This is a genomic window from Anaerobutyricum hallii (assembly GCF_900209925.1).
Lineage (GTDB): Bacteria > Bacillota > Clostridia > Lachnospirales > Lachnospiraceae > Anaerobutyricum > Anaerobutyricum soehngenii.
The window spans coordinates 170001-227671 of record NZ_LT907978.1 but is presented as its reverse complement, the minus strand read 5'-3'; the positions used below and the strand labels follow the sequence as shown (position 1 = coordinate 227671).

45 protein-coding genes, 4 tRNA genes and 1 rRNA gene (2 of these 50 cut by a window edge) are annotated in these 57671 nt (G+C 37.8%); 7 read left to right on the top strand and 43 right to left on the bottom strand.

Translation table 11 applies throughout. The annotated features are described in order from the left end of the window. From cbiT to EHLA_RS00965, 15 genes are all read right to left on the bottom strand, one after another. Positions 1-406: the beginning of a precorrin-6Y C5,15-methyltransferase (decarboxylating) subunit CbiT gene (gene cbiT / locus EHLA_RS01035; RefSeq protein WP_096238982.1), read on the bottom strand. It extends 848 nt beyond the left edge of the window; 406 of the gene's 1254 nt are visible here — the first part of the coding sequence; it begins with the start codon at positions 404-406; its stop codon lies off the left edge, out of view. Positions 407-484: 78 nt separating this feature from the next. Further along, on the bottom strand, positions 485-1561 hold the full coding sequence (cbiD, locus tag EHLA_RS01030; protein ID WP_096238981.1) for a cobalt-precorrin-5B (C(1))-methyltransferase CbiD: 1077 nt from the start codon (positions 1559-1561) through the stop codon (positions 485-487). 21 nt (positions 1562-1582) lie between these two features. Further along, positions 1583-2215, bottom strand: coding sequence for a precorrin-8X methylmutase (locus EHLA_RS01025; RefSeq protein ID WP_021906222.1), 633 nt, complete (start codon positions 2213-2215; stop codon positions 1583-1585). A gap of 16 nt (positions 2216-2231) precedes the next feature. Next, complete coding sequence (gene cobT / locus EHLA_RS01020; RefSeq protein WP_096238980.1) at positions 2232-3290, bottom strand: nicotinate-nucleotide--dimethylbenzimidazole phosphoribosyltransferase; 1059 nt, start codon at positions 3288-3290, stop codon at positions 2232-2234. Positions 3291-3331: 41 nt separating this feature from the next. After that, positions 3332-4111 carry an adenosylcobinamide-GDP ribazoletransferase gene (cobS, locus tag EHLA_RS01015; RefSeq protein ID WP_021906224.1) on the bottom strand — a complete coding sequence of 260 codons (780 nt, stop codon included), beginning with the start codon at positions 4109-4111 and terminating at the stop codon, positions 3332-3334. Further along, positions 4112-6613, bottom strand: coding sequence for a hydroxymethylbilane synthase (hemC, locus tag EHLA_RS01010; RefSeq protein ID WP_096238979.1), 2502 nt, complete (start codon positions 6611-6613; stop codon positions 4112-4114). 13 nt (positions 6614-6626) lie between these two features. Further along, positions 6627-7382, bottom strand: coding sequence for a precorrin-3B C(17)-methyltransferase (gene cobJ, locus EHLA_RS01005; protein ID WP_096238978.1), 756 nt, complete (start codon positions 7380-7382; stop codon positions 6627-6629). Between the two features lie 61 nt (positions 7383-7443). Then, positions 7444-8622 carry a glutamyl-tRNA reductase gene (gene hemA / locus EHLA_RS01000; RefSeq protein ID WP_021906227.1) on the bottom strand — a complete coding sequence of 393 codons (1179 nt, stop codon included), beginning with the start codon at positions 8620-8622 and terminating at the stop codon, positions 7444-7446. Between the two features lie 34 nt (positions 8623-8656). Beyond that, on the bottom strand, positions 8657-9409 hold the full coding sequence (gene cobM, locus EHLA_RS00995) for a precorrin-4 C(11)-methyltransferase (protein WP_096238977.1): 753 nt from the start codon (positions 9407-9409) through the stop codon (positions 8657-8659). Between the two features lie 127 nt (positions 9410-9536). Then, entirely contained in the window at positions 9537-10808 is a 1272-nt protein-coding gene (hemL, locus tag EHLA_RS00990; protein WP_096238976.1) for a glutamate-1-semialdehyde 2,1-aminomutase, read from the bottom strand. A gap of 418 nt (positions 10809-11226) precedes the next feature. Continuing rightward, entirely contained in the window at positions 11227-13122 is a 1896-nt protein-coding gene (locus EHLA_RS16955) for a RecQ family ATP-dependent DNA helicase (protein WP_242970644.1), read from the bottom strand. A 482-nt stretch (positions 13123-13604) separates the two neighbouring features. After that, positions 13605-14222 (bottom strand): sugar O-acetyltransferase, encoded by a 618-nt coding sequence (locus EHLA_RS16950; RefSeq protein ID WP_197702346.1) that lies wholly within the window; start codon positions 14220-14222, stop codon positions 13605-13607. A gap of 75 nt (positions 14223-14297) precedes the next feature. Continuing rightward, positions 14298-15806 carry a 4-alpha-glucanotransferase gene (gene malQ, locus EHLA_RS00975; protein WP_096238975.1) on the bottom strand — a complete coding sequence of 503 codons (1509 nt, stop codon included), beginning with the start codon at positions 15804-15806 and terminating at the stop codon, positions 14298-14300. A gap of 58 nt (positions 15807-15864) precedes the next feature. Further along, on the bottom strand, positions 15865-16692 hold the full coding sequence (locus tag EHLA_RS00970; protein WP_096238974.1) for an endonuclease/exonuclease/phosphatase family protein: 828 nt from the start codon (positions 16690-16692) through the stop codon (positions 15865-15867). Between the two features lie 15 nt (positions 16693-16707). Continuing rightward, positions 16708-18984, bottom strand: a complete 2277-nt coding sequence (locus EHLA_RS00965; protein WP_096238973.1) for a PTS transporter subunit IIBC — start codon at positions 18982-18984, stop codon at positions 16708-16710. Between the two features lie 366 nt (positions 18985-19350). Between EHLA_RS00965 and EHLA_RS00960 the strand changes: the two genes are divergently transcribed. Then, entirely contained in the window at positions 19351-20370 is a 1020-nt protein-coding gene (locus EHLA_RS00960; RefSeq protein WP_096238972.1) for a LacI family DNA-binding transcriptional regulator, read from the top strand. 138 nt (positions 20371-20508) lie between these two features. On the opposite strand, the gene EHLA_RS00955 is transcribed toward EHLA_RS00960, so the two are convergent. Continuing rightward, positions 20509-22767 carry a glycogen/starch/alpha-glucan phosphorylase gene (locus EHLA_RS00955; protein ID WP_096238971.1) on the bottom strand — a complete coding sequence of 753 codons (2259 nt, stop codon included), beginning with the start codon at positions 22765-22767 and terminating at the stop codon, positions 20509-20511. A gap of 387 nt (positions 22768-23154) precedes the next feature. On the opposite strand from EHLA_RS00955, the gene EHLA_RS00950 reads away from it, so the two are divergent. From EHLA_RS00950 to EHLA_RS00930, 5 genes are all read left to right on the top strand, one after another. Next, positions 23155-24024, top strand: coding sequence for an AraC family transcriptional regulator (locus tag EHLA_RS00950; protein ID WP_096238970.1), 870 nt, complete (start codon positions 23155-23157; stop codon positions 24022-24024). Positions 24025-24780: 756 nt separating this feature from the next. Further along, positions 24781-25308, top strand: a complete 528-nt coding sequence (locus EHLA_RS00945; RefSeq protein WP_096238969.1) for a nitroreductase — start codon at positions 24781-24783, stop codon at positions 25306-25308. Then, the gene (gene pnuC / locus EHLA_RS00940; protein WP_096238968.1) at positions 25298-25990 is read left to right on the top strand and encodes a nicotinamide riboside transporter PnuC; all 693 of its coding nucleotides are present in this window, start codon (positions 25298-25300) and stop codon (positions 25988-25990) included. Before EHLA_RS00945 ends, pnuC begins: the two co-directional genes overlap by 11 nt. A 44-nt stretch (positions 25991-26034) precedes the next feature. Beyond that, a complete protein-coding gene (locus EHLA_RS00935; RefSeq protein ID WP_096238967.1) occupies positions 26035-26526 on the top strand; it encodes a prolyl-tRNA synthetase associated domain-containing protein in 492 nt (163 codons plus the stop codon). A 79-nt stretch (positions 26527-26605) separates the two neighbouring features. Next, a complete protein-coding gene (locus tag EHLA_RS00930; RefSeq protein ID WP_096238966.1) occupies positions 26606-27658 on the top strand; it encodes a cobalt-precorrin 5A hydrolase in 1053 nt (350 codons plus the stop codon). A 381-nt stretch (positions 27659-28039) separates the two neighbouring features. On the opposite strand, the gene hisA is transcribed toward EHLA_RS00930, so the two are convergent. The 12 genes from hisA to essC form a co-directional block, all read right to left on the bottom strand. Next, positions 28040-28816 carry a phosphoribosylformimino-5-aminoimidazole carboxamide ribotide isomerase gene (gene hisA / locus EHLA_RS00925; protein ID WP_096238965.1) on the bottom strand — a complete coding sequence of 259 codons (777 nt, stop codon included), beginning with the start codon at positions 28814-28816 and terminating at the stop codon, positions 28040-28042. A 112-nt stretch (positions 28817-28928) separates the two neighbouring features. Beyond that, on the bottom strand, positions 28929-29738 hold the full coding sequence (locus EHLA_RS00920) for an MBL fold metallo-hydrolase (protein ID WP_096238964.1): 810 nt from the start codon (positions 29736-29738) through the stop codon (positions 28929-28931). An 87-nt stretch (positions 29739-29825) separates the two neighbouring features. Then, complete coding sequence (gene mutY / locus EHLA_RS00915) at positions 29826-31394, bottom strand: A/G-specific adenine glycosylase (protein WP_096238963.1); 1569 nt, start codon at positions 31392-31394, stop codon at positions 29826-29828. 468 nt (positions 31395-31862) lie between these two features. Next, positions 31863-32696, bottom strand: a complete 834-nt coding sequence (locus tag EHLA_RS00910) for a M48 family metallopeptidase (RefSeq protein ID WP_123864823.1) — start codon at positions 32694-32696, stop codon at positions 31863-31865. A gap of 208 nt (positions 32697-32904) precedes the next feature. Then, on the bottom strand, positions 32905-33165 hold the full coding sequence (gene rpsR, locus EHLA_RS00905; RefSeq protein WP_005344029.1) for a 30S ribosomal protein S18: 261 nt from the start codon (positions 33163-33165) through the stop codon (positions 32905-32907). Between the two features lie 28 nt (positions 33166-33193). Then, a complete protein-coding gene (locus EHLA_RS00900; RefSeq protein WP_096238961.1) occupies positions 33194-33682 on the bottom strand; it encodes a single-stranded DNA-binding protein in 489 nt (162 codons plus the stop codon). Positions 33683-33699: 17 nt separating this feature from the next. Then, positions 33700-33987, bottom strand: coding sequence for a 30S ribosomal protein S6 (gene rpsF / locus EHLA_RS00895; RefSeq protein ID WP_005344024.1), 288 nt, complete (start codon positions 33985-33987; stop codon positions 33700-33702). 196 nt (positions 33988-34183) lie between these two features. Beyond that, the gene (locus EHLA_RS00890) at positions 34184-34369 is read right to left on the bottom strand and encodes a DUF951 domain-containing protein (protein ID WP_021907032.1); all 186 of its coding nucleotides are present in this window, start codon (positions 34367-34369) and stop codon (positions 34184-34186) included. Positions 34370-34476: 107 nt separating this feature from the next. Next, on the bottom strand, positions 34477-38253 hold the full coding sequence (locus EHLA_RS00885) for an Ig-like domain repeat protein (protein WP_096238960.1): 3777 nt from the start codon (positions 38251-38253) through the stop codon (positions 34477-34479). Further along, on the bottom strand, positions 38237-39982 hold the full coding sequence (locus EHLA_RS00880) for a serine/threonine protein kinase (protein WP_096238959.1): 1746 nt from the start codon (positions 39980-39982) through the stop codon (positions 38237-38239). The genes EHLA_RS00885 and EHLA_RS00880 overlap by 17 nt, the downstream gene beginning before the upstream one ends. Continuing rightward, complete coding sequence (locus EHLA_RS00875; RefSeq protein WP_096238958.1) at positions 39983-40285, bottom strand: hypothetical protein; 303 nt, start codon at positions 40283-40285, stop codon at positions 39983-39985. Next, on the bottom strand, positions 40282-44154 hold the full coding sequence (gene essC, locus EHLA_RS00870) for a type VII secretion protein EssC (RefSeq protein WP_096238957.1): 3873 nt from the start codon (positions 44152-44154) through the stop codon (positions 40282-40284). Before essC ends, EHLA_RS00875 begins: the two co-directional genes overlap by 4 nt. A gap of 184 nt (positions 44155-44338) precedes the next feature. Here essC and EHLA_RS00865 point away from each other — a divergent pair, with 184 nt between their 5' ends. Continuing rightward, positions 44339-45400, top strand: a complete 1062-nt coding sequence (locus EHLA_RS00865) for a nucleoid-associated protein (RefSeq protein WP_096238956.1) — start codon at positions 44339-44341, stop codon at positions 45398-45400. A 123-nt stretch (positions 45401-45523) separates the two neighbouring features. On the opposite strand, the gene EHLA_RS00860 is transcribed toward EHLA_RS00865, so the two are convergent. The 15 genes from EHLA_RS00860 to EHLA_RS00790 form a co-directional block, all read right to left on the bottom strand. Then, on the bottom strand, positions 45524-46864 hold the full coding sequence (locus EHLA_RS00860; protein WP_096238955.1) for a butyryl-CoA:acetate CoA-transferase: 1341 nt from the start codon (positions 46862-46864) through the stop codon (positions 45524-45526). 161 nt (positions 46865-47025) lie between these two features. Beyond that, on the bottom strand, positions 47026-47646 hold the full coding sequence (locus EHLA_RS00855; RefSeq protein ID WP_157908526.1) for a LytR/AlgR family response regulator transcription factor: 621 nt from the start codon (positions 47644-47646) through the stop codon (positions 47026-47028). A gap of 159 nt (positions 47647-47805) precedes the next feature. Next, positions 47806-48123, bottom strand: a complete 318-nt coding sequence (locus tag EHLA_RS00850; RefSeq protein WP_096238953.1) for a WXG100 family type VII secretion target — start codon at positions 48121-48123, stop codon at positions 47806-47808. A gap of 91 nt (positions 48124-48214) precedes the next feature. Beyond that, a complete protein-coding gene (locus EHLA_RS00845) occupies positions 48215-48505 on the bottom strand; it encodes a hypothetical protein (RefSeq protein ID WP_096238952.1) in 291 nt (96 codons plus the stop codon). Between the two features lie 448 nt (positions 48506-48953). Beyond that, positions 48954-49985, bottom strand: a complete 1032-nt coding sequence (locus tag EHLA_RS00840) for an electron transfer flavoprotein subunit alpha/FixB family protein (protein ID WP_044921142.1) — start codon at positions 49983-49985, stop codon at positions 48954-48956. 25 nt (positions 49986-50010) lie between these two features. Further along, positions 50011-50796, bottom strand: coding sequence for an electron transfer flavoprotein subunit beta/FixA family protein (locus EHLA_RS00835; protein WP_021906452.1), 786 nt, complete (start codon positions 50794-50796; stop codon positions 50011-50013). Positions 50797-50810: 14 nt separating this feature from the next. Then, positions 50811-51965, bottom strand: coding sequence for an acyl-CoA dehydrogenase (locus tag EHLA_RS00830; protein ID WP_021906453.1), 1155 nt, complete (start codon positions 51963-51965; stop codon positions 50811-50813). A gap of 100 nt (positions 51966-52065) precedes the next feature. Next, positions 52066-52905 (bottom strand): 3-hydroxyacyl-CoA dehydrogenase NAD-binding domain-containing protein, encoded by an 840-nt coding sequence (locus EHLA_RS00825; RefSeq protein ID WP_005343419.1) that lies wholly within the window; start codon positions 52903-52905, stop codon positions 52066-52068. A gap of 69 nt (positions 52906-52974) precedes the next feature. Then, on the bottom strand, positions 52975-53760 hold the full coding sequence (locus EHLA_RS00820; protein ID WP_096238951.1) for an enoyl-CoA hydratase-related protein: 786 nt from the start codon (positions 53758-53760) through the stop codon (positions 52975-52977). A 128-nt stretch (positions 53761-53888) separates the two neighbouring features. Then, positions 53889-55070: an acetyl-CoA C-acetyltransferase gene (locus tag EHLA_RS00815; RefSeq protein WP_096238950.1), complete on the bottom strand. Its 1182-nt coding sequence runs from the start codon at positions 55068-55070 to the stop codon at positions 53889-53891. Between the two features lie 558 nt (positions 55071-55628). Further along, positions 55629-55702: transfer RNA gene (locus EHLA_RS00810), tRNA-Met, on the bottom strand. 54 nt (positions 55703-55756) lie between these two features. Then, positions 55757-55827: transfer RNA gene (locus tag EHLA_RS00805), tRNA-Cys, on the bottom strand. Positions 55828-55833: 6 nt separating this feature from the next. Further along, positions 55834-55905, bottom strand: a tRNA-Glu gene (locus EHLA_RS00800). Between the two features lie 3 nt (positions 55906-55908). Further along, positions 55909-55981 (bottom strand) — tRNA-Asn (locus tag EHLA_RS00795). 74 nt (positions 55982-56055) lie between these two features. Then, positions 56056-57671: ribosomal RNA gene (locus EHLA_RS00790) — 23S ribosomal RNA — on the bottom strand; it runs 1275 nt beyond the window's last position.

Genomic DNA, 57671 nt, shown 5'->3' with positions numbered 1-57671 from the left:
ATGCCTCTTCCATCGTTTCTCCAAATGCTGCTCCAAGCATTTGGAGCGAACCAACACCCGGAATAAGATCCACTTCCCAGCTTTCGCTGATTGGATCATTGCAAATGGTACGATAAAGACTGTACATAAGTGGATCACCACTAACTGCCATCACAACATCCTGTCCTTTAGAAAGTATTTCTCCAATCTGCTCTAATGTATCTTTAATCTTTCCCATCGCGAGAAAGACCGGCTTATTATTTTCAGAATCTGCCTCACTATTGACATCCTGACACAGCTCTTTTAAAACCGGTAAGATTCTTTTTGCCGCAATTACGGTATGGGCTTTTTTCATTTTTTTAATTACTGCCGGTAAAATGTAATCGGCTTCGCCCGGTCCGATTCCGGCTACTGTTAATCTGCTCATTCTGCCCTCCGCAGTTATTTTGATTTTTCTGCCCTTTATAGTTCAACTGTCCTTTATAATTCAAGCCGCTTTGCATCACTATTTTTTACAGGCAGAGAGTACTTCTTCTACATTTTTACTAGCTGCCAGAACTTCATTTTGTCCATCCAGGAAAATAATTCCCACTCTAGCCATCTTATGAGCGGTCTTCTCACAATACTCGGATGCTTTTTGTGCCATATCCGACCAGATATCCATAAGTCCCTCTTCTTCCACAATCTTCATTGCCGCCTTCGTTGTAAGGCAGGAATACAGCTTTTGTATGACTAAAAGAGGGGCGCCATGAAGAGCTGCGTGTGTACAGATCGTTTCGATACGGCCATCTGCTACATGACTATGTGTATTCATTGTCCCGGATGCTACTTTTACAAGCTTTCCGACAAACCCACCAATCAAAATATCAGTAAATCCTCTCTCGACCGCTTCTTCTATCATAAAGCCGATATAATTACTTACCTGTAAAATACACTGAAATTCGCCGTACTGCTCTTTTAACACCGTCTCTCCGGTTCCTCCAAGTACAAAAAGGATCGATTTATGTCCCTGCTTCGCATACATATCAAGCTCTGCGATCAGAGAATCTTTCATTGCCTCTTCGCTCATCGGCCGGACGATTCCCGTCGTTCCAAGAACTGAAAGACCATTTACAATGCCAAGCCGCGGGTTAAATGTCTTTTTGGCAAGTTCTTCTCCACCAGGAATACTTACGGTTATATTTGCCTTTTTATTGCCGATAATTTTGCGGATCGCTTTTTCTGCCATCTGACGTGGAACCGGGTTGATTGCCGGCTGTCCGGGAGGAATTTTTAATCCTTCCTGTGTAATGGTTCCGACTCCGTCTCCACCAAAAAAGGAAATATCTCCCTCTTCCTCAAAAAGCTCCACCTTTGTAATAATCTCGCTTCCGTTTGTTACATCCGGATCGTCTCCAGCATCTTTTACCACACCACAGACTCCAAATTCTTTTGGGATAATATCCAGATAAAGCGTTTTTCCAATCGGCGTTTCTACTTTCACCACAGAAGGACATTTACCGGTTGTCTGCCAGATAACCGAAGCCTCCGCGCCACCTGTCATACAAGAGCCGGTGGAAACTCCTTCCCTTAATTCTTTCATAAATTTAATTCCAACACAGTTTTATAACTGATATAGCATTGCATTACAGATGGTTGCCGCAATATTACTTCCGCCCTTTCGTCCTTTTGGAACGATAAACGGTACTCCGGCCTCCATGATCAGTTCTTTGGATTCTACTACATTTACAAAACCAACCGGAGCACCAATAATCAGTGCAGGGTTTAATTTGCCTTCTTTAATGAGTTCGTATAAGCGGATCAATGCCGTTGGTGCATTTCCAATAGCAAAAATAACGTTTTCTTTTTCTGCAAGAGCGGCTCCTCTTTCCATACAGATTGCAGCTCTTGTACATCCACGCTCTTTTGCCTCTTTTGCTACATCTTCATCGGACATAAAGCAGTGTGCTTCTCCACCAAAAGATGCCAGCTTCTTTTTATTGATTCCTGACCATGCCATTCTTGTATCAGTTACGATATGTGCTCCATTTTTTAAAGCTTCTACACCGATATTCGCAGCATTTTCAGAAAAACATAAATTATCTGCATAATCAAAATCTGCCGAAGTATGGATACATCTTTTTACAATGGAAAACTCCGGCTCCGGCCAGGTTCTCCCATTTAATTCACTTGTGATGATTTCCATGCTTCTTTTTTCGATTTCAGCAGGTTTTACGATTTGAATCTTATCTAACATAATGTCCTCCTGCAGTTTAATTCAATTCTTCATAAGTACCAAAGTTTGTCTGTTCAAAGCTAGGTAATTCCCAGTACGCTTTAAATGCATAATCTGCGATCGTAAATCCCATAACCGCTCCGGTTCCCTCTCCAAGACACATATTGGCAAGTATATATGGTTCTTTGCCAATCGCATCAAGGATTAAATGTCCGGCTGGCTCATTCGAACAGTGGGATGGGAAAAGATATGGTGCACATTCCGGTACCAAACGAATAGCGATCAGAGCTGCTACGGAAGAAATAAATCCATCGATGAATACCGGCACTTGTAATGCCGCTCCACCGATATAACAGCCAACCATACCAGCAATGTCAAGACCACCTACTTTAGAAAGAACATCAAGCGGATCATTCGCATCCACCTGATTTAAAGCGATACTCTGCTTGATCACTTCTATTTTATGTTCTAAATCTTTATTCGTAAGACCGGCACCTTTTCCGGTTACTTTTTCTACACTCTGATCTAATAAAACAGAACAGACGGCACTACTTGTTGTTGTATTACCGATTCCCATTTCTCCGGTAGCAAACACATTATATCCTTTTTCTTTTAACTCAGCTACTGTATCAATGCCAACTTCGATTGCTTTGATTGCTTCCTCTCTTGACATTGCCGGTCCTTTTGCCATGTTGTCGGTTCCGTATTTAATCTTTCTTGAAAGGACTCCCGGATTATCACAATCAGTTGCAATTCCGATATCAACAGGATACACATCTGCTCCACTCATGGAAGACATAATACAGATTGTCGCATTATGCTTTGTCATATTTTCTGTTACTGTTTTTGTTACTTCCTGTCCTGTCTGGGTAACTCCCTCTGCTACAACACCATTATCAGCCGCCATAACAATAACTGCTTTTTTCCCTAAATGCGGTTTCTTATCCCGGTAAATTCCGGCAAACTGTGTCACCATTTCTTCGAGCCTTCCCAGACTGTGAAGAGGCTTTCCAAGTGTATTCCATCTTGCTCGTGTATATTCCATCGCCTCTTCATCTAAAGGTTGAATCTTTTTAATCGCTTCCTCCAGAGTCATAATCATCTCCCCTTCTGCTGATATCTCTCTGCATTTATATTTTAAAAAACAAACAAGGATAACGGTACCATTCCTGTATACTTTGTAAGCGTTATCACTACGAGAAGTAATAATACTTCCGCAAGTTCACTCCCGGCTCCCATAACATCTCCGGTAATTCCACCAATCTTTCCTGTGATATACACCCGGAAAAGATAAGCAAATCCAAAAAGGATAGCAAAGATGAGAATTCCCCAGTATGAAAATGCCAGTACCATTGCTATCAGTCCTAAAATCACCGTTCCGATTACGGTTCCCAGACTAACGGTTCCTACATAAATACCGATCCCTTTTTCACGTGGGTAAATAGCTTTATATACGATTGCTCCCTGTACCATCTTACCGGCAATCGGCATAAGAAGAATCATCAGCCAGCGGATGTCACTGTAATAGATGCCGGCAAATTTCAGTGCCAGATCAAAACACATCGCCACCGCACCGTTTGTTCCGATACGGCTGTCTTTCATAATTTCAAGCATCCTTTCTCTCGTTCTTGCCGAATAAATTCCATCGGCAGTATCCGAAAGACCATCTAAATGAAATGCACCTGTCAGGCAAAGATTTGCCAGCATCGCAAAAAGTATTCCGAATACTTCCGGCAAAATAAGGCTGACGAGCAAAAATACTGCCATATCACAAAGTCCAAGAATCAGACCAACAACCGGATAATATAGAAATCCTTTATGCATATCTTCATCTTTTACTTCTCCAAGATCTACATTAACAGGGATTCTTGTCATAAAACCAAGAGTTAACAAGAAACGCTTTATTTGTGTCTTCATTTATTTTCGACCTTCTTCCGCTACATCCTGAATCATTGTTTCCACCATACCTCTGGCAGTGTATACAACAGCGGTTCTCTCGATGGAGAGACCATTCTCCTCCGCTGTCTTTGTTGTAACCGGACCAATACTGATATATTTGCCTTTTACATCATCAAGGTTATCTACCATAGATACAAAGGCACGAACAGCACTTGAGCTTGCAAATGTCACGTAATCAACCATTTTGATCAGACGGTTCAGCTCCTCTGCCTTTCTCTCATCATTTACTGTATGGTAAAGGGAAATACAGGTATGAGGAATTCCTGCTTCTTTTAATGCATCTGGAAGTACTCTGTTTGCTTCCTCTGCACGAAGGAGAAGAACACGTTCATCTTTTCCGATATGAGGAACCATCGCCTCTGCCATATCTTTTGAAGAATATGCTGTCGGAATAAAATCACAGAAAATTCCATGGTCTTCCAATGCTTTTTTCGTTCCGTCTCCAATAACAGCAAAGCGAATATGCGCTAAATCTCTAATATCTTTTCGGATTTCCTGCATTTCTTCAAAGAAACATTCCACACCATTGGCACTGGTAAATACAATCCATTTATACTTATCTATTTCTTTCAATGCAAGATCCAGCTCAGGAAGTCTCATCCTTTCGGTACGAATCAAACTAAAGGAGATTGCTTCTGCTCCTTCTTCTTTCAAAATCGGAGAAAGTCGGTCTACCATGGAAGTGGTTCCTGTTACAAGGACGCTCTTACCTGATAATGGTTTATGCCCATACCAGTCAAGTACCTGACGTAAACTTACGACATCACCAACAACCGTAATCGCAGGAGTCTTAATTCCCTCGCGCTCTACAACCTCTACAATATCCGCAAGTGTTCCTGTCGCAACACGCTGTCTTGCCGTTGTTCCTTCCTGAAGTACACCAACCGGTGTTGCAGGATCTTTTCCATTCTCCATAAGAGAAGCTACGATATTTGGAAGATTTTTAAGTCCCATAAGGAAAATCAACGTACCTTCCTCTTTGGCAAGTGTTTCATAATTCAGTACACTCACACCATTTTTATGATTTCCTTCATGTCCTGTAATCACATGGAAAGAAGAAGCAAAATCACGATGCGTTACCGGTATACCGCAGTATGCAGGAACAGAATAGGAAGAAGAAATTCCTGGTACGATTTCAAAATCAACTCCGGCTTCTCTAAGTTCCTGACCTTCCTCACCGCCTCGTCCAAAGATATATGGGTCACCACCCTTTAAGCGGACAACATTCTTGCCTTCTAAAGCAAGCTTTACTAAAAGTTCATTTGTCTCATACTGTTTTAAATGGTGATTGGAAGAACGCTTTCCGGCATAAATAAGTTCTGCATCATCTCTCACTTCATTTAAAAGAGAACTGGATGCAAGATTATCATAAACAACAACATCTGCCTCTCTTAAAAGCTTAAGTCCTTTTCTTGTCATCAGATCTTCATCACCAGGACCTGCACCAACCAGATATACCATGCCTTTGTTTACTTCGTGGGCAACGCTGATACCCAATTCTGTTGCTATTTCTACTTTGCTTTTTCTTGCTGCAGTTTCTTCTACGGAAACTGTTACTGCTGCTGTCGCCCCAGCTATTGGCTTGCTGTCTGCCTCTTTTTCCGCTAAAGCATCTTTAATATTTACCGTCATATATGTTTTTCTACTATGAATTCCATCTTTCACATACATAGCACGCATGGAAAATTCGCCATTTTCCTCACGACAAAGTGCAGCAGCCGGTGCATTACAGCTTCCGCCGATTGTCTTTAAGAAAGCTCTCTCTGCCATGAGAAGACATTCTGCTTTCTCGCTGTGGATCGCTGCAAGGATTTCTTCCATCTCGGCATCTTCTGTACGACTCTCTACTGCGAGGATTCCCTGACCTGCTGCCGGAAGAAATACATCCGGGTCAAGATACTGGTAATGCAATCCTTCTTCTTTTTCATATCCAAGTCTTTCGATACCAGCTGCCGCAAGAATAATTCCGTCATACTGCCCGTCACGAAGCTTACTTAAACGTGTCTGTACATTCCCACGAAGAAGCTTGATCGTTACATATGGATTGATTTCTTTAATTAATAATTCTCTTCGTAAAGAACTTGTTCCAACAATACTTCCCGGCTCTAATTCTTCTAAAGTTTTACCGGTTGTCGTTACAAACGTATCTCTGACATCCGCTCTGTCAAGAACAGCGCCAATTCCTAAACCTTCCGGGAAATCCATCGGCATATCCTTCGCACTGTGAACTGCAATATCGATTTCTCCGGAAAGAAGTTCTGCTTCAAGTTCCGCAGTAAATACCCCTTTACCGCCAAAAGATGTAAGAGACTTATCAAGAATCTGGTCTCCCTTCGTATCAATCTTTACGATTTCCACTTCAAGTTCAGGAAATGCCTGTTTTATTTTATCTTTTACAATATCGGTCTGTATCAGAGCCAGTTTGCTCTTTCTTGTTCCGATTTTGATGATATTTTTCATCTTGTTCCTCCACCTATTCTACGTTCGCGAATCCGTATTTATCTTCATATCCTCTTGGTGTAATCATCTTTCCATCGCGTACATATGTATTGGAATTTCCGACAATAACGATACTAAACATATCGATCGGTGCATCTTTTACCGCATCTAATGTTGTAATATAAGAAGATTCTTCTTCTCTTCCTGCATGGCGGACAATGCCGACAGGAGTCTTTCCATCACGATATTTCATAAGAATCTCGGCTGCCTTTTCCACATAGTCTGCTCTCTTTTTACTCTTTGGATTATAGAGACATACAATGAAATCACCCTGTCCTGCACAATCCACTCTCTTCATAATAAGAGAATATGGTGTCATCAGATCACTCAAACTGATGATTGTAAAGTCATGCATCAGTGGAGCACCAAGAACGGAGGCTGCCGCACTTGCCGCTGTCACACCCGGAACTGTTTCTATTTCTACATCCGCTTTCTTTTCATTTGCAATTTCTAAAAGAATTCCTGCCATTCCATAAATTCCACTGTCTCCGGAACTTACCATTGCTACCGTTTTCCCTTCTGCAGCAAGATCAACTGCCATACGGCAGCGATCCATCTCCTTTGTCATCGGAGTTGCTACATATTCCTTATCCGGGAAAAACTTTTTCAGCATCTCTACATATGTAGTATATCCTGTAATCACATCTGCATTTTTAATTACATCAATCGCTTTTGCTGTCATATGTTCGTATCCACCAGGACCAAACCCAACTGCATATAACTTACCCATCATTTCCTCCTGCTAAAACCAGTATTTTCGTATACTGATCTGCTAATATACTTGTCTGTTTTTAATGATTTAAGCAATGGAAAAAGGTTTCTAAATCTTCCGGAGTATTATTCTCACGTACCCAGTAAAAGAAATGATCAAATGCCTTTTCCACGCCTTTATGCTCTGCTACTTTTACAAAATTGTCTCTGACCTTTCCCATGACGGACAGTGACTTCTGGAATACCATCCACTGCTCAAACTGAAGCTCATACTCATCAAGAATTCCTGATGCGGCTTCTGCTTCTCTTAGCTTCTTCTGATTATTCTCCTTTGCGATTCTTGTGAAATCATCAATATTATAGTAGCAGGTGTCATCCACCGCACTGATCTTCGCTTCGATATCCATTGGCACAGCCAGATCGACAAACACTCTTCTTTTCGCTGTCACTAACTGCTTCTTCATCTTGCTGTATGTCAGTGTATAATGTGGACTGGATGTCGCACTGATCACAACATCCATCTGATCTAAATAGTTATATCTGTCCTCATAATCAATCGTTGTAAAATCATCATTTCCATGCTTTGTATTAATCAGCTTATTCTTTCTTGTCGTAACATAAATATCTGCCTGATGAAGCGATTCCAGATTCATCAGCACGATTCCTCCGATTTTACCTGTCGCACCGATAATGAGAACCTTCTTATCTTTTAATGTGCCAAGCTCTTCCTCTGCCACTTTAAGCGCAAGTGTCGCTGTCGATACAGAAGTCTTTGAAAGTTCTGTTTCTGTCTTTACTTTCTTAGCTCCTGTAACCGCCATACGGAAAAATGTATTCAGATACACTCCCGTTGTTCCGGCTTCTCTTGCCTGCTTATGTGCTGTCTTTACCTGACCAAGAATCTGGTCTTCCCCAATTACCATTGAATCAAGACCTGCAGTCACCTGAAAAAGATGATGGATTGCCTTTTCTCCATGATAGAACAAAAGATAATTTCCAATATCTTCTTCCTCCTGTGCACCCGCTTCTCCAAGCAGAGTATCCTCCATCAGATTAAATACACATCCCTTGCTTTCCGAATCAGAATACACATACATTTCTGTCCGGTTGCATGTAGATAACACGATACATTCCGAAACTTCAAGATGTTCTGTTATCTTCTGCATCATATGTTTTTGCTGCTCCTCGGTAAATGCAAACATTTCTCTTACATGAAGAGGGGCTATTTTATGACTGATACTAATTATCTGTATACCCATTTTTTACTTTCTGCCTCCAGCAAAATCATGCGGCTTACTCTTTTGCCTGTCTGAATTCGTGTGTAAATGTCTTATCGTAAAGTTTGGAAAGTTCGTACTCATCTCCAAGGAAATCACCTACAACGGTAAGCGCTGTCTTTGTGATGCCTGCCTCTTTTACTTTCTGTGCGACATTTGTCAGATTACCGATCACAATCTTCTGGTCTTCCCAGGAAGCTTTGTATACAACAGCAACCGGCGTATCCTCCCTGTACTCTTCTTTCAGAGTATCTGCAAGCTGCTCAATCATTCCTACACTGAGGAAAATAATCATCGTAGAATTATGTTTTGCCAGATCTCTTAACTTTTCCTTTGGCGGCATTGGAGTTCTTCCTTCCATTCTTGTAAGAATGACTGTCTGAGATACTCCCGGTAAGGTATATTCTTTCTTCAATGCTGCTGCAGTTGCAAGGAAGGAACTAACCCCCGGAATAACATCATAGTCGATTCCAAGACGGGAAAGTTCATCCATCTGCTCTCTGTGCGCACCAAAAACAGCAGGATCTCCCGTATGAACACGAGCTGTCATCTTTCCTTCTGCCTCTGCCTTTTTCATTACTTCAATAACTTCTTCCAAAGTCATTGTTGCACTGTTATAAATCTCTGCACCCTCTTTTGCTCCGGCAAGCACTTCTTTATTTACCAGAGAACCGGCATAGATAATTACATCTGCCTGATCAATCAGCTTCTTTCCTTTAATTGTAAGTAATTCCGGGTCTCCAGGGCCTGCTCCAATAAAATGTACCATTATTTTCTCCTTTGACTTTCTGTCTCATTTATTATATTTGTCTTTATGACTATGTGTGCTTATTTATAATCTGACTCTGTTTCCAATACAAAGTGCTTATTTATAACTCTTTTATTGAATACTTCTCTTACTTCGTAAGCACATCAATTGTTCTCTGAATATCCTCATCACTATGTGCAGCAGAAATAAACATTGCCTCAAACTGTGATGGGGCTACATAGATACCATTTTCTAACATATAGTTAAAGTAATCTGCATAAGCCTTCGTATCAGAAGAAGTTGCTCCCGCATAATCCTTCACATTCTCTCCTGTAAAGAAAGCGCTCATAAGGGAACCAATCTGATTTACATGAATAGCAATACCCTGTTTCTCTGCTCTTACCTTATAAGCTTCGGCAAGCTTCTTTGTATTTGCCTCAATCTTTGTATAAAGTTCCGGATGATCTCTTAAAATCTCTAATGTCTTAATTCCGGCTGTTGTCGCAATCGGATTACCGGATAACGTACCTGCCTGATAAACCTTTCCTGTTGGGGAAATGTTCTTCATGATATCTCTGCGTCCTCCGTAGATCGCCATTGGCATTCCACCACCAACAATCTTTCCGAAAGTAGACAGATCCGGCTTAATACCAAACCATTCCTGAGCACCACCGACACCAAGACGGAATCCGGTGATAACTTCATCAAATATAAGAATTGTTCCATTCTCCTCTGTAATCTCACGAAGGAAAGGAAGAAAATCATCATCTGGAATAACAACGCCCATATTCGCTGCAACCGGCTCCACGATAAGTGCTGCGATCTGATCTTTATTGTTCTCGAATAACTCTCTGACAGAATCTTTATCATTATAAAGAGCAACTAAAGTCTGCTCTGCAAAAGAAGCAGGAACTCCACTGCTGTCCGGTACAGACTGTGTTAATGCTGCAGAACCAGCCTGCACTAATAATCCATCGGAATGTCCATGATAACATCCCTTAAACTTAATGATCTTATCTCTTCCGGTAAATCCTCTGGCAGCACGAATCGCACTCATCGTAGCCTCTGTTCCGGAACTTACCATACGCATCATTTCCATGGATGGCACACATTCCTGCACAAGCTGTGCAAGCTGATTCTCCTTACCTGTCGGTGCCCCAAAAGTCAGACCGTCAAAGCAGGCTTTTACTACTTCTTCAAGTACTTCCGGATGAGAATGTCCAAGAATTCCAGGTCCCCAGGAACAAACATAATCAATAAACTTATTTCCATCTACATCATAAACATAGGAACCCTTTGCGTGGTCAATAAATAAAGGATTCCTTCCTACTGCACCAAATGCTCTGACCGGTGAGTTTACACCACCTGGCATCAAATCAAGTGCAATTTTATATAGCTCTTCTGATTTTACTGTGTTCAACACTTTCTCCTCCTTATTTAAAAAATGAGATTATATTTACTTATTTTTTATACTTTTCGTAACCTTCAGAACAAGACTTCCTATACCGCCTCATTCTGCCTCGTTCGATTATACCATGAATCTCTTTTTCACTAAAGATAGTTTTCGTAAAAAGAAGACAAAAAAACACCATTAGCAGCAGAAAGTTTTTGCTAATAGTGCTTTTTTTATCAAATTATATTCAAATATCATTATTTTATGTGTGGAATATTACAAGTATGGTGGAATATTCTGAGTTGCCGCAGGCAAGGGAGACGCTGTTCAAGAGATGAGATACTAAAAATTAACACTTAAATTTTAGTAATGGGACAGGTCTCAAAAACAGACACTTAATAAAAAATGAATTAAGGATACTGACTCTTCGGCAGCGGCGTCCGTCTTATTCTCCCTGCAAATTGGACAAATAGTCTCGAAGTTCTCCCAAAATCATCTCCTGACTCTCCCTCGTATGAATTAATGCGTAATACTTTCTTCCATACTTACCTTGTCGTTCTTCTTCCTTGATTCCGGCTTTTTTTCCTTTTTCTGTTACATGTTTTACTTTTTCTTCGCCTTCTGTGGCTTCTTCAATATATCCTTTTTGTATCAGTAAGGTATTGACAAATGCTGCTGTTAGTTTTTTGCGGTTTTTCTGGTCTTCTTCGTCACAAAGTTCGTTAATCCGGTTTGTGAGTTCTGAAATCATACAGGTATCGGTCAGTTCCACTTCGTCTAATTTTCCCGGTGCGATATAAAATGGCAGTTTCTTTTTTCTTGCAGGAGGAGTTTCTACTGTTATTCCTGTTGTTTCCTCTATTTGTTCTGGTTTTAACTCTGTTGTTAATTGCAGAGTTTCTGCATCTGCTCCACCGGCTGCACTCTGTTCTTCTAAAAAGTCTATAATGATTTTGGTAAAATGTTCCCCATAACTTTGAATTTTCTGCACACCCATTCCGTACACTGTTTCCATATCTTCATTGTCTACAGGACATTTTGCACACATATCTGTTAATGTCTTATCGGAACAGATTATATATGGTGGAACTCCTTTTTCTGCAGCAAGTTCTGTCCTGCACTTACGAAGCTGCTCGAACAATTCCTGCCCTTTCGGAGTCAGATTGGCAAGCCGAAACGCTTTTTTCTTTTCCTTTTTGGTCTGGATGTAATTCTCCTCTGCCTCATCTTCTACAACCACACAGTTGCTGCACTTATCGCAAGTACATGGACTGTTATCCCCAAAATACGACAAAATAAACTGGCGCAGGCACTGTTGTGTTTCGCAGTAATCAATCATCCGATTTAACTTTTGATAATCGTTTCTCCGTACCTGCGGGTCACTCTCTATACTTTCTGTACTCTTATATTCTAAAAGCCTCTTATTTATCATAATATCCTGCTTGGAAAAGAATAATACACACTCTGCTTCTTCCCCGTCACGTCCGGCACGCCCCGCTTCCTGATAATAGTATTCAAGGCTTTGTGGCATGTTATAATGCAGCACATATCGGACATTTGATTTATCAATACCCATTCCAAATGCATTTGTCGCTACCATAACACGAATCCGGTCATAGGTAAAATCGTCCTGATTTTTCTTTCGTTCCTCTAAAGATAATCCTGCATGATAATGCCCTGCCGCAATGCCATACTGCTGCAAAAGTTCATATATTTTGTCTACATTCTTTTTCGTTGCACAATAAATGATTCCACTTTCGTCTTCATGCTTTTTGACATAATTAAGAACACTGTTGTCGGTCTCTTTTCCACCCTTTCGGGTCACTACGCGAAAGAACAGATTCGGTCGGTCAAATCCTGTCACAACTGTCACTGGATTTTGCAAACGCAGACTTCCCATAATATCCTGTTTTACTCGTTCCGTTGCTGTTGCAGTAAATGCACTTACAACCGGACGCTTTGGTAACTGTGCAAGAAAATCCGCAATTCCAACATAACTTGGACGGAAATCCTGTCCCCACTGGGAAATACAATGCGCCTCATCCACCGTCACCATAGAAATATCCACCTGGCATACAAACTCCAGAAAACGCATCGTATTCAGCCTCTCTGGAGCTACATAAATAATCTTATATCTTCCCTGCGCCGCATAAAAAAGGGCAGTCCGTATCTGATTCTCCGTAAGCGAACTATTAATATATGCCGCATGAACACCGGCCTGATTTAACGCCTTAACCTGATCTGTCATCAGGGAAATAAGCGGCGAAACTACTATCGTAATCCCGTCTAACATCAGTGCTGGAACCTGATAACACAGAGACTTTCCTGCACCTGTTGGCATAATACCAAGGACATCCTTTCTTTATAGAATTCCTTCTATCAGTTCCTGTTGTCCTGGACGCAGGCTGTCGTAACCAAAGTAGTGTTTTAATGTTTCATTTATGTTCAAGAGCTTCTCCTTTCTATTTTATCTATGTCTGAAATACAAATAAAATTAAAGTCTATAATTCCTGTTTTTATAACTGTAATAGCCAAATAAGCACTTCCATTTTATTACAATTCTCGTGTAAAAACAAGAAAATTTCTTTCTTGGTTTCTGTTATGGCAGGTGTAGCCAGCTACTACATTTGTAAATAATTAGGCAGAAACGACAGTGACAATTAGCCTGAAGCGGATACTTCACCGTACATAAAGAAGGAGAAGCCCCTGGTAGCGGCAACTACCAGGGGCTTCGTTTTTGTGTCCTACTCGGATACAATCTCTTTCTTAGCTACTGTCAGTATAACATATTCAAGTAGCCAATTCAAGTATTCTCACTTTTGTTCAATCAGATGCTGTTTTGTATTCTTCATATTGTATTGTCCAATAATTTTTATCTTCCTGCGTGATTGGTCGAATTACTTTGCATGGGTTTCCCGCAGCAACCGTATTATCAGGAATATCTTTTGTCACAACGGAGCCTGAACCAATGACAGCATTACTGCCTATGGTAACACCGGGATTAATAACGGTGTTACCTCCTATCCATACATCTGAGCCGATAGTAACAGGCTTCGCATATTCAACATGTGTATTTCTGATTTCTGCGTCAATAGGATGTCCAGCAGTATAAATACTAACATGCGGTGCAAGAAAAACGTTATCACCAAAGATAACCTTATTTTCATCCAAAATAGTAAGATCTGTATTTGCATAAAAATGCTTTCCAAAAAAAATTCTGTCTCCATGATCAAAGTAAACAGGAGGAGTTAATACCAAGTCATCCGGGGCAGAACCTAAAAATTGTTTTAAATTCTCCAATGCACTGCTATCTTTCCAGAATTTAGATTCATTAAAAAGTTTTAAAGCTTCTCGAATATTCTCCCAGGAATCATCGCCAACCTTATAGGGATTATATAACTTTCCCTCCATCATACGATTCCATTCAATAATTGATTTCATATATATCCTTTTCTAATTTTTCTATAGTTATGTAAAAATTTCCAACATCGTGGTTTTTATCATATTATAGAATTACTATGTCCTGTCAAAAATATGCCTTCTTCCGCATAATGTTGTAATCCTGCAGATTTCCGCTTTCAAAGCCTCGCTCATATCTGTTTCCTTCATCCGCCATCTCCAATTCTCTCCAACTGTAGAAGGTGTATTCATTCGACATTCATCTCCATATCCCAGATAATCCTGCATAGGAATAATGCAGACATTTGCTTTACTTCTCATTAAAGTTCCAATAAATGGTTTATAGATTTTTTCGTCTGGTGTGTAAGTATCACAGAGATAATCCCTTACCATCTGTCTTTCTTCATCTGTGATTGTTTCAAACCAGGATTTTACTGTCTGGTTATCATGGGTTCCTGTGTAAGCGACACAGTTCTCATCATAAGTATGTGGAAGGTATTCACTTCCTCCACCAATATCTCTTGCATCAAAGGCAAACTCTAATACTTTCATATTTGGAAATCCGCTTTCTTTTACTAATTGTCGTACGGAGTTTGTCATAAATCCCAAATCTTCGACAATTACGTCTTTTTTACCTAATGCCTTTTCTATCGCTCTGAATAATTCTATTCCCGGTCCTTTTTCCCAATGACCACCGATTGCTGTTTCATTTCCATATGGAATAGAATAATATTCATCAAATCCTCTGAAATGGTCGATTCGCACTACATCATACAGTTCAAAACAGTGCTTCATTCTGGAAATCCACCATTCGTATCCTGTCTTTTTATGATAGTCCCATTTATAAAGGGGATTTCCCCACAACTGACCGGTTGCAGAGAATCCATCTGGCGGACAGCCTGCGACAGCACATGGAATATTTTCTTCATCAAACTGGAATAACTCTGGATGCGCCCATGTGTCTGCACTGTCAAATGCAACATAAATCGGAATGTCTCCGATAATCTGTATGCCTTTCTCGTTCGCATATTTTTTTAGTTTTTCCCATTGTGTGTAAAAATTATATTGCAAAAATTTATAATAATTTACCTCATATCGTAATTTATCACTATACTTTTTTAATGCATCTGTTTTTCTTAAACGAATGTCTTCTTCCCATTCAGCCCATGCTGTGCCTTTACATTTATCTTTGATTGCCATGAACAGAGCATAATCTTCAATCCACTCATTTTTCCTGCAAAATTCTAAAAAATCTGCATTTTTTTCTACATCACATTTTTCATATGCTTTATGCAGTAATGCGTATCTGCTTTTATATAATTTCTCATAATCAACTTTATCAATATTAGATTCGAAATCTGCCGCATTACATTCTTCCCTTGTGAGCAACCCCTGATTTACGAATTCCTCCAAACTTATAAAATAAGGATTTCCTGCAAATGTGGAAAAAGACTGGTATGGTGAATCTCCATAGCTTGTTGGTCCCAACGGGAGAATTTGCCAGTATGTCTGTCCTGCTTCTTTTAACCAGTCTACGAATTTATACGCCGCTTCTGAGAAACATCCTATTCCATATTTTGACGGAAGGCTTGATACGGAAAGTAAAATTCCTGCGCTTCTTTTCATAAAATCTCCTTTCGCTTATCATAAGCGGAAAACCACTACCATAGTAGATAGTGGACAATTAACAATTAACTAACACCCCATAATGGTCCGATACTACCGGATAATTTTTCCCGTTAAATATCACTTCTGATGAGCTAATTTTCACATCTTTATTACACCATATCTGGTCAATACGCATGCCTCTGGTGTCCTTTATTTTTTCACGCCAGCCATCAATTACCTGCTCTACTGTGAAACCATTATCCTTTTGTCGGGCAGCAATATAACTGTCCTGCCAGCCTGATTTCTTTATCAGATCATATCCTTCATCACGAACTTCCGCAGGATTATTAAAGTCTCCCATAATCCATACTTTTCTCTGTTCGCCCAAATGCTCCCGCATAACTTTCCATTGTTCTTCAAAGGTGTTATCCTCGTCTTCCCACCAGCCAAAATGAACACTGTAAAACCATTCTTCGGGGGCTTCTTCTGTACAGATTCCGACAATCTTGCGGGTCTTCCAGTTATTATAATCGTCCATGCTGCTGATAGTAATAACCTTTGTATCTTTAATCGGACTCCGGCTCATGATGCCGATTCCTTCATCATATTTATCATATCCTATTTTTATAGGAAGCCATGTCCAATAGTATTCGATTCCTTTTTCCCGTAAATCTTTTGTTAGATTATACATATGATTATCTTTACGAATAATTATCCCGGATTGACATGGAACGAAATTCATCAATTCGTTTTCGTCCGCAGGCATCTCTCCACAGGTCTGATTCACTTCCTGTAGCGCGATAATCTGAGGCAGTTCTTTTCGAACTGCCTCCTCAAAATCTATTATTTTCTGATTATAATTTTCTTCAACAAGGCTATGTGTATTTAATGTAAGTAATTTGATAAAGCAACACCTCTTCTATAAAATATCATTAATATCCGATTTTAACACATCTGCCTTCGGTCCGTAAATTGCCTGAATTCCATTGTCTTTCTTGACAAGTCCCAAAGCACCTTCTTTTTTCCATGCTTCTGCATCTGCTACTTCATCAGGATTCTTTACGGTAACTCGAAGTCTTGTCATACACGCATCTACCAGTGTAATATTTTCACGTCCTCCAAGTAAGGCAATAATTCTTTCTGGCTGTCCGTCTCCTTGTTTTTTATCAGCTTTACCGGATTCCTCAGAAGTCTGTCCTTCTTCTCCCTCATCTACTGTGTAGTTTCCAAGACGGCCTGGTGTTGCAAATTTAAACTTTCCTATCATGAAATATGCAACAAAGTATCCGATAATAAAGAATGCAATAACGCAGATTACGAAGTTGATGATGTCTCCTCCAAGTCCAGCTTTTACAGACATGGATATTCTTGTGATAAACTCAAGGTTTCCAAAAGAATGTAATCTTAAATGAATCACTCCTGCAAGTGCAAACGCACATCCCTGTAAAATAGCATATACAACGTAAAGTGGTAATGCACAGAACATAAACATAAATTCCAGAGGTTCTGTTACACCAGTAAGAAATACTGCTAATGATGTAGAAATGAACATGGATTTATATTTTTTCTTTTTATCTGGGTCAACACGTCTGTACATGGCAAGTGTGATACCAAGAAGTAATCCTGTTGCACCAATCATCTGACCTACTTTAAATCTTGCAGGTGTTACTGTTGTTAAAAGATGATTGTAAGATGCCATATCGCCTGCATCTTTAAAATTAATAAGGTCTGTTACCCATGCAAGCCACAGTGGGTCCTGTCCAAATACTTCTTTTCCTGCATTGATTCCTGTCTGGATCGCATAAGTTCCGCCAAAGGAAGTGTAATTCATTGGAATTGTCAACATGTGATGCAGTCCAAATGGAAGAAGTAATCTCTCTAATGTTCCATAAATAAATGGAGCAAGAACTGGTGAGGTATCCGATGAGTTTGCGATCCAAATACCAAATGCATTAATTCCTGATTGTACAACTGGCCATCCAATTGCTAAAACTACAGAAACAATTACAGACCAGAAAATAACAACTAAAGGTACAAATCTCTTACCATTAAAGAAGGAAAGAGCATCTGGAAGCTTTCTGAAATTATAGTATTTATTATAGATAATTCCACCGACAAAACCAGAAATAATACCGATGAAAACACCCATATTCAATGCCGGGCTTCCTAATACAGATGTAAAGTAACTAGATACCAACATCTCTTTTCCAAAAAGAGAATGTACAACAGCGGTAGAATCATTCAACATATCTGCTGTAACACCAAAAATCTGACCGGTAATATTATTAATCAAAATAAATGCAATAATCGCTGCAAATGCACCGCCGGCACGTTCTTTTGCCCAAGAACCACCAATTGCAATTGCAAACAGAATATGGAGGTTATTGATAATCGCCCATCCGATATTCTCCATTACTGTTCCTATCGTAAGAACAAGCTGCATATCTGCACCAGCCATCTCAACCAGCTTTCCGATACTTATCATCAATCCTGCTGCGGGCATTACTGCGATAACGGTCATCAGAACCTTTCCTAATTTCTGCAGAAAATCAAAGTTAAAATTTAATTTTTTCTTTTCTTTTTTATCTGTTGCCTGCGTATTTTCAACTTTTTCAGACTTCTTATCTTTCTCAGATTTTTTAGTCTTTCCAGATTTTTTATCTTGTTTGCCTGTTTCTTTTTCTGCTTTTCCGTCTGCTTCTGCCACAGATGCATTGTTATCTTCTTTTTTATCTTCTAAAGAAATAATCTTTGTCTTACCGGCTTCTGCCTGACCTTCACAAATCTTCATTTCTTTATCTTCTGAAACATTATAAATAAGTACTGGGGTAATCGGGTTCATTTCTTTACTTTTGATAAAGTCAAAATCTACTTCCGCTACTAAATCGCCTGCCTTTACCTTATCGCCTTCTTTTACATGGGAAATAAATCCCTCTCCCTTCAAGCTTACCGTGTCAATTCCAAAATGAACCAGAACTTCCAGTCCGTCTTCTGACATAAAGCCATAAGCGTGTTTCGTATCAACTAATGTTGAAACTTCTCCGTTAACTGGACTGTAAATCTTTCCATCACTTGGAATTACCGCGCAGCCATCGCCAAGAACCTTCCCCGCAAAAACAGGGTCTGGAACCTGCTCCAGTGGAACTACCTGTCCGTTGACCGGCGCCACTATGTACAAATTGTTTTCGCTTTCCATCCTCTTTCCTCCTATGCAAATCTTTGCAACTTTATGCTTGTTTCATGCAACCTTATGCAATAATTATATCTCTTTTGCATGGTTTTGCAATACTAAAATTTGCTTTTTTCCATATATTTTTCAGTTTTGTTGATGATGCACAAAATTCAATACCCTTTTATATGCACTTTTCCCATAGTCTTTTCTGCTTTTTCGCGTCCGCATTTGTCTTTGTGCAAACATTTCTTATTTTTGCGTAATTCTTTGACTTTGTCATTGCATTGATTTATAATATTATCGATTTATAATATTATCATAGTTAATTTATAATATACGAAACAATACGAAATAAATAATCCAAAAATAATCCTATAAGGAGGTATTATTATGGCTGTCACATTAAAAGACGTTGCCACACTGGCCGGAGTTTCCCCTTCCACAGTCTCACGAGTATGCAAAGATCACCCTTCCATCAGCCGTGAAACAAAAGAAAAAGTCCGCAAGGCAATTGAAACATTAGGCTATGAACCTACATTTCAGGCTGCCGATGTGGAACCTAAAAATAAAACTATTGGTATTATATTGCCGCCTTCCCCAAAAGAATCCTTTGAGAATGCTTTTCATCTTGAAATCATCCGGGGAGTAAGCCAGTTCTGTAATCAGCACAATTACATGAGTACCATTATCACCGGTCAGGATGATACTGAAATTTTAAACGTGATTCGTAATCTTGTGAAATCTGAGCAGATTGACGGTTTTATTATCACCTACTCAAAACAGAATGACCCTATCGTAGACTATCTCTACAGCGAAGGACTACTGTATGTTGTAATCGGAAAAGTGTATCATTTTGTGAATCAGACAATCTATGTCGATAACGATAATGTTCTTGCAACACAAGAAGCGACAGAGTACCTGCTTAATTTAGGGCATAGAAATATCGCCTATTTAGGCAGCGACAGCAACTTTATGTTCTCTTCCGACAGAAAGTCCGGCTACCAGCTCGCCCTTATTAATAACGGCATTTCCATAGATCCTGATAATATCATAGAGTTACCTTTTATTCCTGAAGAAGATACAAAGGCCGTTTATAACCTGCTAAACAGAGAAAATCGTCCCACTGCAATTCTTGTCAGCGATGATATCTTTGCAGTTGCCCTGGAACGGGTTTGTATTGAAATGGGGCTGTCCATTCCAAAAGACCTTTCCATTATCTCTTTTAATAACTCTCTGTTTGCAAGGCTTACCTCACCACGGCTCACTTCTATCGACATTAACTCTGTGCAGTTAGGAATAGAAGCCGCCTCTCAGGTAATCAATCATATAGAAAATCCAAATCTTCTTGCGACGAAGATTATCGTACCACATAAGCTTATCGAACGACATAGCTGTGCTAAGTTAAAGTAGTATATTAGAACCCAGATTTTGAGATTTTACATTTTCCTTCTAAAACACATTTGAAAATGCTCTAAATCTCAAAATCTAATTTTTTCTTAAATCTTATTTAGTCTTTTAATTTCTAAATATTTCTTTTAGCTATGTTTCTTAGTCCTCTAACTTCCAGATATCCCTGTTATACTCTTCAATCGTTCTGTCAGAAGAAAAATATCCTGCTTTTGCGATATTAACAAGCATTTTCTGTACCCATTCTTCCCTGTTTTCATAGTCAGCATATGCCTGCTCTCTTGTCTTTACATACTCATCAAAATCAGGGAAGGTCATAAACCAGTCTTTAGATACAAGTTCATTAAATAATCTTTCTAATCGTTCTTTATCGCCAACTGCCTTCAGTTCTTCTCCTATGATAAAGTCTACTGCCTCTTTGATTGCCGCATTTTCGTTATAATATTTTGCCGCATTATAACTTCCCTGTGCATATCTTTCAACAACCGTATCACTGGAATCTCCGAAAATATAAATATTATCGTCCCCTACCAGTTCATGAATCTCAACATTGGCTCCATCTTCTGTTCCTAATGTAAGCGCACCGTTAAGCATGAACTTCATATTACCTGTACCACTTGCCTCTTTAGAGGCAAGGGAAATCTGTTCTGAAATATCGCAGGCTGGAATTAATTTTTCTGCCCATGTCACATTATAATTTTCCACCATCACAACATTAAGATACGGACTTACTTCCGGATCATTATTAATAAGCTGCTGCAGACAGAGGATAAGATGAATGATATCCTGAGCGATTATGTATGCCGGCGCTGCCTTCGCTCCAAAAATAACGGTTATCGGTGTAGATGGTTTCTTTCCTGCCTTAATCTCTAAATATTTATGAATGACATATAATGCATTTAACTGCTGTCTCTTGTACTCATGCAGTCTCTTAATCTGAATATCAAAAATAGAATTTTCATTAATCGTAACATTCTGTTTTTCCATCAATGCCTTCTTTAATTCCATTTTCTTAGCAGACTTTATCTCAAGAATCTGTTTTAATACTTTCTTATCATTTTTATAATCTAAGAGTTTTTCCAACTGCATTGCATCTTTTTTAAATCCATCCCCGATAAGAGATGTGATGAGTTCTGTCAACTGTGGATTGCAGTGTAACAGCCATCTTCTAAAAGTAATACCATTTGTCTTATTATTAAACTTCTCCGGATAAATTTCATAAAAATGATGCAGCTCATTATTTTTAAGAATCTCTGTATGTAAAGATGCCACTCCATTAACGCTAGAAGAATAATGAATATCAATATGAGCCATATGTACTCTTTCTTCTCCGTCAATAATATATACTGCCTGATTATGATATTTTCTTCTTACTTTATCATCTAAAACTTCGATAATCGGCATAAGCTGCGGCACTGCTTTTTTCAGGTAATAAATCGGCCATTTTTCCAACGCTTCTGCAAGTATCGTATGATTTGTGTAAGCACAGCTCTTTGTTACCGCTTCAATCGCCTCATCCATCTCAAGCCCTCTTTCCACAAGTAAACGGATAAGCTCCGGAATAACCATTGTCGGATGGGTATCATTAATCTGAATCACTACATAATCAGAAAGGTCATGCAAGTTACATCCCTTTGCAACACATTCATCAAGAATCAACTGTGCCGCACTGGAAACCATGAAATACTGCTGATAAATTCTAAGAATACGACCTGCCTCATCACTGTCATCTGGATAAAGGAAAAGAGTAAGATTCTTCTTTATATCTTCTTTATTAAAATTAATTCCATCCTCTACAATACTTTCATCCACACTCTCTACATCAAATAAATGCAGCTTATTCGATGTATTGTTATATCCAATAACATCAATATCATACATTCTTGATTTTACTGTCATCCCTTTAAACTTAATGTCATATGTCACATCTGTTTTTGTAAGCCAGCTTTTCTCTGTAAGCCATGGATCCGGCACTGTTGTCTGCATATTATTTTCAAAAACCTGTCTGAACAGCCCAAAATGATAATTCAATCCAACACCATCGCCGTTTAATCCTAAAGTCGCAATAGAATCAATAAAGCAAGCTGCTAATCGTCCAAGTCCTCCGTTACCAAGAGACGGTTCCTTTTCAAACTCTTCGATTTCACAAATATTTTTTCCATTCTGCGCAAGCTCTTCCTTCACCTCGTCATAAATTCCAAGATTGATAAGATTATTAGATAATAACTTTCCGATCAGGAATTCTGCGGATATATAATATAATTTTTTCTTAGAATTACCATGCTGCTTACCAGAAGCCATTTTCTTTGTTAATGTAAGCAATGCATAATAAAGCTCCTCATTTGTACATTCTGAAATGGATTTACCGTACTCTGTTTTTATAAATTCTGAAAATTTCATATTGTAATACCTCCCTTAAAAAGATAATATATTCCCTGAATTCCTTATATTTGATTTCCCACAACTTTATAAAGAAATTTCGAGAATATTTCATAAAAGTTTCTCGTGTATTTTTACTGTGATTATATTATAATACTGTTAGAGCTTAATTTATTGCAGTACAGTCTTATATTTTTGCACAATACTATCTTTTTTTAACATTCGACTTTGTCAATATGTAAAGTAGTATTACAGATATAAAACATATATGATACCAAACGCTCCTGCATACATATTACCTATATTTAAGAAAGGAAATTCTCGAATTTATCTTTAGATTCCATACGTAAATTTAAGACGTAACTTTAACACATACATTTAATGCATAAATTCGATACAGGAATATATATGGATAAACTTCAATACAAAATATATCACGAAAATAAAACACATACTCCAGACGATTTTCCATACAACACTTATCTTTGTTCCATCCCCCTAGACTTTCATTCGGTAAACCTTCACTGGCACGATGAAGTCGAAATTATTGTTATAAAAAAAGGAATCGGTATTGTCAGTGTAGACTTAACCACCTATTCTGTCAGTGCCGGAGACATTATCTTTGTTCTCCCCGGACAGCTTCATTCCATCAGCCAAAAAGACAATGAGATTATGGAATATGAAAATATCCTGTTCAAATCCAGTCTCTTAAAATCATCCGGTTATGACTTATGCAGCGATAAATTCATTCAGCCACTTTTTTCAGGCAGCCTTAATATCTGCCCGGTAATCAATAACCAGACTCCATATTATTCTCCAGTCATCACCGCCATTAACGAAATCGATCACCTGTGTGATTTACGCCCTTACGCTTACCAGCTATCTGTCAAAGCACATTTATTTCAGATACTATATACTCTGGTTTCAAATTGTGGGCAAAATAAAATCAAACCAATCAACCAAAAATCTCTCAAAAAAATAAAGACGATATTATCCTATATCGCCGACAATTTTCAGGAAAATATTACGATTGAAGATATCGCAAATTATTGCTTTTACAGTAAGTCCTACTTTATGAAATTTTTCAAAGAAACTATGGGAATAAGCTTTATTCAATACCTTAACGATTATCGCCTGGAAATTGCCGCCGAGTTACTCACCACAACAACTGATACTATTTTGGATATTGCAATTGCTACCGGATTTAATAATATTTCTTACTTCAACAGATCCTTTAAAAAGAAATATGGCGTTTCACCAAGAAAGTATCGATGTTAAAGACAGACGAAAAAAGAAATACTGCCATATCCCATCTGCTCTGTAGTCGCTGTGTTTAAGATGCTCATCCGCATCTTAAACACGCTCCGAAGCCGCATCTGGGATATGGCAGTATTTCTTTTTTCTGTGTTTTGGCTCCAGAAGGGGGAGAAATCAGAAGACTACTGCTTGCTCGGAAGATGTATCGTCAGAAGCTTAGTTTAACGAACAGTAAAAATAAAGTGGATTGTCTTTTCCTGAGAAATTAAAGTAGTCACCTTTAGAGTTATCTTGCTACGAGATGTGCATCATATAACGCATGACATACGTCAAGAAAAATAATATATTGTGACAACATAATGATAAATACATCATGTACAGCGATAGCCTGTAGTATCATCTTATCATCAGTGAAACTTGAAAAAAGCTTCAGTATAGCGAAGAGAGTAAGCAGTAGACTCCTGACTTCTCCCCTTCTCTTCCCCCAAGACTATTGAATTCATTCCTTTTGGAGCCAAAACACAGAAAATAAAAAGAATAGACCATAACAAATGTAATGTGAGAGCAAGTAAAAATGCCGAACAGGCATTTTCTACGCAGTGATATCTTTACATTTGTTATTGTCTATTATTTTTATTTTCGTCTGTTTCCCCCAAATGAATTAAATAGTAAAATCCTGTTGCGTTACGATAAATGTCCGATTATAATTGTAGGGTAACATTTTTACTAGCAAAATATAAAGAACCCTATGAATATAAATTTTTAAGGAGGAAAATTATGAGTGACGTATTAAATAAAATGAAAACAAGAAGAAGTATCCGTAAATTTAAATCGGATATGGTTCCGCAGGAAGTTTTAGATCAGATTATTGAAGCGGGGCTTTATGCGGCAAGCGGAATGGGCGAGCAGTCTCCTATTATCATTCAGGTTACTAAGAAAGAATTACGTGATGAAATTTCTAAAATGAACTGCGAGATTGGTGGTTGGAAAGAAGGTTTTGACCCATTTTACGGTGCACCTGCCATGTTGATTGTTCTTGCTAAAAAGAGCCGTCCAACCTATGTATATGACGGCAGCCTTGTAATGGGCAACCTTATGCTTGCAGCTCATGAACTTGGAATCGGAAGCTGTTGGATTCACCGCGCGAAAGAAGAATTTGAATCCGATTGGGGTAAAAATTTCCTGAAATCTTTAGGTATTGAAGGGGAATATGAGGGAATCGGCCACTGCGCGTTAGGTTATGTTGATGGAGAGTATCCTGCTGCTCCAGCAAGAAAAGAAAATCGTGTTTTCTATGTTAAGTAACCCATTAAAAACATTGACAAAAAAGGAATGGCTGCTCTGGCTTGCCTCCCTCGCTGCTGTAATCATTTCAAATCTTGCAACGAATGATTTAGATTTGCTTACATTAATCTCGGCACTCCTCGGTGTCACTTCACTGATTTTTGCTGCAAAGGGAAGTGTCTGGGCACAGTTTCTGATGATTGTTTTCTGCATTTTATATGGTATCATTTCTTTCCGTTTCCACTACTGGGGAGAAATGATCACCTATCTTGGAATGACTCTGCCGATGGCTGTCTGGTCAGCGATCACATGGCTTCAAAACCCATCCGAAGAAAATGAAAACGAAGTAGCAATTCAAACATTAAATAAAAAACATATCATTGGATTAATTATCAGCACAATTATCGTTACGAGTATTTTTTATTATATCCTTATGTGGCTGGATACACCAAATATTATATTCAGTACCTTGTCTATTGTAACAAGTTTTGTTGCAGCATCACTTACTATGCTGCGTTCTTCATACTACGCTATGGGATATGCCGCAAACGATATCGTGTTAATTGTACTCTGGGTGCTTGCCTCACTTGAAAACCCTGCCTACATCCCTGTTGTAGTAAATTTTGCAATTTTTCTTTTAAATGATATGTACGGATTTGTGAGCTGGAAAAAGAGAGAGTTAGAACACGCTCTAATACAATAGAAAAAACACTAATATATAAAAATTGAGCAGGAGGATTCTCTATTATGAATAAACAGGACATTTATAAGTATTTAAAAGAAAATAATATCTGGCACGAGATTACAGAGCATAAAGCAGTTTATAACATGGCGGAACTTGCAGAAGTTGATATTCCATATCCGGAGGCCGATGCAAAGAATCTTTTCGTACGCGATGATAAAAAGAAAAACTTTTATCTTATCACTGTTCGTGGAGACAAGCGTGTCAATTTAAAAGAATTTCGTAAAGCCAATGGAACCCGTCCTCTAAGTTTTGCTTCTGAAGAAAATCTTATGGACATTATGGGGCTTATCCCTGGTGCTGTAACACCTCTTGGCATCTTAAATGATACGGAAAAGAAAGTACATTTTTATCTCGATAAGCATTTTCTTGAAGAACCGGGTCTTGTCGGAGTTCATCCAAATGATAATACTGCTACTGTATGGCTGAAAACAGAAGACTTAATCCGTATTCTCGAAGAACATGAGCATGATGTGACACTGGTATCTTTAGATTAACAACAACTATTGTATAATAGTTACCCCCATTGCCAAACCGTAGTGGGGGTATATTTATAGCAAACGAAAGGATTTATTTATGAACACCGCTTATTTTTACCTCACCGATGAAGGCGGAAGACTTGCTCACAAACTGGCTGCCGCTCATCCCGGTGATATTTATAATAAAGAAAATTTTAAAGAAAATCTGCAAGCAGGCTTTGGCAAATACGATTCACTTATCTGCATCATGGCAACAGGAATCGTTGTGCGTATTCTTGCCCCGCTAATTGTACATAAGACGAGTGACCCGGCGGTTGTCGTTTTAGATCAGAAAGGAAAATATGCCATCAGTCTCCTTTCCGGACATCTTGGAGGAGCGAACGACCTCGCTCGTGAAATGGCTGTCATTTCCGGTGGCGAAGCTGTCATCACTACCGCAACCGATGTAGCAGGCGAACTTTCTTTTGACACTTTTGCAAAAAAACACGATATGGCAATTGAGAACATCGGACAGTTAAAACATATCAGCGGTGCGTTGCTTTCCGGGAAGAAAGTAAACGTCTTTACCGATAAAAATGCTGCGGAACTTTATCCGGAATTAGCAGCAGAGCAGAAACGGGGAATGATTGCTATTTTACCCCTCTCCGAGTTTTTCAAAACCTATACTATTGAATCCAATATTCCGGCTGTAGTAATTGATGAGAGGCTTTTTGTATCAAACTCCACTGTTCCACAGGCAGCTCCAGTTCTCTATCTCCGCCCACGCACTATCTGCGCCGGCATCGGCTGCAAGAGAAATATGGAACAAAAACCGATTGAGGAGGCACTTTTACAGACATTAAAAGAAGAGGGAATTCACCCTCTTTCTCTAAAATGTATTGCAACCATCCCACTGAAATCCGATGAACCCGGAATTATTGGAACCGCCGCAAATTTAAATGTACCATTACAGATTATACCTACCGAAGAAATCGAAAATCTGGATATCAGTCAGCTCGGTATTCAGACTTCCGAATTCGTTGCCAGCCAGACGGGAGTCCTATCTGTTTCCACAGCCTGTTCTTATCTGGCATCCGACAAAGGCACTATTTTGCGGGATAAAGCAAAGTACAAAGGAATCACAATTGCCTTGTCAAAAGAGAACTCTTGATCTGTAGATTTGGAACAGACGAAAAAAGAAATACTGTCCTATCCCATCTGCTCTGTAGTCGCTGTGTTTAAGATGCTCATCCGCATCTTAAACTCGCTCCGAAGCCGCATCTGGGATAGGACAGTATTTCTTTTTTCTGTATTTTGGCTCCAGAAGGACAGAATAAGAATAAGCCACGATCTTCTGTCCCCTCCCCTCTCTCTCCCAAAGATTATTGAATACATTCTTTGTGGAGCCAAAGCACAGAAAATAAAAAGAAGAGACCATCGCAAATGTAATGTGGGAGCAAGTAAAAATGCCGAACAGGCATTTTCTACGCAGCGATATCTTTACAGTTGCGATGGTCTCTTCTTTTTATTTTCGTCTCTTTCGCCTCATAAATTAGTATTTAATCTCGTCTAACACTTTGGAGAATGGCATCTTCCCGCCAAATAAGTCCAGGGCACTTCCAATGGTTACATCCACTTTATTTTTCCCAAGTTCTTTTAACTTTCTTAAATCTTCAAAGGAGCTTACCCCTCCTGCGTAGGTTACCGGGATTCCATCCCAATTGCCAAGTAAGGCAGCGATATCTTCTTCGATTCCACCTGCTTTTCCCTCTACATCTACTGCATGTACAAGAAATTCATCACAATACTCTGCAAGTTCAGATAATACATTTTCTGTAAGTTTCACATCGGTAAACTTCTGCCAACGGTCTGTGACGATATAATAATCTTCACCTTTCTTTCGACAGCTTAAGTCAAGAACAAGATGTTCTTTTCCAGTTACTGCGACAATTTTTTTAAGGTTTTCATAATTAATCTTTCCATCTTTAAAAACATAGGAAGTCACGATGATGTGGGATGCTCCTTTTTCCAGAAAAAATGCCGCATTATCCGCTGTCATCCCACCTCCGATTTGAAGTCCTCCCGGATAAGCCGAAAGCGCCAGGCAGGCCTGTCTGACATCTTCCTCATAATACTGGCTTCCGGCTGGGTTTAAAAGAATAATATGCCCCCCTTTTAGTCCGGCATCTTTGTATAATCCGGCATAAAAATCTCCATCTTTTTCTGAAACAAAGTTATCTTTTGCATAATCTCCCTTATCTAAAAGACTGCCACCGACAATCTGTTTCACTTTTCCATTATGTATATCGATACATGGTCTGAATTTCATAAACTGTCCCTTTCATTTTAAGAATGCCAAAGCATTCTTATCGCAAAATACGTTGATGCAACGCATGACATATTTCTAATGAGCAATTCTCTTATCTGCATTTCCAGAGAAATTATTTTAACTCAATAATTTCTCTGTCATACGGTACATAGACATTTCCTTTATAATATTTCCTGGCTTCTTTTTTATAAAGAGATTTTCTCTTTCGAATATTTTTATCTTCCGTATGCCATAATAACAGATTCTTTACTTCTAACTTCTGCGCCAGTTCTGCACTGTCTTTTACCGTACCATGATGTTTTTCATATGGCTTAAATTCATCCTTTTCTTTATCTAAGCAAAAAGCTTCATGCAGAAAGTAATCTGTCTGGTACGCATATTCAAAACAATGCTCCTGGTATGGCTCATCACCGCAAAATGTCAAACGCTTTCCATTATTTAAAGTTGTCACAAAGCCAAATTGCCTTGCTTTTGTAGATCTTATATCGAAAAACTTGACTTTATAATCTAAAATCTGTTTTTCTTCTCCATCCTGTACCGGACAAAGAATAATTCTGTCTCCTATAAGCTTCGTAATCTTTTTAACCAATGTCAGCTCACAAATAGTTTTAAGTACATTTACCAGGCCATCATGACAATAAATCGTACAGTTTCCTTCATATTTTCCCTTTTGAATTGCCTGACCAATCACACGAATCATCCAGATCATGCCTAAAAGATGATCCGTATGTTCATGCGTAAGGAAAATATCATGAATCTCTGTAACCGGAATATTCATTTTTTCAAGCTGAGTAAGTATACCATTCCCACCTCCGGCATCTATCATAAAGTATCTTCCCTTTTTGTCCTGAATAATAGAGCAGGTATTATAACATTTTGTAACGGATGCATTTCCTGTTCCAAGTACGATTAATTTCTCCATAATGTTTCCTTTCTATAACTCTATTTTTATTTCTTATTTATTTTATGTTTTTCTACTTTTTAGCGAGTGAGCTTTTATTGAATAAATCTATCCCCGATAAATTTGTTTCCGATAACATTCAAATGCTGAAGGAATTGCATATTTTTCTTCTAAATCTTCTCTTGATACGGCAATCCATTCTTCCTTTTCTAAAAGTTTCTCTGAAATATCTCTCATTTGAAGACGATATCCCCTCATCTGCCACTCAACATGAGAAAAAATATGCTTTCCTTCACCCAATGGCTCTATCATATAATCTCCGATTTCCCATTTTTTCATCTGTTCAGATAACTCTTTTGCAGAAAGCTCGCCATCAAGATTAGGCAATTCCCATAATCCACTTAAAAGCCCTTTCTCTGCCCTTTTGTGTAAAATAATCTTATCAGATACTTCTATTAAAAATACAGCCTTTTTTTCAATTTTTCTCTGTTTCTTTTTCGCTTTCACTGGAAAATCTGTTTCCCGTCCATATTTATGTGCCTGACAGATAGACTCCCATGGGCAATTCTCACAAAATGGTTCTCCATTTGGAATACAAATCGAAGAACCTAAATCCATCAACGCCTGATTAAAGTCTCCCGGATGTTCCTTCGGCAATACCCGTCGCACTTCCTGACTTATTTTCTTTTTAACCGAAGCTTTATTTATTTCACCATCTTCAGCAAGAATTCTTGAAAAAATTCGAAGAGCGTTTCCATCTACTGCCGGTTCCGGAATTCCAAATGCAATCGATGCAATCGCACCTGCTGTATATTCTCCTATGCCTTTAAGAGATAGTAGTTTTGAATAATCTGCCGGAATTTTCCCATTAAACTCCTTCATCACCTGGAGTGCAGCAGCCTTTAAATTCCTTGCTCGATTATAATAACCAAGCCCTTCCCACAACTTCATAAGTTCTTCATCCGGAACTTCAGATAATGCCTTCACATCCGGCAGCACTTCCATCCAACGGTCATAATATTTTTTCACTGCTTCTACTCTAGTCTGTTGCAGCATAATCTCTGAAATCCACACATGATATGGCGTTGGCTCACTTCTCCATGGTAAAATTCTTGCATTATAATCATACCAATTCAGTAAAACCTCGCCAATTCCTGTTGGTGCTACCTGCAACGGAACACAAATTTCCTTCCACGCTCTTGTAAGTTTCTCTATAGAAAAAGCTGCATTAGCCGGACTGGTTGAAGGCAGCTTTACCGCTTTTCTACCCGTTTCCTTCTCTTGATACTTTCTATAGTACTCATACGACTTTGCACCATTACAAAATATTTGTTTAATATCTGCATTCTCTAATATTTCAGATAAATCATTCGGAACCACGTTACGAATACTGCTATCCGATGAACCAATAATATCACAACTGTGGATAACATCCCATACAGCTACATGATTTTTATGAAGAAATTCTCTTTTCTCCTCTATCGTTTCCGGTTTATTCTCAGAAAAAACACCTGCCAAAAGCTTCCAAAAACGATTCTGAGGATGCCCGTAAAAAAATGCCTCTTCTCTGGATTTTACCGATGGAAAACTTCCCAATATCAAAATTTTTGAATCTTTATCATAAAGAGGCGGTATCGGATGTACAATCTTTTGTCTCTTCGTCTCATCTAGTTTCATAATAAAATATTTTCCTTTTCTCTAGCAACAACTCATAATCTTACCTTCGTTAGTATACCATAAAACTCGAATCTCATATATCTATTATGTAGCTTATACATTCAAGAATGTTCCACTGATACTGATTTGTTGCTCGCCATCTACAGAGATGGGAGCATCTCACATCTGATATAATTTGCAATCAAAAAAACAGAAAAAGAACTATCGTATCAAGATTCTTCTATATAAAATACAGAAATACTTTCTATTAAGAAATCTATATTCTATATAAAATCATCTGATTACAACAGCTCCTTTTCCATCTTAATCTCTCTTTGTCTATCCTTATCTATTCTTATGTATTTTATCTATTCTTCTATAATCCTCTGTATTCTTCTTTATCTTTCTTTATCCTCTTTTATTTCCGTACCTCTATACTTTATTTTCTTCTTTTATAACACTTTTTTATTCTCTACAGACAAATCCTAATTAAAAAATCTCATACTCTTTCCCATGCTTTTCAAGCCAGATACGACATTCTCTATATTCAGGCATAACCTTTTCCATCTCATTCCAGAACTTACCCGAATGGTTCATAACCTTTAAATGTGTCAACTCATGTACAATAATATATTCTATAATTTCCATCGGGAGCATCGCCAGCTTCCAGTCAAACTTAAGATTATGCTTCCTGTTACAGCTTCCCCATAAAGTCAGCTGATTTTTAATTTCGATATTCTGATAAGAAAGTCTTGGTCTTCGAAGTGCCGACTGCCGATTCTGACCGGTTATCATCACCTGATTATACTCAAGCCCCATCTTCGCAGCAAACTCTTCCACTTTTTTCTTAACAATAACCGCTGCACACTTTTTATAATAACGAACTATACAATATCTTAAAAACTCCTGACTATCATTATCCGTCTTAATAATCAAATGTTTTCCCTGTTCCTTCTTATCTTCCATATAAATCTTCGTCTCTTCTCTGTCAAAATCCGACAGATACTTTATTCTCAGAAGAACATCCGTCTTCCCAAGAAACGGAAGATACAAACCTGCTCTATAAACTATTCTTCCTTCTTCTAAATCAAGTGTAATTGGAAGCATCTGATGATTTCGGACTTTCTTCTTCTCATACTCCTGAAAAATAATCGTCTCATTCAGACGAACATATCTCTCAATCATCTCTCGACTCATTCCGACCGGAACCTTCATATCTATAGATAGATCATTGTGAATGATGAAGTCTACATATCTTGAATTCACACTGATAACATTCACATATAAATCTCCTGAGTCCTGATGAATTCTAATTTTAGACACGAGACTCCCCCTTTCTTCCGACAACTACAAATATTTTTCCTGTTATTTAATAGTATAGCGCGTTTTTTTATCTCTTTCAACTACTTTAACCAAAATATAAATCTTTTAATGTTTTTGTAAAAAACAAAAAGCCCAGACCCAAACAAATATTTTATATTTGCTATGGTCTGGACTTTTTATTTTATCTGTCACGCCTGATGGCAGTATCTTATTCTACTGTGTAAGGCATTAAGGATACGTGTCTTGCTCTCTTGATTGCTACTGTAAGAGCACGCTGATGTTTTGCACAGTTTCCTGTGATTCTTCTAGGTAAGATTTTACCTCTTTCAGATACGTATCTTTTTAATTTATTTACATCTTTATAATCGATTACTGCATTTTTATCTGCACAGAAAATGCAGACTTTCTTTCTTCTGCGGCCACCTCTTCTTCTCATTGGAGCATCGCCACGATCTTTGCTATATGCCATTGATATTACCTCCTAAAATTCCTTAACTCTAAATAAAAGGCAGTTCTTCTTCAATTCCTTCTGGAATTGTCATAAATCCATCGCTCACTGCCTCACTTGGGGCTGGACGGCTTGTTGGTGCAGGTGCAGCCTGTGGCTCTGGAGCATTCGTATATCCTCCCTGCTGCTGATATCCACCTGTGTAGCTGGATGCAGCTGCCTTACTCTCTGCAAAATCCTGTTCTTCAACAACAACATCTGTTGTATAAACCTTAACACCGTCACGATTGGTATAACTACCTGTCTGAATTCTTCCGGAAATGACAATCTTTGTACCCTGTTTTAGATACTTCTCTGCAAATTCTCCCTGTCTGCCAAAGGCAACACAGTTGATAAAATCTGCATCCTGTTCACCATCTCTGCGGAATCTTCTGTTTACGGCCAAAGTATATCTTGCTACGCACGTTGCCTTCTCACCCTGAGAATATCTGACATCCGGGTTTCTGGTTAAACGTCCCATCAAAACTACTTTATTCATGGAATTCCTCCTATTCGTTATGCATCCTGTTTAACGCATAAGTATCTCATAACTGGTTCCATGATACGAACACGACGTTCAATCTCTGCTGGACACTCAGCTGATGCATCGAATTGGATGAAATAGTAATATCCTTCTCTCATCTTCTGAATTTCGTAAGCTAATTTCTTCTTACCCCATTCATCAACGTTAGTAATCTCTCCGCCAAATTTTTCGATTAAAGCTTTAATCTTTTCAATGGCATCTGTTCTAGCGTCATCTTCGATTTTTGCATTAATAACCAGAGCTAATTCATACTTATTCATGGTCATTTGCACCTCCTTTTGGTCTTTCTGGCTCTCTTAAATACTTAAGAGAACAAGGATTTTTACACATTACAGTTGTCCATTATATCACAGAACCTTTACAAACTCAAGTTTCATTTTAAAATTTTACTGTACAAAATCTCTTCTGATATTACTCTTTTTTTATTCATTTTTACCATCAGACAGATCAGACATATTAGACATCCTGGCTGATATATCCTCGAAAATTCTTTTCTACAAGCTTTCTCGGAACCATTACTTCTCTTCCGCACTTCATACATTGCAGCCGAAAATCCATTCCAACTCTAAGTAACTTCCATTCATTCGCACCGCAAGGATGCTTCTTTTTCATTTTGATAACTTCTCCCACTTTAAAATCCATACGCTTTTGTACTCCTGTTTTCCATAATTAAGTTCACTATAGCAGAAAAATTTTTTCACGTCAAAGGCTTCCCTCCCGTATTTTTATCTATATTTTTATCTATATTATTATCTATGCTTTTTTCTATTGTAAAAGGCTATGCACCCACTTGTAAATACAGTAGCAGCTATTACTATCCCCATTATTATTTGTGATTTAGGATTATTTTTATAATATTCTTTTACAGGCTTATTCGTAGTTACAAGACACTTCCTTGTATCTCCATTATCATTAGAATCCAGCTTATTTCCTGCTTTATCCCATGCAATATAATGTATCGTTTGATACGCTGTATCTTCTGTAATCTTCTGATTCACCATATGATTCTTATCTAAATCTTCCGGCTTTATAATAAATTTCTGCACCTTTTTCTTATACAAAGGTATCGTACTTTTCTCTACATATAATTCCATTTTTTCAAAGGCATAATTATCCATTATACCGATTGTAAAGCTATGTTCTTCTTCCTCATAAATATCTTTTTCTAGATTACTAATATGAACTACTGGTGGTGTTTTATCTATAACAAAATGTATTTTCTTCTCCTTAGAATCTTCCTGAATTGTAACGAGATATTCTCCCTCTTCTGTAAAATTCTCTTTTTTTATATTATAGCTTTTCTCATACCATCCGTATTTTTCTGATTTTTTATCTGCGATTATACACTCTTTTACATATTCTCCTTTCAAAGTTCTTCTTTCTTCATTATCTTTTAAAATTATCACTCTTGATTTTGTCTGTTTTACACATCGTTCTTTTAATATAATATTGGGTTCTTCTCTTAAATAATGTCCATCTATACTTTCTTTTATCTTATGATTCAAAATAAAATCTGCACCCCAACGATTTACTCGAAAAATAACCTTATAATTATCCTTTATTTTATTTCCTGCTTTATCATTTGCCTTAATAAATAATTGATAAATACCGTCTTTTGACTTATTTTGTCTTAAATTCTCCCATTGAATCTGTACCTTCTTTTTATCCTCCGTTCTTTCATAATTCCAGTCTTCTTTCGAAACCGATTCACCACCTGCTTTTAATAAATACACCTTTACAGAATCCACATCCAGATATTTATCTTCACATATTACCTCAGGCATTATTACTCTGTCTTCATATACCGCTTCATTCTCGACTCCTTTTATCGTAATATTGGGAACTGTCTTATCTATTACAAACTCTATTTTCTTTTTTTCAGATTCATTTCCGGCTTTATCTGTACATCGCATCTGAATGTAATAGTGCGCCTCCTCTTTTAAAGTCAGATACCTATAATGCTTTTCTCCATTTCTGACATAGGATTCTGTATTGTTTGCATCTATCTGTTTCCTTTTATCCGCTGCTTTTATTGCTCTTATATCATATTCAACCTTATGTTCATCAAAATTTTTATCTTTTATGCAAAATACCACTGTTTTATCTGTGTTAAAATATAAAAGCTGATTTTCTTTTTCATAATCCGTATTATTCTCTATGGCAATAGAAACTTCCGGAAGCGTTTTATCAATCGTAAAATACTCCCTGTCTTTCCATTCCGACTCATTCCCTGCCTTATCTGTCACAGAAAGATTAATTGCATAATCTTCTCCATCTTTATCAAAATATATCTCGCATGTATGTATATCTTCTGTCGTTTTCCATTCGCCCATATGATATTCCTGATTACTTCCCTTTATATCCCACTTCACCAACTCAGGTCTAAAGTTGCGCTCTCTAACTATTACTCTTGCTTTTCTTTCTGTATTATAATATTCTGTTTGATTATTTCTATCATACTCCACCTTTATAACCGGCTTTTCAGTGTCAATAATGATTCCCTGTTCCAAAACCTCTTCACTTACATGTTCTGCATTATCTGTCATGCTTCCTTGAATCATTATTGGATGATCAGAATCTGAATATCTAAAGCTTTTCTCTTCTAATGTAAGCCGCTGTCTTTTTCTATATACTGTATCCTCAGCATCCCAAACCACTATGCTGCTATCCTCATGCATTTCCTTATTATTTACTTTTCCACACAGACTGGTTTTACAAATTCCCGACTGTTCATCCTCAAAGACCGCTTCAACGAGAACTGCTTTATTATAATAATTTAGCTTTTCTTTCTCATCCGTAAAAACTGCTTCCGGTATTTTTAAAGAGATTTTACTTACTTGTTCATGTAATTGTTCATCTTCAGAAACCATTCCTTTACTTTTTACAATTCCTCCGACATTTCCACTATAATCTTGTCCATAAACTTTTAAATAGCCTTTAAAATTTTGCTGTGCAGGTAACACAATTGTTGTCAGCTCTGATAGATTCTGCTTTTCTCCTTCATTCTTCAAAACAGACCATTCTTCTCTGCCATCATCACTTCCATATGGCACAAACATATAACTCAAGTTTTCAACTCCACTGACTTCATCTCTTACCTGAATAGATGCACATATGCGTTTCATACTAAAATATCGAAAAAATGGATATCTGCGAAATGTAAAAAAACTCTTTCCCTCTTTCTGCATCTCTGGTCTAAAAACTAACTGTTCCTTTTGATCATTCTGCCCTGTATAAATAATCTCCGGTTTTTTTGCATCATATGTAATTTTCAGTTCTTTTTGATTTCCCTTATGAACCGCTCCATCTGTACTTTGAAACAGTATAGTATAATTTGCTTCTATAGCTGCTTTCATCCTTGCTTCATTTATCCTTATCCCATCTTTATAATAAGATTTCCATTGTAGATGATCTGCTTGCTTTTTTAGTGTTCTCCATTCTTTTTCCATGTTCTTTCCATCTGCATAAAACATCTTCCCATCTACTGAAAAATTAGCTTTATTAAAATTCTCTTCCTGTATACGAATAATAATTTCAGGAGCATTTTTGAAGTACTGTCGGTCTTCTTTTTCTCTTACCGGATATTGATTGCAAAACACCTCTGTTATAATCGGTGAAACGGTATCTACTGTATATATCGGACTTTCATACCATCCATTATCTATACATTTATCTGTCTCACTATTTCTTTCTGCTTCCATTACATTTCCTGCTTTATCCGTACAATGTATCTTAACTCTATAATGTCCGTCTTCAAGATTTTTAATAGCATAGAGAAATATTCCTTGGGGTTGTTGATTTTCTTTTAATCTTATTATTTTTTTACTTATATCTGACTCCGGTACTTCTTCTTGTTCCCACTGTCCTTTTTTTCCGTATGACATACGATATAATTTTATTTCAATATCTTCCGGCACAATATTCTCTTCTTCTATACATATAGAAATTCCATTCTCCTTTCCACAAAAAATCTGATTTTGTGAAGACGTCACTTTTCCTTCATTGTTATGCAGTGTTTCGTTTATATTCCATATTGCAGAATCTTTATCCATAATATTCAAAACACCTTCATAATTAACAGTTAATTTCGGCGCTGAATTATCTATAATAAACTCTTCGCTTTCCGCCCCCTCCTTTCCTGTTTCAGCAGATATCGCATGATTTCCTGCCGTATCCTCTACTTCACCTTCTTCAACGAATATATCTCCCTGTATTTCAGGATGCTTTTTATCAATCACCATCTCTGACTCTGTATCTTCGTTCTCCAGCATCGATGCCGCCTTTACCTGACATCCGTAAGTATTCCATACTAATCCTGCGATTCCCAATAAAATAAACGGAAGTATCCAAATACTTTTTTTCTTTCTGAACTCTTTTATACAAACTATTGATTTATATACTTTTCCCACCATCAAATAAATTATACTGCTAAGCAAAAAAATATAAAATAATATCTCCCCCATTAATTGCCCTTTTGTCAGGTACGCAATTCTTCTTAATAAATCTGCATTAAGTTCCTCCCTCATCTCCTTCATCCCCCTCATACTTAAATCCATCAGCCATCTCTACTCTTCTTTGAGCATCTTGTAAAAGATTCTCTAATTCTTTCCCGTTTTTCTTTGCTCTTTCAAAATATCGCATTCTTCCGTTTATCTTTATCAATTGTTTTTTTAACATTTCTCTGTTTATCTCTTTCATCCTTAAAAATTCATCTGCATAATTCGCTATTTCTATCGCAACTTCTTTAGAAATTAGATATGCAGCAGAAATATCCGAAGTTGAACTCCTTTCCGTAATTTTAAATTGATTTAATATACATAACTCATTATAAAAATCTAGAAAATCCTTATTTTCTCGTTCTCCACTCTTATCAACTCCATTAATCAAGAAAGTATTATAATATCTTGCTATATTTGCATAAGCTATTACCCTCTTTTTCTTACCTTCATCAAAAGTCTTTTTCTTTTTTCCGTCATCTAACAAATCAACTACATCACAAAACCATTTTTCTGATGCACTTTTTCCTGTAATGCCACCCATATCATAGAAATATCCCAGTCCTACCTCATAGCAAAATTCCATATATCCTTCTCGTTTATTTTCCTTAAAAATATCTAATACAGTCTTTTCCTTACATGTAGTCATTACAACGCTTGTCAAAATTGAAGCGTCTTCCACACTAAAATTGTTCGGATGAATAAAATATTTTACCAGGCTTTGATAAATTGCTTTTTCATCTGGTATAAGAAGCAATGCCTGTTTATAATATTGTTCCGCTTTTTTCTTATCTATACTTTTCTCTGAGGATTCTATATAAACAGTAATTGCTTTTTCTTTATAAAAATGAGCAGCCTCCTTACAGCCTAAACTAAACATACCTGATATTTGTAACAATACAATAAAGACTATTAATTTTTTTACTTTCCTCTTTTCTGTTTTTAAAGAAGTATGCTTCTTATAATCTACTTGAGAAAACGCATAAGAAAGCTCTTTGCAATTCTGATACCGCATATCTGGTTCTAATTGCATACATTTTAAAATAACTTCTTTTATCTCACAGGATATATTCTCTCCCCAATATTGTTGATGATAAATTTTATAAGGTGGTTTTTCCGGACTGTAACCAGTTAGCATACTATATAAAGTAACTCCCAGACAGTAAATATCCGTCCTCTCATCCGTCTGTCCCATTCCTCCGTACTGTTCCGGTGCCGCATATCCTCTAGTTCCTAAATATGTCGTATCTGTACTATTCTTTTCATAACAATATTCACGTGCCGTTCCAAAATCAATCAGCACCAGTCTTCCTGTTTTTTTTAATATGATATTATCCGGCTTTAAATCTCGATAAATAATCGGCGGAGTTCTAGAATGCAGATAAGACAGCACCTCACACAGCTGTTTTCCCCAGGATAATACTTCTGTTTCCTGAATCCTTCCTCTTTCTTTCAGAACTTCTTTTAATGTCTTTCCTTCAATAAATTCCATAACCATCCAGATAACATCCTTTTTTTCTATGATGTCAATAATCTTTGGTAAACCCGGGTGATTTAATTTTTTTAGAATATCTGCTTCTAATACTAATTGTCTGCTTATCATTTCATAGTTTTCACAATATTCTCTGCTTATTTCTTTTACTGCCCATTCTTTATTTAACCGTTGGTGCCTTGCCAGATATACTGTACTCATCCCTCCCTGTCCAATTACAGATATTATTTTATATTTACCATCTAATACAGATCCCAATTTCAGCATTTATAAATCACACCTGTCAAAAAGTATTAATCTATTTCCATTGTTCACCACACATTCCTCTAACCGTACATTGGGATTCAGCACAACCTTACTCTCTATACATGCCAAATATAAATTTTCTTCTTTTATTCTCTCTTTTCCTCTCTCTAAATTTTTTTCTTCCAGCTTAGTACAAGTTGTAAACTCTATATTCATCACCGTATGATATATTTCTTTTATAATATTCTTCACTATCTCCGTTTCTTCACATCTAAATTCGTACCACTTTCCTACTCCAGCAACAAAAATATCCACATATATCACACTGCCACTCTCCTGTCCAATATCTGCCTTATTTTCTCCTGTCTCCTGTAATCATTCTGTTCTTTCACTGCCAATGCTGTCTGAAATTCTAAAATCCGCTCTCCATAATAAGCAATTCCCCTCCCTGGTATCCCCTTTTTAGGTAAAACAGGAATCTGTATTATATTAAACGCTTCTGTATAGGAATAAGTATCCTTCATATAAAAACAAATTCTGGTCTTTAAAAGATCTGACAATCTCATAGATATATTCATACCTGAAAAAGATTCTACTGTTATTATCATTAATATCCCAAGCTTTTCCCCTTCTCTTAATATTTGATACAATATATCTTCATATTTTTGATACGTCACTGTGCAAAACTCCTCAAAACCATCTAATACAATCACCATAAGGGGAATGCTCTCTTCTTCCCCCATTCTATTTTTATATTGATTAAAATTACCTCCCGATAACATTTTCTTTCTTCTTTTTAATTCTTCTCTGATACCTTCAAATAATCTATCCGTTTTTTCTTCTTCCTCTTCCTTTATCACTTGCTGTACCTGCGATGCAACCGCATAAATATCCATTCCTCCACCATTAAAATCTAAAATATACAAAATAATATCTTTTTCTGAATACGTATTTAATAAAGAAAATATAAAGGTCTGCAGGAAAGTACTTTTACCCGAAACACTCCTTCCTCCAATGCCAACATGGCCACATTCCATAAGATTGAAATAAAACTTTGGCTGTTCCTGGTTTTCCGGATCATCAAATACTCCTAGACAAATTTGTATTCCCTCATTACAAAATAACTGCTGTATTCGCTGCTCCTTACCTTTCTTATCTTTATTCTCTTCTATAATATCTTCTAAATATAAATATTTCGGCAAAGGATCCATCCATAATCGCGTACCTGCTCTGTAGTTATATTTCTTTGCAAAGTGAGCTATATACTTTGTTATTGCCTGCAACTGCGTTATTTCTTTCTCGTGTTCAAACGTTTCTTTTACAAAAGTATTTTTTACAGAACAAGGAGTACCATCTAGATTAATCATCTGTGCTACCGCTTTTCTACATTCTTCCCTATACGGCGCTCCGCTCCAGCCAGCTTGAAATAAATCATAGACCTCATTATTCCCAACCTGTAAATACCCCCTTCCAGTTTGTGCAATCTGGCAGGCATCCATGTTATGAAGCATGTCCATACTATCCTCTCTTTCCTGTACTTTAAGACAAATACGAAATCGTGAATTGCTCCATATTTTATCATCAACAACTCCTCCCGGTTTTTGTGTTGCCAATATAAGATGAACTCCCAAACTTCTCCCGACCTGAGCCACGCTAATCAGTTCCTGCATAAATTCCGGTTCTGCTTTTTTTAATTCTGCAAATTCATCTATAACAATTAATAAATGCGGAATTGCTTCGCTTGTAGCTCCCGCAATAAAAAGCTTTGTGTAATCATTAATATTATTAACCTTCCACTGCTTAAATATCTTTTGTCTTCGTTTATTTTCACTTTTTATGGATATCATTGCCCTGTAAGCCTGTCCATCTGATAAGTTTGAAATTCCTCCGGAAATATGTGGCAGCTCAGAAAATAATCCTGACATTCCTTCTCCTTTATAATCTATAAGCAAAAAATTAACTGCTTCAGGACTAAAATTTATGGCCATTGACAGTATGAACGTCTGAAGTACTTCACTTTTCCCTGAACCTGTAGTGCCTGCAAGTAAGCCATGCGGTCCATGATAACGTTCATGGATATCTAAATAACAAGATTCACCTCCCGCTTTTTTTCCAATCAAAACCCGGCAGCTCTCATAAATACTGTTCTGTCTCCAACGACTTTCTATATCAAGTTCCTTCACTGTCATAACTCCATACATTTTTAAAAAATCAATTGTGTCAGGAATGTCCTTCTTTTCTTCTATCTCCGCTACCCTTATTCCTGAAATAGTTCTTATTAATCGTTCCGCCGCTTCTTTTTTTATATAATCAAAATATATCTCTTCCCTTTTTTGACTATGCCGTTCTATTTCATACCACCCTGAAAACTCCTTACTTCTTTCCAATACTAATTTACATGTATTAGGCAACTGTTCTCTTCTTTCCACAAGCCATATAACTGTTAGACCGTAATTCTCTTTTTTATTAAAAATATATTTGGAAAACATTTCTCCATCCAGATATTTTTCTTCCGCAATAAATAAAATATAATGAGGCAGTCCTTGCTCTGATCGACCTGGTGTAGATATTCTTTCTCTTTCTTTAAATACCTGAAGCAGCCTGTAAAATAATTCTCTTGCTTCTGATAGATTTTCTGCAATATTGCGCTTTCTTCTATCACTGTCCCATATATGTGGCAGCCATCGACAAAATCCCCACTGTTCATATTGCATAACTTTATTTTTATCATATATACATGCCAGTTTTACCTCTGTATAACAATTACATAGCGCAATCTGTAATATCAGGTTCCGCACGATTATCATTCCATCATCCATCTCTGCTTCTATAACCCCGACTTGATCATATTGTGTTATATCTAACAACATCGGAATCTGATGCATGATATTATAATGTTCTCGTATCTTTTCTGCTTCCTGCCACAGCACACCTTCTTCCTCATAAGACACTTCTCCCACAAACTTTATTTCCATAGGAAACCGTATATTCCCGGTACCTACTCTATATTTTAAAAAATCTTCATGATAGGGATTTCGGTTCCACAAATATAAAAATAACAGTGAATTATTCACATACCTGTCTGCACATAAATAACGACTTTGTAATACTTTATAAGTTTTTTCATATTGTTCTTTAATCTGCATACTTTTTTTATGCAAATATCTTCTGTAAGCATTCTTCTTTCTATCCGTTCGTTCCTTTCTTTTTCTCTTCTCATATTGCCTGGAAATCATAATCCACAAAAGAGAACACATTACTGATATAACAACCATAAATATTCCTGAATATATATATGTACCTGCTTGATTTTCTTCTGTCCTCATCCCATATATTAAAAATACATTCATTCCCAACATCGGAAACATCATGCTCAAAACCGCACCTATATCCATAAATACAGAACGTTGTTCTTCCATTCCCAACATTCCCAATATAGGTGGATTCTCAATCTGTAATGTAAGCTTCTCTAAATGTTCCATAATTCTTGGTGCCCTGTGAAAACTTTCTTTTAACATAGGAGCTATAACGCCCTTATCCTGTATAAATTCATTCACCTTTATTTCTTCTAAGCAAAATACACTTATCTCTTCTTCTGTCTGTTCTACCGCAATAAAATCATCAAAAAACAAAAAAATTCTTCCAGAAAAATATATAATATCTCCATAACTCAGTTTCTTATTCTCTTTTATGAAATCTCCATTAATGTATACTGGTTCTATTCCATAATTATTTAAAAACCATTGACCATTTTTATTTAAAATGCTCACACAGGGAATCTGCTCCGAATCATCTCCCGTCAGAAAAACTTTATTTGACTGCTTTACTATTCTGCAAACTTTTAATCTATATGTTCGATAGGCACTCCAATTATATTTACAACGTATATATTGTATAGAAATATTTTTTTCACCGATTTTTAAAATATATTTCCGTCCTGTATTCAACTTATAAAAAACAGCTTGATTCTCTTCCACCCTTTCCGTTTGAAAAAACTGTTTTTTGCTTACTTTATAGTAAGCTGTTTCCTTAACATACCATTCCTGCATTATATATTCCAATTCCAAAAACATCGTCTGTTCTATGGAAAACTCATCTTTCGTAAGTAGTATCCTGCACTTTTGGTTCGCATCTTCTGAAAGTAAAAAACGTCTTCCATACTTTTCTCCATATATAAAAATCAAAAATCTCATAGCTTCTTTTCCCCTAAAGTGATATACTGTGGTGTTAGGGGCAAAAAGTATTTTGTCCCTAACTTGATGTCACGAATTATTCCATAGCTAACGCTACTCTCATAATTCTGGCACGAACGGAGTTTTGACCTTTTAACCCTAATCTTATACTATTTAATCAAATAAAAACAAAGGAGCTGCCCCTATGATAGCAAAAGATGATATCGTTATAAGAAAAGCTATTTTACATATTCTAGACACAAATCGCGGAGAATGTATATTATCTAATACTCTCTTAGATCCCGGTCCAGATTTACATGACTTTATTCGAAACCACATTTATAAAATCGTTTCCAGCGACGATACCAAGAACTGTGAGTTTAATCCAGAAGCATCACCAATTTACTCTATCCTTGAAACCTGGGATGAATCTGATGATGCCTCTTTTATAGAAACAAGCCAGGCAATTGCAAACAAACTTTATATTGCCATGGGAGAAGGATTAGATATTCCTGCTGCTGACCTTCTATTCGTAACTTTCCAGGCTGAAGGAACCATCTACCTTGCTCTCTTAAAAATGAATTATAAAGAAAGTTATACCCATGAAATTACTGCATCGGATTCTGAAGGTACTAATCTTAATAGTAATGATTCTAACATTCCTGTTATCAATACCGGAATTGTTAAATCAAGAGCCCTTCTTCCCTCAGCAACTTCAAGAATTCCTGAAGCTGTAATTATTAATTTGTCAGATTATCATATAAAACTTCTGGAAAAAAGATATGAAATCAATGGTGAAAAAGCATATTATTTATCTGAAAACTTTCTCATCTGCCATACTAATATTCCACCTAAAAAGAAGTTAAATATACTGACACGTGTTATTAATAATATTTCCAATAAATATGACGGTGCCGATTTAAAAACAAAGATGGATACAAAAAGTGCCTTACAAAAAGAATATGTAGATCGCAAATCTTTTGATGTAGAAGAAATCGGAAATAAACTCTTTGGAAAAAGTCCTGAAAAAAAATCAGAATTTGACGAAAAAATGGAACAATATGATCTCCAATATGACAACTTTACTGTCACCAATGAAAATACTGTAAAGAAATTAGAAAAGCAGTTTATGGTAACCGATAGCGGAATTGAAATATCCATCCCTATGGAAACTTATAACAAACTGGCTAACTTTGAAGTCCAAACAGATGTAACCGGTAAATCAACTATTATCATAAGAAACATAGATAACCTTGTTTTAAAATAACCATTCATCTGTAATAGATATTAAAAATACAAAAACCTCACACACAAAGCTACTGTAAACTTACTGTTTATTATCCTTTGTGTGTGAGGTTTTATTATACTTTTAAAAAATGCAATCTATTTATTATTTGTTACTTCTTCTCCAGATCTGCATCTTTTCTGCTTCTTTAATTAATTCGTCTCTGAAATCAGGATGAGCAATACTGATTAATGCTTCCGCTCTCTGCCATGTAGACATTCCCTTAAGACATACTTTACCAAACTCTGTTACTACATAATGTGTATTAGGACGAGTGTCTGTTACTGTAGAACCTTCTGCCAAAGTAGGTCTGATTCTTGTATGTTTTACACCGTCTCTTGAAGTAAATGTAGAAGAGCAGCAGATAAAGCTCTTACCACCTTTAGATAAATATGCTCCCTGAACAAAGTCAAGCTGTCCACCTGCTCCACTAATCTGCTTCACACCTGCACTCTCTGCATTAACCTGACCATATAAGTCAATATCAACTGCATTATTGATAGAAATAAAGTTATCAATCTGTGCAATTGTTTTCGCACTGTTAGTATAGTCAACTGGCGCACTCATACATTCTGGGTTATCATCCAGATAATCGTACATCTTCTTCGTACCAGCTCCAAATGCATATACTTGACGTCCTTTATCGATATTCTTCTTTAAACCATTAATCTTTCCTGCCTTTGCAATATCAACAAATGCATCTACGTACATCTCTGTATGTACACCTAAATCCTTTAAATCAGATTCTGCAATCATAGAACCTACTGTATTAGGCATTCCGCCAATACCAAGCTGGAGACATGCTCCGTTTGGAATCTCCTCCACAATAAGCTGTGCTACCGCTCTATCTACCTCTGTTGGAGGTGCACCTGCTCCTAATTCTCCAATAGCAGGATTCTGACCTTCCACAATGTAATCTACGCGGGAAATATGGATTCCTTCTTCAAATCCACCTAAGCAACGAGGCATATTCTCATTAACTTCTACAATGATAACATCCGCTGTCTCACAAACAGCCATCATATGTGATGCATTCGGTCCAAAATTAAAAAATCCATGCTTATCCATTGGCGCTACCTGGAACATTGCAACATTAAGATGTTTGATATTCTCTCTGTAATAACGTGGAAGCTCTGAATACTTTAATGGAGAATAAAAAGCAAAACCTTTACTGATTGCTTTTCTCTCTAATCCACCCATATGCCAGGAATTCCATGTGAAATGTTCTGCCACATTATCTACTTTAAAGATTTCAGGTTCTCTTAATAAAATTCCCCCACGAACCTTTACATCTTCTAATTCATCTGCTCTGGCTGCTAATGCTGCATCTAAGGCAACCGGTGTACCTGTTGTCCAACCATAATCCACCCAATCATGTGATTTTACTACCTTAACTGCTTCTTCTGCTGTGACAAGCTTCTGTGCATATTCTTTAATAAAACTCATGCTTCTCCTCCTAACCACTTTTGCGCTTGTTAAAAAAAAATCATGAGTCTATTTTACCACTGTTACAAACCAGGGTCAACTTAAATCAGCCCTATAATCCCTATGTTTTTGTTTTGATTCCCTCTTTGATACTGATTAAATTTTAGTAATTTCTCCCCTGTTTATTGAGGATGAAACAGAAGATTCTCTGTGTTATTGCGTTGAAAAATTTTTACTAATTTAGCTTTGTATTTTTGAGAAATCGGAATAACTGTTCTTTTATCCAAATAAAACACGCTGTTCATTAAATCTACTTTTTGAACAGACATAAAATTTACAATATAACTTCGATGACAACGCACAAAATAATCCGGCAGACTACTTTCTAACTTCTGTAATGAACTATAAAAAGAAAACTCCTGCTTCTGTAAATGCAATATAATCTTTTTATCTCTTGCTTCTAGATAACTAATATCTGCATAATCAAAATAATAGTACTCTCCTCCTGTCAAAACTTGCAATATATTATTCATCCCTTGTCTTCTATATCGATCCCTGTACACCCAGGAAAAGATTTTATGAATAACTTTGTATGCTTTAGAATATATATATGGCTTTAGTAACAACATATCCGGTGAAATTTCCGGAATCACATAGTACTCCGGCGAAATCTGAAGACTACTTAAAATCAAAAGCTTTGCTTTAGGCGAACACTTTCGTATATGGATCAACTTCCTTAAATCTACAGAATTCATTACTTCCGCTACAATTAAATCTGCAACCGGTATTCTCTCTATGTTCATCTTCTTATACTCTTCACCACTCACAATGCAACACTGTAAACGCTCGTTATTTATAATTGCCACACACTGGTCGCACAATTTACAAAAAAAATCTGCTTCCCTTTTATCATGGCAGAAAATCACAACTGATACCATTTCTTATCTATATCAACTGTATCATCAGCTGATAACATTATTCTTTAACGTTGCCGCAACTTGTTTATTCTGTTCTTCTGCTAATATATATTCCTGTGCAATAGAAGTTAAATGCTGCGCTTCTTCTTCTATCATCTTGCACATTTTATTAATGTCTGCTTCTAATCCACTAAACTTGTTAATAAATGAGCTACTTGCCTCACCACTCCAAATAGAACTACTGATTCCCCTCACCAACTGAAGCATATCTGAGGTCGTTCGCTTAACATTCTGACCGGTCTGTTGAAAAGAAACTGCGGTTGACTTTAACTTCTCTGGAGTTACATTAATTAAATCTGCCATAAAATCCTCCTTAACAATTAACTTAAAGAATGTCTCGGAATCTTTTTATGCTTAAATTCGTCAGAAGACTCCGAGGACACATTACTCTGCTCTAACTTACTGCAGTTACTTCGTTCTTCTTCTCAGCCTTATTATAAATCATAATAATCTTCTCAAGTATCAGTATAAATTCTAAAATTGTCCTAAGTAAACTCTGCATCTTTACAATATCTACTTTCAGTTGTTTCGAATACTTCTCCTTTGCAGCTCCTTCCCACATAGAATTAAGACTACTCCCCAGGGTTTCTAAATCAGTAAGTTGTGTTTTCAATGAATTACTCAATGTCACCAATGCCTGTTTCTTATTAGATATCTCTTTCGTAGAAGCAATAATCTGTGCCATAAATGCCTCCTCTCATATCTTTGTTAAGTGCTGCAAGAGTATTATAACATATTTAAATCTAATTTCCACCTTTTTTGACGAATTATGTAAATTTAATGATAAACAGATTGTCTTTATACTTATTTAAAATTATTTCAAGAATGCCCCGGCATTCTTGCTGCGAGATGGGAGTCATCTCACATCTGATATAAATCACATAGTGATTGTTTCATTAGAACTAAAGTGGAGGAGGATAATTTCCTGTAAAATAAAAAAGACCACAGTTATAAACTGCAGTCTTATTATTTCATCTAAACAGGGAATCTATAAAAAGATTCCCTGTTTCAATATATTTTATAGAGTTCAGTAAAAAATCGCGTATATTTTTCTTTTAATAATGAATCGCCAATAAACAAAACATCTGAGACAAAATATATTTAACTTTTACATAACATCTAAAGTTAAATTATTATTTAACCTGTGCCTTGATTGCTTCTGTTAACTTAGGAACAATCTTTAATGCATCACCAACGATACCGTAATCAGCTACATCAAAAATAGGTGCATCTGGATCTTTATTAATAGCGATGATGATATCAGATTCTTCCATACCAGCTACGTGCTGGATAGCTCCGGAAATACCAATTGCAAAGTAAACATTAGGACGAACTGTCTTACCAGTCTGACCAACCTGTAAATCTTTTGGTTTCCATCCGTTATCTACAACTGCACGAGAGCAGGAAACTGTTCCGCCAAGTGCCTCTGCTAAATCGTCTAATAATGCAAAGTTTTCAGCAGAGCCAACTCCACGTCCGCCAGATACAAGAATCTTAGCAGCCTGGATATCAACTGTTTCTGTAACAGATTTCACAATGTCAAGAATCTCAACATATTTGTCATTTGGAGTAAATCCTGGATTATATTCAATAACTTCTGCCTTTGCTCCTGCAACAGGCTCTTTCTTCTGCATAACACCAGGACGAACTGTAGCCATCTGTGGACGATGGTTAGGACAAGCGATTGTAGCGATTGTGTTACCACCGAATGCAGGACGAGTCATTAATAACTGACCCTGACGAGGTTCTTTATCTCCACGAGCTTTGAATTCACCAATTTCAAGAACAGTACAGTCTGCTGTAAGACCTGTTGCAACTCTTGCGGAAACACGAGGTCCTAAGTCACGACCGATTGCTGTTGCTCCAACCAGAAGAATGTCCGGTTTGTATTCATTGATAACAGATGCCAGTGCATGTGTATATGGCTCTGTTCTGTATTCTTTTAATTCAGGGTCATCAACTACGATAACTTTATCTGCGCCGTATTCAGCAAGTTCATCAACTAAGCCTTTTACGTCAGAACCGATTAAAACTGCTGTTACGTCTGTTCCTAAATCTGCAGCAAGGTCATTTGCTTTTCCAAGTAATTCTAAAGCAATGGCATCAATCTTATTGTCAACCTGCTGAGCATAGATAAATACACCTTTATATTGTTCTAAATTCATTCTATTCACCACATTTCCTTTACAATTAGATAACATGCTTTGTTAACAGTTTGTCCATGATGTACTCAACGCCTTCTTCTGCTGTTTCAGCTGTCATCATGACACCTTTACCTTTACGTACCTTATCAGAAGCTTTTGCGATCTGAGTTGGAGAACCTGCAAGACCTAAGTTGCTGTCATCAACATCTTTAAGGTCTTTTCTTCCCCATGTAGTAATCTCTGTATCATATGCATCAAAGATTCCGCCTGGAGTCATATAACGTGGCTCATTTAATTCGGAAAGTGCTGTGATAACACATGGTAATTTAGCTTTTAAAACATGATATCTGTCATCGTACTGTCTCTGAACGATTACACTGTCTCCTTCGATTTTAATATCCTGTGCATAGGAAATTAAAGGAAGATCTAAGTGTTCTGCAATCTGAGGTCCTACCTGTGCAGTATCACCATCGATAGCCTGACGACCTGTGATGATTAAATCATAATCAATATTTCTAAGTGCTCCGGCGATTGTTGTAGATGTTGCCCATGTATCAGCTCCACCTAAAACACGATCTGTGACAAGAATTCCCTTATCAGCACCCATTGCCATAGCTTCACGCAGAACTTCTTCTGCTTTTGGAAGACCCATAGTAACTACAGTTACTTCTGCGCCTGTTTCATCTTTTATTCTAAGGGCAGCTTCAAGACCTGCCTTATCATCCGGATTCATGATAGTAAGCATAGCTGCTCTATCAAGAGTTCCGTCTGGTTTAAACTTAACTCCACCTTTTGTATCAGGTACCTGTTTAATACATACTACGATTTTCACAGTATTTTCCCTCCTTATCTTAATAAGTTACCAGAAATAACCATACGCTGAACTTCTGATGTTCCTTCGTAGATTTCTGTGATCTTAGCATCACGCATCATACGTTCTACGTCGTACTCTCTGATGTAACCATAACCACCAAGTAACTGAACACACTTAGTTGTTACATCCATAGCTGTTTCTGCTGCAAATAATTTAGCTTTTGCAGCTTCTACGGAGTATACTCTCTGTGTTGCTTTTGCCATTGCTGCTTTATAAACAAGTAACTTAGCAGCTTCTACCTGTGTAGCCATATTAGCAAGCTGGAACTGTGTATTCTGCTGTGCAGCAATTGCTCTGCCAAACTGTTTTCTTTCTTTAACATAAGCAATTGTAGCATCTAAAGCACCTTCTGCGATACCAAGAGCCTGAGCTGCAATACCGATACGTCCACCATCTAATGTGTGCATAGCGATTGCGAAACCTTTGCCCATAGGTCCAAGAAGATTTTCTTTAGGAATACGACAATCCTGGAAAATCAATTCATATGTAGCTGAACCACGGATACCCATTTTCTTTTCTTTTGTACCAAATGTAAATCCTGGAGTTCCTTTTTCTACGATAAATGCGGAGAATTTCTTTTTCTTTCTTCCTCTTGCATCTGTATCAACACTTGTGATAGCGATGATAATATAGTAATCAGCATAAGAACCGTTAGTGATGAAACATTTAGATCCGTTTAATACCCATTCGTCACCATCTAAAACAGCCTTTGTCTGAACACCCTGAGCGTCAGTACCAGCACCTGGCTCTGTAAGACCGAAAGCACCTAACTTTTCACCCTTTGCAAGTGGAACAAGATATTTCTGTTTCTGTTCTTCAGTACCATAAGTAAGAATTGGATCTGCACATAATGATGTATGTGCGGATACAATAACACCTGTTGTACCACAAACTTTAGATAACTCTTCAACACACATAATGTATGTTAAAGGATCACAGCCCTGTCCGCCATATTCTTTTGGCACAGGAATTCCCATGAAACCTAATTTTTGCATTTTTGCAACGGTTTCTTCTGGAAAATGTTCTGTCTCGTCAACCTCCTGAGCAAGAGGTTTAACTTCGTTTTCAGCGAACTCTTTAAAGAGCTGTCTAGCCATTTCATGCTTTTTGCTTAATGTGAAATCCATTTTCATTCCTCCATAATAAATTGGTTATTGGGGTGGAGAACCACCTTAAAAGCCGTGGAGACGCAGAGCATAGTCCCCACGGCCGTATTCACTTTTTTAATTATTTGCTGTAATCGTAGAATCCAATACCAGTCTTCTGACCTAATTTTCCACCACGAACCATCTTTCTTAATAATGGATGTGGACGATACTTAGGATCTCCTGTCTCATTGTATAATACTTCCATGATTGCAAGGCAGATATCAAGACCAACTAAATCTCCTAAAGCGAGAGGTCCCATTGGATGGTTAGCACCTAACTTCATAGCTGTGTCGATACCTTCAACAGAAGCAACACCATCAGCATAAATGCCAACTGCTTCATTGATCATTGGGATTAAGATTCTGTTAACTACGAATCCTGCAGCTTCTTCTACCTGTACAGGTGTTTTTCCGATTTCTACGGAGATAGCTTTAATCTTTTCAACCATTTCATCTGGTGTATTAAGACCAGCGATAACTTCAATTAATTTCATAACTGGAGCTGGGTTGAAGAAATGCATTCCGATAACTGGTCTGTCAAGTCCTGCACCGATCTGTGTAATAGATAAAGAAGATGTATTTGTTGCAAACATACATGTTGCAGGAACGATATCCTGTAATTCTTTAAATGTCTGCTGTTTAACTTCCATAACCTCAAGAGCTGCCTCTACTACTAAATCTGCATCTGTACAGATATCTTTTGTACCAGTAGTAATCTTAGCAAGGATTGCATCAGCTTTAGCCTGATCCATTTTTCCTCTTGCTACTCTCTTTTCAAATCCTTTAGCGATTTTCTTTTTACCGTTTGCGGCAAATTCATCGTTAATATCACATAAGTATACTTCGTATCCTTCTGTCTGTGCGAATGCCTGAGCAATACCTGATCCCATTGTACCTGCGCCAATAACTCCAACTTTCATTGTCTGAAACCTCCTATAAAATGTATTATCTTCTGACAATTAATATTATCAATATATGTAATAGATTAATTAGCAGTTTTTAAATGGTTCTTTTACCTTTTCTTTGTTTTTGTCAAGGAAGAATGCCATTCCGTATTTCTGGTCTTCTGTCTCGAAGCAGCTACCAAATAACTTCTCTTCGATTACGATAGCTTCATCCATTCCTACTTCTAAACCTTCATTGATGGCTTTCTTACATGCACGAACTGCGATAGGTGCGTTCTTTGCAATACCTTTTGCCATCTTTTTAGCCTGAGGCATTAACTCTTCAAGTGGATAAACTTCGTTAACCAGTCCGATTCTATATGCTTCTGCTGCTTTAATATTACGAGCAGTATAGATTAACTGTTTTGCTTTTCCAGGTCCTACGATACGAGCAAGTCTCTGTGTTCCACCAAAACCAGGTGTAATTCCAAGACCAACTTCCGGCTGTCCAAATACTGCATTCTCAGAACAAAGTCTGATATCACAGCTCATAGAAATCTCACAGCCACCGCCTAATGCAAATCCGTTGATTGCTGCGATAACAGGAATAGGAAGAGTTTCAATCTTTCTAAATACATCATTACCTACTTTACCAAAAGCTTCACCTTCTGCTTTTGTAAGAGTGCTCATTTCTCCGATATCAGCACCGGCTACGAAAGATTTCTCTCCTGCACCAGTAATGATAAGACATCTGATTGCATCTAAATCTACTGCATCAATAGTTGCATCTAAATCTTTTAATACTTCACTGTTTAAAGCATTTAAAGCCTTTGGACGATTGATGGTGATAATACCAACCTGACCATCTACTTCATAATCGATAAATCCCATTGTATGTATCTCCTTTCAGATTACATTATTATAACTGTATAAACTGTAGAAATCAGTTATAAACTATGTAATTGATATAACCGGATTCGAAAACCGAACCCGGATATATGTAATCATTCTATACGTGATTAGTCTCTTTCAACAATTGTTGAGCAGCCCATACCACCACCGATACACAGTGTAGCAAGACCCTTCTTAGCATCACGTTTCTGCATCTCATGTAATAATGTAACAAGGATACGGCATCCTGATGCTCCAACTGGATGTCCAAGAGCAATAGCTCCACCATTAACATTTAACTTCTCTGGGTTGATTCCTAATTCTCTTCCTACTGCTAATGACTGAGCTGCGAAAGCTTCGTTAGCTTCGATTAAGTCAAAGTCATCAATGCTCATGCCAGTTTTAGCAAGAACTTTCTTAGTAGAAGCAACTGGTCCAACACCCATGATAGAAGGATCAACTCCGCCTAATGCTCCTGCTACCCATGTAGCCATTGGAGTTACACCTAATTCTTTAGCTTTTTCTTCGCTCATAACAACAACACAAGCAGCACCATCATTAATACCTGAAGAGTTAGCAGCTGTTACGATACCATCTTTCTTGAAAGCAGGACGTAATTTAGAAATGCTTTCTGCTGTTGTTCCAGGACGTGGTCCCTCATCTGTATCTACAACAACTGTTTTCTTTTTAAGTTTAACTTCTACAGGAACGATTTCATCTTTGAACTTACCAGCTTCGATAGCTGCTGTAGCTTTCTGCTGTGAATTAGCGGAGAACTCATCTAACTCTTCTCTTGTTAAATGCCACTGTTCTGCAACGTTTTCAGCTGTAATACCCATATGGTACTGATTGAAAGCATCTGTTAATGCATCGTTAACCATACAGTCTTTTAATACGCCATTGTTCATTCTGTATCCAAAACGAGCTTTGTCTAAGCAGAATGGAGCTAATGACATGTTTTCCATACCACCAGCGATAACGATATCAGCCTCACCTGCTAAAATCTTTGTAGCAGCAAGGTTAACACAGTTAAGACCGGAACCACAAACTACGTTAATTGTTACAGCAGGTACTTCGATTGGGAGTCCCGCATTAAGAGAAGCCTGACGAGCAACGTTCTGTCCAAGACCAGCCTGAATAACACATCCCATTAATACTTCGTCTACCTGATCAGCAGGTACGTTAGTTCTCTTTAATGCTTCTTTGATTACGATGCTTCCTAAATCTGCAGCTGGTACTGTGCTTAATCCACCACCCATTGTTCCGATTGCGGTACGACAAGCACCTGCTAATACAACTTTCTTTGCCATAGTTTCATTCCTCCATTTAAGTTATCAATATTATTTGATATAGTTGCTTTGCTAGAGCATTTCTAGTACGATATGTGTTAATGCTATCACAATCTTCCGATATTTGCAACAAGATTATAAATTATTTTTTAATTAATATTCTCATTTATGAGAATTTCACAATTTATTCACTTTTATACGTAAAATCCTTTATATTTTTCGTTCTTTTTTCTTATCATTCCACTTTCATTTATGGATAATCTCTATTGATTATTTTTTGAATTTTGCGAAAAAAGGGAACAAAATACAAAAAAATGCCTAAATATGTGAAAAAATAGACACTGTTTTTTAATTAAAGATACAAAAGTTGGAAATAGCACATCAGGAATTTAGAAAATCCTAAGCAAATAAACCATAACTACTCATTTTGGAACAACGATATATCTCTAGTTTCCATTCAAGATTGTTCCGGCATTTTTGCCGCTTTATCTTTATCCAGATCAGATTAGAAATTTATATACTCTTTTATTTTTAGTAAAACAAAAAAGCACCAATATCTATATATTGATGCTTCAGAAATTGCGGGGGAAGGATTTGAACCAACGACCTCCGGGTTATGAGCCCGACGAGCTACCAGACTGCTCTACCCCGCGATATTCAATTAAATGTAAATACCAAAAAGAGACTAATCACTTAGTCTCTTTAAGAGGCGTCGACCAGATTTGAACTGGTGATGAAGGTGTTGCAGACCTCTGCCTTACCACTTGGCTACGACGCCACAACATGACTCCTACGGGATTTGAACCCATGTTACCGCCGTGAAAGGGCGGTGTCTTAACCACTTGACCAAGGAGCCAGACTCCCCGAGTAGGACTTGAACCTACGACAGCGCGGTTAACAGCCGCGTGCTCTACCGACTGAGCTATCGAGGAATATTGATCAGGGTCATACCCTGAAAACCACACACATTATATCATATCTTTCTAATCTTTGCAAGTACTTTTTTAAGGTCAAGCTTTCGACCGATTAGTAACAGTCAACTCCACACATCGCTGTGCTTCCATCTCTGCCCTATCTACCTCATCGTCTCTAAGGGGTCTCTCACTCTTTCGAGTTTGGATATCTCATCTTGAGGGGGGCTTCACGCTTAGATGCCTTCAGCGTTTATCCCTTCCCGTCTTGGCTACCCGGCCGTGCCATTGGCATGACAACCGGTCCACCAGCGGACGGTCCATCCCGGTCCTCTCGTACTAAGGACAGCTCCTCTCAGATATCCTGCGCCCGCGCCGGATAGGGACCGAACTGTCTCACGACGTTCTGAACCCAGCTCGCGTACCGCTTTAATGGGCGAACAGCCCAACCCTTGGAACCTGCTCCAGCTCCAGGATGCGATGAGCCGACATCGAGGTGCCAAACCACTCCGTCGATGTGAACTCTTGGGAGTGATAAGCCTGTTATCCCCAGGGTAGCTTTTATCCGTTGAGCGATGGCAATCCCACGTTATGCCACCGGATCACTAAGTCCTACTTTCGTACCTGCTCCACCCGTCGGTGTCGCAGTCAAGCCTCCTTCTGCCTTTGCACTCTGTGGATGGTTTCCAACCATCCTGAGGAGACCTTTGAGCGCCTCCGATACCCTTTCGGAGGCGACCGCCCCAGTCAAACTCCCCGCCTGACATTGTCCCCCGCCCGGGTCACGGGCGCAGGTTAGAAACCCAGTACTGCAGGGGTGGTATCCCAACACCGGCTCCCTTACGGCTGGCGCCATAAGTTCTTAGCCTCCCACCTATCCTGTACATGCAATACCGAATCCCAGTATCAGGCTGGAGTAAAGCTCCATGGGGTCTTTCCGTCCTGGCGCGGGTAACCAGCATCTTCACTGGTATTTCAATTTCACCGGGTGTGTTGTTGAGACAGTGCCCAAATCATTACGCCTTTCGTGCGGGTCGGAACTTACCCGACAAGGAATTTCGCTACCTTAGGACCGTTATAGTTACGGCCGCCGTTTACTGGGGCTTAAGTTCAAACCTTCGCTTGCGCTAAGCTCTCCCCTTAACCTTCCAGCACCGGGCAGGCGTCAGCCCATATACCTCACCTTTCGGTTTCGCATAGACCTGTGTTTTTGCTAAACAGTTGCTTGGGCCATTTCTCTGCGGCTGCTTTCGCAGCACTCCTTCTCCCGAAGTTACGGAGTCATTTTGCCGAGTTCCTTAACAACACTTCTCCCGTCGGCCTTAGGATCCTCTCCTCATCCACCTGTGTCGGTTTACGGTACGGGCCCTTGCTACACGATAGCGGCTTTTCTCGACAGGAAGGGGCCGCAGCTTCGCTACTTTGTTTCGCTCCGCATCACGCCTTCGTCTCATGCAGGACGGATTTTCCAATCCTGCGACTACTTCGCTTGCACCGGGCTTTCCATTCCCGGCTCTGCTTCCCTTCCCGTGTCCCCGCAGTTCTGATAACAAGGGGTGCAGGAATCTTTTACCTGCTGTCCATCGGATACGCATCTCTGCCTCTCCTTAGGCCCCGACTTACCCAGAGCAGATCAGCTTTACTCTGGAAACCTTGGATATTCGGCCGCAAGGATTCTCACCTTGCTCTCGCTACTCATTCCGGCATTCTC

Coding starts and splice junctions, on each gene's coding strand:
- cbiD (WP_096238981.1), bottom strand. CDS start 1,561: ATGAAAGAATTAAGGGAAGGAGTTTCCACCGGCTCTTGTATGACAGGT.
- EHLA_RS01025 (WP_021906222.1), bottom strand. CDS start 2,215: ATGTTAGATAAGATTCAAATCGTAAAACCTGCTGAAATCGAAAAAAGA.
- cobT (WP_096238980.1), bottom strand. CDS start 3,290: ATGACTCTGGAGGAAGCGATTAAAAAGATTCAACCTTTAGATGAAGAG.
- cobS (WP_021906224.1), bottom strand. CDS start 4,111: ATGAAGACACAAATAAAGCGTTTCTTGTTAACTCTTGGTTTTATGACA.
- hemC (WP_096238979.1), bottom strand. CDS start 6,613: ATGAAAAATATCATCAAAATCGGAACAAGAAAGAGCAAACTGGCTCTG.
- cobJ (WP_096238978.1), bottom strand. CDS start 7,382: ATGGGTAAGTTATATGCAGTTGGGTTTGGTCCTGGTGGATACGAACAT.
- hemA (WP_021906227.1), bottom strand. CDS start 8,622: ATGGGTATACAGATAATTAGTATCAGTCATAAAATAGCCCCTCTTCAT.
- cobM (WP_096238977.1), bottom strand. CDS start 9,409: ATGGTACATTTTATTGGAGCAGGCCCTGGAGACCCGGAATTACTTACA.
- EHLA_RS16955 (WP_242970644.1), bottom strand. CDS start 13,122: ATGCCAACAGGTGCAGGAAAGTCTCTGTGTTATCAGGTTCCAGCACTG.
- EHLA_RS16950 (WP_197702346.1), bottom strand. CDS start 14,222: ATGAAATCAATTATTGAATGGAATCGTATGATGGAGGGAAAGTTATAT.
- malQ (WP_096238975.1), bottom strand. CDS start 15,806: ATGAAAAGAAGCGCAGGAATTTTACTTTCCGTATCAAGCCTTCCGTCA.
- EHLA_RS00965 (WP_096238973.1), bottom strand. CDS start 18,984: ATGGAAAGCGAAAACAATTTGTACATAGTGGCGCCGGTCAACGGACAG.
- EHLA_RS00960 (WP_096238972.1), top strand. CDS start 19,351: ATGGCTGTCACATTAAAAGACGTTGCCACACTGGCCGGAGTTTCCCCT.
- EHLA_RS00955 (WP_096238971.1), bottom strand. CDS start 22,767: ATGAAATTTTCAGAATTTATAAAAACAGAGTACGGTAAATCCATTTCA.
- EHLA_RS00950 (WP_096238970.1), top strand. CDS start 23,155: ATGGATAAACTTCAATACAAAATATATCACGAAAATAAAACACATACT.
- EHLA_RS00945 (WP_096238969.1), top strand. CDS start 24,781: ATGAGTGACGTATTAAATAAAATGAAAACAAGAAGAAGTATCCGTAAA.
- pnuC (WP_096238968.1), top strand. CDS start 25,298: ATGTTAAGTAACCCATTAAAAACATTGACAAAAAAGGAATGGCTGCTC.
- EHLA_RS00935 (WP_096238967.1), top strand. CDS start 26,035: ATGAATAAACAGGACATTTATAAGTATTTAAAAGAAAATAATATCTGG.
- EHLA_RS00930 (WP_096238966.1), top strand. CDS start 26,606: ATGAACACCGCTTATTTTTACCTCACCGATGAAGGCGGAAGACTTGCT.
- hisA (WP_096238965.1), bottom strand. CDS start 28,816: ATGAAATTCAGACCATGTATCGATATACATAATGGAAAAGTGAAACAG.
- EHLA_RS00920 (WP_096238964.1), bottom strand. CDS start 29,738: ATGGAGAAATTAATCGTACTTGGAACAGGAAATGCATCCGTTACAAAA.
- mutY (WP_096238963.1), bottom strand. CDS start 31,394: ATGAAACTAGATGAGACGAAGAGACAAAAGATTGTACATCCGATACCG.
- rpsR (WP_005344029.1), bottom strand. CDS start 33,165: ATGGCATATAGCAAAGATCGTGGCGATGCTCCAATGAGAAGAAGAGGT.
- EHLA_RS00900 (WP_096238961.1), bottom strand. CDS start 33,682: ATGAATAAAGTAGTTTTGATGGGACGTTTAACCAGAAACCCGGATGTC.
- rpsF (WP_005344024.1), bottom strand. CDS start 33,987: ATGAATAAGTATGAATTAGCTCTGGTTATTAATGCAAAAATCGAAGAT.
- EHLA_RS00890 (WP_021907032.1), bottom strand. CDS start 34,369: ATGGATTTTAAAGTGGGAGAAGTTATCAAAATGAAAAAGAAGCATCCT.
- EHLA_RS00885 (WP_096238960.1), bottom strand. CDS start 38,253: ATGAGGGAGGAACTTAATGCAGATTTATTAAGAAGAATTGCGTACCTG.
- EHLA_RS00880 (WP_096238959.1), bottom strand. CDS start 39,982: ATGCTGAAATTGGGATCTGTATTAGATGGTAAATATAAAATAATATCT.
- essC (WP_096238957.1), bottom strand. CDS start 44,154: ATGAGATTTTTGATTTTTATATATGGAGAAAAGTATGGAAGACGTTTT.
- EHLA_RS00865 (WP_096238956.1), top strand. CDS start 44,339: ATGATAGCAAAAGATGATATCGTTATAAGAAAAGCTATTTTACATATT.
- EHLA_RS00860 (WP_096238955.1), bottom strand. CDS start 46,864: ATGAGTTTTATTAAAGAATATGCACAGAAGCTTGTCACAGCAGAAGAA.
- EHLA_RS00855 (WP_157908526.1), bottom strand. CDS start 47,646: ATGAACATAGAGAGAATACCGGTTGCAGATTTAATTGTAGCGGAAGTA.
- EHLA_RS00850 (WP_096238953.1), bottom strand. CDS start 48,123: ATGGCAGATTTAATTAATGTAACTCCAGAGAAGTTAAAGTCAACCGCA.
- EHLA_RS00845 (WP_096238952.1), bottom strand. CDS start 48,505: ATGGCACAGATTATTGCTTCTACGAAAGAGATATCTAATAAGAAACAG.
- EHLA_RS00840 (WP_044921142.1), bottom strand. CDS start 49,985: ATGAATTTAGAACAATATAAAGGTGTATTTATCTATGCTCAGCAGGTT.
- EHLA_RS00830 (WP_021906453.1), bottom strand. CDS start 51,965: ATGGATTTCACATTAAGCAAAAAGCATGAAATGGCTAGACAGCTCTTT.
- EHLA_RS00825 (WP_005343419.1), bottom strand. CDS start 52,905: ATGAAAGTTGGAGTTATTGGCGCAGGTACAATGGGATCAGGTATTGCT.
- EHLA_RS00820 (WP_096238951.1), bottom strand. CDS start 53,760: ATGGGATTTATCGATTATGAAGTAGATGGTCAGGTTGGTATTATCACC.
- EHLA_RS00815 (WP_096238950.1), bottom strand. CDS start 55,070: ATGGCAAAGAAAGTTGTATTAGCAGGTGCTTGTCGTACCGCAATCGGA.